We start from the raw sequence: 55170 nt of genomic DNA, 5'->3' as shown, positions 1-55170 counted from the left end.
GAGAGCCGGCGGATCAACTCCGCGACCGCCGCGCGCGGTGACTCCAGCAGGAGCGACTTGCCCGCGGCAAGAATGAAGAATTCGGCCAGATAGCGCCCCTGCGGCGTGAGCAGCGCGGACCAGACGGCCCGGCCCGGTTCCGCCTTCGTCACGTCGTTCGACACGAGGCCCTGGAGAAAGGCGACACGGTCGGGTCCCTCGATCCCGACCACGCCGCGCGCGGGAAGATATGCGATCGTCGTCATGATCGGGATGTGGCCCCTTGGCCGTGCGGCGGCAAGCCGTGCTACAGCCACCGCAGCATGAGAATCCTGTTCATAGCCTCGTCCCGCATCGGCGACGCGGTGATCGCCTCCGGCGCGATGGAACGCATCCGGCGCGATTATCCCGGCGCGCGGCTGACAGTGGCCTGCGGCGCCGCTTCCGCCGGCGTGTTCGCGCGGCTGCCGGGGCTGGAGCGGTTGATCGTTTTCGAGAAGCAGCGGCAGGATCGCCACTGGCTCTCGCTGTGGAGCCGGCTGGTGCGCGATCGCTGGGAGGTGGTGGTGGATTTTCGTGGCTCGGCGCTGGCCTATACGCTGCGCGCCGGGCGGCGGATCGTGGTGCGCGGCGGGCGGCGGCCCGGCCGGCGCTACCGGCAGGTCGGCGCCTCCTGCGGGTTCGAGCCGGCGCCGCTGCCGGTGGTCTGGACTGCGCCGGCGGACCGCGCCATCGCCGCCCGCCTGCTGCCCGAGGGCGCGCCGGTGCTCGGCCTCGGCCCGACCGCGAACTGGGATGGCAAGATCTGGCCGGCCGAGCGCTTCGTCGCCCTGGCTCGCGCGCTGGAGTATCGGCGCGTTGCGGTCTTCGGCGGCCCGGGCAAGGCCGAGGCGGCGCGCGCCGCCCCGGTGCTTGCGGCGCTGCCCGGCGCGATCGACCTGGTCGGCCGCGTATCGGTGGTCGAGGCGGCCGCCTGCCTCGCCCGCTGCGCCCTGTTCGTGGGCAATGATTCCGGGCTCATGCACCTTGCCGCCGCCGCCGGCACGCCGACGCTCGGCCTGTTTGGCCGTTCCCGCGCTTCCGAATACGCGCCCGCCGGCCCCTGTGCCGCCTTCGTCGCGGCGCCCGGCCCCGAGGGCGAGGCGCCGATGCAGGGGTTGGGCGTGGAGCCGGTGATCGCGGCGGCGCGAGACCTCGCGGCGCGGGCGGTGGCGGCATGAGGATCGCGCAACTGATGGCCGGTGCCGCGAATGGCGGCGCCGAGCTGTTCTTCGAGCGGATGACGCTGGCGCTGCACGAGGCCGGCGAGACGGTGCTGCCGGTGATCCGCCCCGATCCGGCGCGGATGAGCCTGCTGCGCGGCGCGGGGCTCGATCCGGTCGGGCTGCGCTATGGCGGCCCGCTCGATCTCCTCACCCGCCCGCGCGCGGGGGCGGCGCTGCGCGGCTTCGGCGCCGAGTTGGCGATGGCGTGGATGAGCCGCGCCGCCTTTCACGCGCCGCGCGGCGACTGGGCGCTCATCGGCCGGCTCGGCGGCTACTACCCGCTGAAATATTTCCGCCGCTGCGATCATCTGGTCGGCAACACCCGCGACATCGTGCGCTGGATCGGCGCGCAGGGCTGGCCGCGCGAGCGCATCGCCTACCTGCCCAATTTCGTCGCCGATTTCGCCGCCGAGCCGCCCGCCGCGCGCGAGGCGCTCGGCGTGCCGGCATCGGCACCGCTGGTGCTCGCCCTCGGGCGGCTGCACGAGGTCAAGGGGTTCGACGATCTGATCCGCGCGATCGAGCCGGTCTCCGGCGCGCATCTGGTGATCGCCGGCGAGGGGCCGGAACGCGCTGGTCTGGAGGCGCTGGTCGCCGCGCGCGGGCTTGGCGGGCGGGTCCATCTCGCCGGCTGGCGGCGCGATGTCGGCGCGCTGCTGCGGATGGCCGACCTGTTCGTCTCGTCCTCGCGCCATGAACCGCTCGGCAACATGGTGCTGGAGGCGTTCTCCGCCGCGACCCCGGTGGTGGCGGTTGCCGCCGAGGGGCCGCGCGAGGTGATCCGCGACGGGGTGGATGGCGTGCTGGTGCCGCTCGGCGACACGCAGTCCCTCTCCGCCGCGATCGCGGCCCTGCTCGCCGATCCCGCCCGCCGCGCCGATTTCGCCGCCGCCGGCCGGGCGCGGTTCGAGGCGGAGTTCGCCGCCCCGGTCGTGATGGCGACCTGGCGCGATTACCTTTCCGGGGTGCGGCGCTGATGTGCGGCATCGCGGGTCTCGCGCTGAAGCCGGGGGCGCGGATCGCGCCGGAAACCCTCGCAGCGCTCGCCCGGGCGCTGGCGCATCGCGGGCCGGATGGCGCGGGCACCCATGTCAGCGAGCGCGCGGCGCTGGTGCATACAAGGCTCGCCATCGTCGATCTCGCGACCGGCGACCAGCCGCTGTTCGGCGCCGGCGCCGCGCTGATCGGCAATGGCGAAATCTACAACAACCGCGAGCTGCGCGCTTCCCTGCCGCAGGTTCCTTTCCGCACCGGCAGCGATTGCGAGCCGCCGCTCCACCTCGCCCGCGTCGAGGCGGACATCGTGCCGTCGCTGCGCGGGATGTATGCGCTGGCGATCGACGATTCCGAGCGCGGCGTGGTGACGCTGGTGCGCGATCCGTTCGGCATCAAGCCGCTCTACCGCTGCGCCGCCGATCAGGGCACCGCGTTCGCCTCCGAGCCGCAGGCGCTGCTCGCCGCCGGGCTCGCGAAACGGCGGATTGACACCGCGCGCCTCGTCGAGCTGCTGCAACTGCAATTCACCACCGGCACCGCGACGGTCTTCGCCGGGATCGAACGGGTGCCGCCGGGCGCGCTGCTCACCTTGCGCGATGGCGCCGAGGCGGCACTGCTCGGCCATCCGCCGATCGAGCCGGGCGAGGCGCCGCGCGACGAGGATGCGGCCCTCGTCGCGCTCGATGCGGTGCTGGCGCAATCGGTCGAGCTGCACCAGCGCAGCGACGTGCCCTATGGCGTGTTTCTCTCCGGCGGGATCGACAGCGCCGCGATTCTCGCCCTGATGGCGCGGCTGAACGAGACGCCGGTGCTCGCCTTCACCGCCGGATTCGACCGCGACACGGTGGCCGACGAGCGCGACGATGCCGCGGCGACCGCCCGCGCCGTGGGCGCGCGGCACGAGCGGATCGAGATCACCGAGGCGATGACCTGGCGGCACCTGCCCGCCATCGTCGCCGCGATGGACGATCCGGCCGCCGATTACGCCATCATCCCCACCTGGTTCCTCGCCCGCCATGCGCGCCAGAGCGTGAAGGTCGTTCTCTCGGGCGAGGGCGGGGACGAGATGTTCGCCGGCTACGGACGTTACCGCGCGGCGGCGCGGCCCTGGCCCTTCGCCCGGCCGATGCGCGCCCGCGGCGCGTTCGACGGGCTCGGCCTGCTGCGCGATGACGGCGATGCCTGGCGCGCCGGCCTGCTGCGCGCGCGGCAGGCGGCGGGCGGCGGCGGCCTCGGTCGCGCGCAGCGCGAGGATGTCGCGACCTGGCTGCCCGACGACCTGCTGCTCAAGCTCGATCGCTGCCTGATGGCGCATGGCGTCGAGGGGCGCACGCCGTTCCTCGACCGCGAGGTGGCGCGCTTCGCCTTCGCCCTGCCGGATAGGCTGCGGGCGCGCCGGGGGCTCGGCAAATATCTGCTGCGCAAATGGCTGGAGGCGAATCTGCCGGCGGCGCGCCCCTTCGCCCGCAAGCAGGGGTTCGATGTGCCGGTCGCCGCCTGGATCGCCGGGCAGGGCCAGCGCCTTGGCGAGCTGGTGTCGCGCGCGCCGGTCATCGCCGAGGTCGCGGCGCCGGCGCGCGTGCGCGACCTGTTCGACCGCGCGGCCGACCGCCGGGCCGGCGTGGCATGCTGGCGGTTGCTGTTCCTTGCCCTGTGGCATCACCGCCACGGGCTCGGCGGCGCCGCCGATGGCGATGTGTTCGAAACACTGGGAGAACGGGCATGACCGAGCGCTATGATCTGATCATCGAGAACGGCACCCTGATCCTGCCCTGGGGCGAGGCAACCGGGCGGATCGGCGTGCGGGACGGGCGGATTGCCACCCTCGCCGCCGCGGGCGAGGCGGCCGAGACGATCGACGCGCGCGGCCTGCACGTGCTGCCGGGGCTGATCGACCCGCATGTGCATTTCCGCGACTCCGGCAGCGGCGAGCTGCCGGCGGTCGAGACGATGGAAACCGGCACGCGCGGTGCGGTGCTCGGCGGCATCACCGCGATCTTCGACATGCCGAACACCGGCACGCCGGCTACCGGACAGGCGGCGCTGGCGGCGAAGCGGGACTCGCTCGCCGGCCGGGCGTGGTGCGATGTCGGCCTCTATGTCGGCGCGACGAAGGACAATATCGCCGAACTCGCCACCCTCGAGGCCGAGCCCGGGATCTGCGCGATCAAGGTTTTCGCCGGCTCCTCAACTGGTAACCTGCTGGTCGAGGATGACGCCTCGATCGAACGTGTGATGCGCGCCGGACGGCGGCGGATCGCCTTCCATTCCGAGGATGAATACCGCCTGCAGGCGCGGCGCGGCGAATTCTCCACCGGCATGGCCTACGCCAACCACGCGGTCTGGCGCGACCCGGAATGCGCGGCGCTCGGCACAAGGCGGATCATGGCGCTAGCCCGCCGCACCGGCCGCCCGGCGCATATCCTGCATGTCTCGACCGAGGAAGAATTCGCCTATCTGCGCGATTTTCGCGATGTCGCCAGCGTCGAGGTGCTGGTCAATCACCTGACCCAGATGGCGCCCGACGCCTATGACCGGCTTGGCGCCTATGCGGTGATGAATCCGCCGATCCGCGATCGGCGCCATGTCGAGGCGGCGTGGCGCGCGGTGGCGGATGGGCTGGTGGACACGATCGGCTCAGACCACGCGCCGCATCCCCGGGAAGCGAAGGAACGCCCCTGGCCGGAAACCGCGGCCGGGCTGACCGGCGTGCAGACCCTGGTGCCGGTGATGCTCGACCAGGTGGCGAAGGGGCGGCTGCCGCTCACCCGGCTGGTCGATCTCATGGCGGCGGGGCCGGCGCGGATTTACGGCGCGGTCGGCAAGGGGCGGATCGCCGCCGGCTATGACGCCGATTTCACCCTGGTTGACCTGCGGCGCCAGCAGCGCATCGAGGCGGGTTGGCTCGCCAGCCCCTGCGGCTGGTCGCCGTTCGAGGGCGAGCGCGTCACCGGCTGGCCGGTGATGACGATCATCCGCGGCCGGGTGGCGATGCGCGATGGCGCCGTGACGGGAACGCCCGCGGGGCGGAGCGTTGTCTTCCGCTCCTGACCCGCACGGCCCGTCCGGGAGGGGGCGATCATCGCGATATCAAGGGTATAGGTTGCCGGCAGCGGGCTCGGCGGGCGCGTGTCCAATTCCATGCTGGCCCTCGGGTCGAAAAACCTGTATAAGGACCGCACGGCGCTTTTCGGTTCTGGTTGCTGCGTGCGTTACGGCGTTACCGCCTTCGACACCTCCCCAAGTTGAAGAGTTAGCTGGCCCGCATATCGCGGGCTGCCGTTTGTTTGGAGAGTCGCGATGTCGACAGGTACTGTTAAGTGGTTCAACGCAACCAAGGGCTATGGCTTCATCCAGCCGGATGACGGGTCGAAGGACGTGTTCGTGCACATTTCCGCCGTCGAGCGCGCCGGCCTCGGCCGGATCGACGAGGGTCAGCGCCTTGAATTCGAGGTCCGCAAGGGCCGCGAAGGCAAGATGTCTGCCGAGAACCTGAAGGCGGCCTGAACCCGCCTGTCTCGGAAAAGGCGCCGTGCGAACGGCGCCTTTTTTGTTGCCCGCACGTCAGCGCTGGGTGATGACCCCATAGGCGAGCGACTTGAAGGTATGCGCCTTCGGATGGCCGAGTACCACGACCCGGCCTTCGCCATACATCGTCACATTGGCGTCCTTGCTGGCGAAGACGATCAGGTTCGCCTGGCCCCGCGCCGCGATGCGCGCGCCGGCGGCGTGCAGCCCGCTCGCATCGATCGAGGCAACGCCGCGCGAGACCATGCTGAACCGCCCGACCTGCCCCGACAGCGTGGCGGCCGCCGCGCCGTCATTGGTGAAGTCGAAGCGTGGTCCTGAAAGCCCCCGCAATTCCGCGCGGACGAACCCCCTCGTCGTCAGTTCTGCAAGCGCTGGCGCGGTGATCGTCACCTCCACGGTCTCGCGCTTCGGCAGGTCGAGCGGGGCGGGGCGGTCGATCAACAGTACGCCGCGCTTCACGCTCACGGCGAGGTTTTCCACCAGATAGGGATCGCCGGCGAGCCGCACCGACCGCGCAGCACCGGAGGTGAAATCGAGCCGGAACCGGCCATGCAGGGCGATCGCATCGAATGGCCCGACATGTTCGACGATCACCCGTGGCGCCGCCACGGCGTTTCCGGCGCCCGCCAGAAACAGCGCCGCGACGAAGATGGCGGGGTTTCCGCGTAATTTCATCGACGATCCTCCTGTGGCGAGCCTATCGGTTTTGCACAGTCCCGGGCAAGTATGGCGTCGGCTGGAAAGCCTACCCGCCGCGGCGGATGATGCCGGTGCCGAATTTCGCCCGCAACCGCTCGACTGCATCCTCGCGGGCGGCGCGGCGGGGCGTTTCCCGGTCGACCAGATCGCCGCGATCGGCCTCCGCCGCCGCGGCGAGCCGGGCCGCGCCGATCCCGATCAGCCGGTAGCGCGGGCCCGCCGCACGCATCAGGATGGGCTTCGCCGCCTCGAAGATGGTCTCGGCCAGCTGCGTCGGCCCGGTCAGCCGCACCGCATGGGTATGCGTCTCGAAGCTGGCGGTCTTGAGCTTGAGCACGAGCCCGGCGGCGGCGAAGCCCTCGGCGCGCAGCCGCCGGGCGAGTTTCTCGCAGAGCGGAAACAGGGCGCGGGCGAGGGAGGCCGCATCGTCGATATCCTCGGCGAAGGTCGTCTCCGCGCTGATCGATTTCGTCGCCCGCGCGGGGTCGATCGGGCGTGGATCGATGCCGCGGGCGCGTGCGGCCAGCATCGGCCCGTCCTCGCCGAGCCGGGCGCGGGCGGAGCGGTCGTCGAGGGCTGCGAGCTGGCCAACGCGGGTGATCCCCATGCCGGCGAGTTTCCGCGCCAGCGCCGGGCCCACGCCGGGAAGAATGCCGACCGGCTCCGGCGCCAGCACCGCCGCCGCCTCCGACCCCAGCACCGCGAAGCCGCGCGGCTTGTCACGCTCGGCGGCGAGTTTCGCGAGCAGCCGGTTGGCGGCAAGGCCGACCGACACCGTCACCCCCACCTCCGCCTCCACCCGGCGGGCGAAGCGGCTCAGCACCGCGGCCGGCGGAGCCTTGTGCAATGCCTCGGTGCCGGAGAGGTCGAGCGCCGCCTCGTCGATCGACAGCGGCTGCACCAGCGGCGTCAGTGTGGCCATCAGCGCGCGGATCTCGGCCGCTGCCGCCGCGTATTTCCGCATCTCCGGAGCGATCACCACCGCATCCGGGCAGAGTTTCCTGGCCTTGAATATCGGCATCGCCGAGCGCACGCCCGAGAGCCGGGCGATGTAGCAGCAGGCCGCCACCACGCCGCGCGCCCCGCCGCCGACGATCACCGGCCGGTCGGCAAGCTCGGGCCGGTCGCGCTTCTCGACGCTCGCATAAAACGCGTCGCAGTCGATATGGGCGATGGCAAGGGTCGTGATCTCGTCATGCGCGACGAGGCGCCGCCCCTCGCAGTGCGGGCATGCGGTTTCGGTCTCGAAGATCGTCTCGCAGTCGCGGCACAGGGTCGGCATGGCCAGCGCAGGAAACGCCTTATCGGCGCCGGGCGGAAGCGAAAAATCGCGTCAGATCGAGCGGACCAGATGCACGAGGCCCGACCATTGCTGGGCCACCCATCCGCCGCTCGCCATCGCCTCGGGGGCTGCGGGGTCGCCGGTCGGCGCGAAATCCTTCGAGAAATCGGCGGTGCCGAACATCATGTCCCAGAACGGAAACACCGCGCCGTAGTTGATCGAGCGTTCGCCGGCGGCGAGAATGCCGTGATGCGCGCGGTGAAACCGCGGCGAGACCAGCAGCCGCTCGCCGATCCGGCCGAAGGAGAGGCGAATGTTGGCGTGGCTGAAACTTTCGACGAAGCGCAGGATCAGCACCAGCAGCGGGAATTGCAGCGGCGGAATCCCGATCAGCAGCCCCACCGCCATGAACCAGAGAAAGCCGATCACCTCGTCGAGCACATGGTTGCGGTCGTCCGACCAGAAGGTCATCTGCCGCTGGGCGTGATGCACCGCGTGCAGCGCGTACCAGGCACGGAAGCGGTGCGAGAGCCGGTGCCGCCAGTAATCGGCGAAGTCGAGGATCAGCGCGTAGACCGCGAAGGTGATTACCGGATGGCCGAACAGCGGCGGAAAGATCGTCTCCAGCATCGGCGGCACATAGCCATGATCGGCGAGGAACCCGTCGAGCCGCACCTGTGCCGCGTAGAACAGCACGAAGGTCATCACCGGCAGCACGCCGACGCGGGCGAGAAACGTGTAGAACACATCGACCAGCACCACCCGCCGGCTTTCCCACCGCTCGATCGGCATGGCCCGCTCCAGCGGCACGCAGACGGCGTAGGCCAGCAGCATCTGCGTCACGCCATAGATCGCCACCAGCGTCCAGCCGAAGGAAAGCTCGCTCCACTGCATCAGGCCGAACCGGTAGAGCAGCGGCAGCACCGCCACCTGCTCCACCCAGCCGGCCAGATCGTTGAACGGATGGGCCGGCAGCATGCTCAGGCCAGGCGCATCGCCGTGCGGGCGGCGGTGTCGGTCAGCAGGGTCGAGAGATAGATCCCGTGCGGCGAGCGGCCGACCGTGATGTGGTCCACCGCACCGCTCGCCGGATCGAGCACGGCGACGCGGGAGGCGAAGCGCAGCGCGATCCATAGCCGCCCATCCGGCGCGAAGCACAGGTCATCCGGCCCGCCTGGCATCGGAATCCGCCGCTTGAAGCCGAGAGTCTTCGCATCCAGCACCGTCAGCGAGCCGGCGACGCGGTTGGTGATGTAGAGCTCGCTGCGGTCCGGCGTGAGGAAGATGTTGTGCGCGCCCTTGTCGGTCAGCACGGTGCGCATCACCCGGCCGGTCGCCGGATCGACCACGGCGACATGATCGCTGCCCATGATCGCGACCAGCACCACGCCGTCATGCCACATCACCCCGGCGGGCGTCTTGCCGACCGGCGCCGTCCAGCGGACGCGCATGGTGGCAAGATCGATCGCGACCAGCGTGCCGGAATCCTGCATCGAGACGAACACGGTGCTGGAATCCGGCGTGTAGCTCAGATGGCTCGGCATCGATCCGGCGCGGAAGCGGTGGGCGAGGCTCAGCGTGTCGGCATGGTAGATGTCGACATGGTTGAGCCGCAGGCAGTTCACGGTGAGGAATTTGCCGTCCGGGCTGAACCAGAGCTGGTAGGGATCGGGGATCAGCTTGTGGCCGCGCTCGTGCCCGGTTTCGGGGTTGAAGAAGAACAGCGCGTTGCCCGAGGCATCGGCGATCAGCAGCGTCTTGCGGTCGGGCGTCAGCGCCCAGTGGCCGGGTTCGCGCAGCGTCGGCTCGGTGTGGATCACCTTGCGCGTCGTCATGTCGATGACGGAAACGCGCGAGCCGCCCGAATCGAGCACGATGCAGATCGGCGGCGTCGTGCCGGCGGCGCGGGCGAAGGCGGGGGCCAGGCCGAGAAACGCCGGCGCGGCCAGCAGCGCGCGGCGGGAAAGCGGGAGCATGGTCATGCCGGGGCCGATCCTTCGTCGGGATTGATGAACACCGCCCGCGCCCATGTGAAGAACGTCAGGCTGGTCGTTGCGATCAAAGTATTATCGGTCAGAGATTGCACTGCGAAGGCGAGAAACACAAGGCGGATCAGCCGTCGCTGCCCCACCGGCAGCGCAGCGCTGCCCCGAAACAGCCACAGGCCGAGCAGGCCGAACAGCAGCAGCGCGCCGGGCACGCCGCCCTCGCAGGCGATGCGCAGATATTCGTCATGCGCCGCGTTGGTGCCGAGGAAGCGGCCGATCGGTGAATGCAGCGGCACGATCACCTTGCCCGCGCCTACCCCCCAGCCGAGCCAGGGCGAGCGCGAAAGCGCCGCCTCGAAATAGGGCCAGATCAGGTTGCGGTTGGACAGGCTCCCGGCATCGCCGAGATGGACGAGGTCGATCACGCGGACGAAATGCAGCGCCGGCCCGGCGAGCAGCACGGCGGCGAGTGCCGCCCCGCCGATCGCCAGCAGGCTCACCCGTTCCCGCATGCCGAAACCCGGCGCTTCGACCGCGACCAGGGTGGCGAGCGTGGCGAAAGTGGCGAGCGCCAGCGGGGCGCGCGCGCCGCTCGCCAGCAGGATCAGGAAATTCGCGCCGATCCAGGCCCATTCGCGCCGCCGACCGCTACCGGCGAAGCCGACCAGCCCGGCATAGATCCCGATCATCGCGAAGCCGCCGAGAAAGGCCGGAGAACTTGACGCCTGCAGCCGGATCGCGCCGAGCTGCACGCCATAGAGCGCGCGCAGCCCGGCCGCGTGCAGGGCCAGCCCGAACGCCACCGTCACCGCCGGGCCGATGATGGTGCAGCGGATGATCGCCGCGCGCATCCGCGCCTCCGCCCGCATGAAGCCGGCGGCGAACGGCGCCGCCGAGCCGACCAGCGAGCGCAGCGAGGCGAGCGGCGTCAGCCCCGGCCACAGGCCGTGCATGAATCCGCCGATAAACATGAAGAGAAAGGCGAAACCCGGATTGTAACGGTCCATCCGCACCCCGCGGCGCAGCGCGGCCAGCCCGATGATCGCTAGTCCCGCGACCTTGAGCAGGGCGATGATCGCCTCGTGATCGCCGATCATGTCCGAAAGCCACATCTCCGGCGTGGTTTCCACCAGGAGCAGCCAGGCGGCCATCGCCGCTTCCGGCCAGGCGAGTGCTGCGCCACCGGCAAGGCCGAGCGCCAGAAGGCCTAGCAAGGGCCCGATTCCCTGCGGCACGAGGAGCAGAAGCGCTGCCGCAAGACCGGCCGCCACGGCGAGCGCCGCGCCTCCGCGCGCGATACCGCCAGTCACGGCACGGCGAGGATCGTGTAGTGTTCGTCCGGCCCGGCTACCGCGGCCGCCGCGGAAAACCCGGCGGCGGCAAGATGCGTCTGCGCCTCGGCCGGCGTCATCCGCCGCGCCATCGGCGCGCCGACCGCACCGGGCCCGGCCGGGTCGTATTCGGCGATGAACAGCGCGCCGGATGGTTTCATGGCGGCGCGGATCGCGCGCAGCGCCGCATCCCTGTCCCGCATGTGATGCAGGGCATCGGTCAGCATGACCCGGTCCGGCGCCATTGGAAGGGCCGCAAGCGTCTCGGCCCGCCCCACGATCGTCTCCAGCGCCAGGCCGCGCCGCGCCGCCTCGGCTTCGGCATAAGCGAGGGATGCGGACTCCGGGTCCATCGCCAGCACGCGCGCGCCGAGAGCCGCGTATTCAAGGGCGAGCGCGCCGGTACCTGCGCCGATATCGAGCACGGTCATGCCGGCGGCAAGGCCCGCCCGCGCCGCCCAGACGGCGGCCAGATGCCGCTTCTCCGCCTGCCGTGCCACCAGCCGCTCGAGCCGTGCGGCATCCGCCCCGGGTTGATTTTCCGCCTGCATGGGCCAACCCTAGCCGAAGCCAAGGGATCGACAAACCGAAATGATTCTCCACGCCTCAACGACCGGCACCGGCCCGGATGTCATTCTCCTGCACGGGCTGTTCGGCGCCGGGCGCAATCTCGGCGTCATCGCCCGCGGGCTCGCGGCGTGGTTCCGCGTCACCACGCTCGACGCCCGCAATCATGGCGACAGCCCGCACGATGCGGACATGCGCTACCAGGCCATGGCTGAGGATGTCGCCGAGACGATGGAGTCGCTCGGCATCGGCTCTGCCCGCGTGGTCGGGCACTCGATGGGCGGCAAGATCGCGATGATGCTCGCACTCGCGCAACCCGGCCGCGTCGCCCGCCTCGCCGTGCTCGACATCGCGCCGATCGCCTATGGCCATGAGCATCTGGGTTATGTCCGGGCGATGCGCGGCCTCATGCTGCATCCCGGCCTGACGCGGCAGGAGGCCGACGCCGCCCTTGCCGCCAGCGTGCCGGAGCCGGCCTTGCGGGGGTTCCTGCTGCACAATCTCGTGCTTGGCGCCGCACCCCGCTGGCGCCTTGGCCTTGAGGAAATCGCCGGCGCGATGAACGATCTGGTCGGCTGGGCCGATCCGGCGCCGGGCGCGCGCTACAATGGCCCGGCACTGTTCGTCGCCGGGGCCGCATCGTCCTATGTGCCGGAGGCGGCGCATGACGCGATCCGCGCCCGCTTCCCGCAGGCGCGGATCGAGACGATCGCTGATGCCGGCCACTGGCTGCACGCCGAGAAGCCGCGCGAGGTGCTCGCGGCGCTCGAGCCTTTCCTGCGCGGCCAGAGCATCATCCGGTCGGATGACGTCATCTGATCGGATGAAGATGCTCTGATGCTCTACAGCCGCAACCCGCCCATGGCGCAGAGATGCGCCCAGTGCTCGGCGCTGACCGGGCCGACCGAAAGGCGCGAGAGGCGCACCAGTGCGAGGTCGGTCAGCGCCGGATCGGCCTTGATCGCGGCAAGGCCGACGGGATGCGGCAGCGGGGCGACGGCCTTCATATCGACCGCCACCCAGTCGCCGGCCTCGGCGGTTGGGTCCGGATAGGCTTCCCGTACCACCTCCACCACGCCGACGATCTCGCGACCGATATTGGAGTGGTAGAAGAAGGCGCGGTCGCCCAGGCGCATCGCCCTCAGGTTATTCCTGGCGGCGTGGTTGCGCACGCCGGTCCAGGGTTCGACACCGTTGGCCACCTGCTGGTCCCAGGAGAACGCGTCCGGTTCGGACTTGACCAGCCAGTAATTCACGGCGTCAGCGTGCCGTCGCGCAGCACGGTGCGGAAGCCGTTGATCTCGACCGCGCCAAACAGCCCGGCCTTGCTGTAGGGGTCGTTCGCGACCAGCGCTTCCACGGCCGCACGGTCCGCCGCCTCGTAGACGATCATCGAGCCGCAGGGATTGCCCTCGGCATCCAGCATCGGGCCGCCGTAGAGGATGCTCGACTTGATGCTGTCGAGATAGGCGAGGTGGTCGGGGCGGACCTGCTTGCGCAGGGCGAGGCTGTCTTTGCGATCATGGGCGACCAGGACGAACTGCATGGCGGTGGCTCCTTTCGGGCGGTTTCACTGGCGCCAGCATAATGGCTGATCGCGCTGCGCCAAGATGTGATCGGCCGGGGCGGCTCCGCGCCGGCGTGGGGGGTGTCAAAAACACGAATTCGTATTAGACAATCTGTCGATGGACCGTTCACCCGCCACGGATTACGCGGCCGACGCGCAGGCCGCCATGATCGCCGCCCCGACATCGAAATCCGGTGCCTGGCTGCACCGTTTCGCCAATCCCGGGCGTTTCCAGCGCCTGGTGCAGCCCCTCATTCCGTGGATCGGCTGGGCGGCGCTGATCGTCTGCTCCGTCGGGCTGGTCTGGGGATTTGCCTTCGCCCCGGCCGACTGGCAGCAGGGCATCGCCTCGCGGATCATGTATGTCCACGTTCCCGCCGCCTGGGTGGCGATGAACGGCTATGCGGCGCTGGCCATCTGCTCGCTGCTCTCGATCGTCTGGCGGCATCCGCTGGCCGATATCGCGGCCAAGGAGATGGGGCCGGTCGGCGCCGGCTTCACCGGGCTCTGCCTGATCACCGGTTCGCTCTGGGGCAAGCCGGAATGGGGCACCTACTGGGTGTGGGATGCGCGACTGACCTCGGTGCTGATCCTGTTCTTTCTCTATCTCGGCCACATGGCGCTGATCCGGGCGTTCGACAATCCGCAGCATGGCTACCGCGCGGCGGCGATCCTCGGGCTTGTCGGCGCGATCAACCTGCCCATCATCGTGTTCAGCGTGTACTGGTGGAATTCGCTCCATCAGGGCAACTCGATCACCCTGACCGGCCCCTCCAAGATCTATGTCACGATGTTGTATCCACTGCTGATCTCCACGCTGGGTTTCTATCTGGCCTTTATCGCCATGTCCCTCGCGCGCATTTCGAGCGGTATCATGGAGAACCGCGCGCGGGCGCTGCTGCTTGCGCGCGCGGAGCGCTCCGGGAGCTGAGACGATGGTGAAGAACACCCTGCCTTACGTGGTCGGCAGCTATGGCGCCGCCCTTGCCATCATCGGCATACTCTCCCTGACCACGTTCTTCCGCTACCGGGCGGCGCGGCGCCGGCTGGCCGCGGTCGAGCCGCGGGGGCGTGGCGAGTCGGGGAGTGCCGCGTCATGATGAGCCGCAAGAAGCGCCGCCTCTGGATCGTGATTGCCTGCGGCCTCGGCCTGTCCACCGCGGTGGCGCTGATGCTGGTCGCCTTCCGGTCCAGCCTGTCCTTTTTCATGTCACCGCAGCAGGTCGCCGCGCGCCACCCGCCGGCCGGGCGGGTGTTCCGCCTCGGCGGCATCGTGCAGGCGAACACCGTGGTGATGGGCACCCGCGATGGCGCGCCCTACACCACCTTCCGCATCACCGATGGGCGCGCATCGATCCCGGTGGTCTATACCGGCGTGCTGCCCGGCCTGTTCCGCCAGGGGCAGGGCGTCGTCACGATCGGCGCGATGAGCAGGGGAGACCGTGAGTTCCTCGCCTCCACCGTGCTCGCGAAGCATGGCGCCGACTACATGCCCCGCGATGTCGAGATGGCGCTGCGCAAGGCCGGCAAGTGGAATCCGAAATTCGGCCCCCCACCCAATGCCGGCGCCTGGGACGACAAGTCGCCCGCCCAGATCGAGGCATCCAACAATGGCTGAGCCGATGGGAGACGCCGCAGAATGATCCCCACCCTGGGCAATTTCGCGCTCGCGCTGGCTCTGGCCATCGCCGTCGCGCAATCGGTGATCGGCATTGCCGGGCCGATGCTGCGCGACCGGCAGATCCTCCGCGCCGCGCCCGCGCTGGCGATCGGCCAGTTCGTCATGCTCGGCCTGTCCTTCCTCGCGCTGGTCTGGGCCGGCGTGGTGTCGGACTTCACGGTGCGCAATGTCGCGGAATATTCATCATCGACGACGCCGCTCTTCTACCGGATCACCGGCACCTGGGGAAACCATGACGGGTCGATCCTGCTCTGGTGCCTGATTCTCTCGCTGTGCGGCGCGACCGTCGGGGCCTTCGGCAACAGCATCCCGACCAGCCTGCGCTCGCGCGTGCTCGGCGTGCTCGGCCTCGTCTCCGGCGGGTTCATGGCCTTTGTCATCGCCGTCTCCAACCCGTTCGCGCGGATCTGGCCGCCGCCGCTGCATGGCGCGGGCGTCAACCCGATCCTGCAGGACCCCGGCCTCGCCGTGCATCCGCCGATTCTCTACACCGGCTATGTCGGTTTCTCGATTGCCTTCGCCTTCGCCGTTGCCGCCCTGATCGAGGGGCGGGTCGACGCCGCCTGGGGGCGCTGGGTGCGGCCCTGGGCGCTGGTCTCCTGGCTGTTCCTGACCTGCGGCATCTGCTTCGGCTCGCTCTGGTCTTACTACACGCTGGGCTGGGGCGGGTTCTGGTTCTGGGACCCGGTGGAGAACGTCGCCCTGCTGCCCTGGCTCACCGGCACGGCGCTGATCCATTCCGCCATCGTGGTGGAGAAGCGCGAGGCGCTGAAAACTTGGTCGGTCCTGCTGGCCATCGCCACCTTCTCGCTCAGCCTGTGCGGCACCTTCCTCGTCCGCTCGGGCCTGCTCAATTCGGTGCATGCCTTTTCCGCCTCGCCGGATCAGGGGCTGTTCATTCTCGTCCTGCTCGCGTTGACCATCGGCGGCTCGCTGCTGCTGTTCGCCTTCCGGGCGCCGGTTCTGGCGGCGAGCGGGGTTTTCGCGCCGGTCTCGCGCGAAGGCGCCCTGATCCTGAACAATATTTTCCTCTGCATCATCGCCGCCGTGGTGTTCACCGGCACGATGTATCCGCCCTTCCTGGCCCTTCTGTTCAACCGCCAAATCTCGGTGGGCGCGCCGTTCTACGATCAGGCGGTTCTGCCGCTGACCGCGCCGCTGATCCTCGCGATGGCGGTTGGGCCGCTGCTGTCGTGGAAGCGCGCGGCGTTGCTGCCGGCGCTGACCAAGCTGTGGTTCGTCGCGGTTCTGGCGCTTCTCGTCTTCGGCGCCTTCATCCTGCGCGGTCATTTCGTCGCCGCACTCGGGCTGGCGGGCGCGGTCTGGGTCATGCTGGGCGCGCTGGTCGATCTCGCGGAGCGGATCCGCCTGTTCCGGATCCCGCTTGGCCAGTCCTTCATGCGGCTGTTCACCATTCCGCGGGCCGCCATCGGCGCGTCGCTCGGGCATCTCGGCTTCGGGATCGCCGTGCTGGGCATTGCCGGAATGTCGTTGCAGACGCATACGATCCGCGTGCTCAACCCCGGCCAGTCGATCGACCTCGGCGGCTACAACTGGAAGCTGATCTCGATCAAGCCGGCCACCGGGCCGAACTACACCGCGCGCGATGCCACGATCGAAGTGTCCCGCAACGGGCATCTGGTCGAGATCATGCATCCCGAGACGCGGTATTTCACCAACCAGAAGGTCAAGACGGTGGCCGCCGCGATCCGCAGCAATGGCGTGCGCAACCTCTTTGCCACCTTCGCCGGCGACAATAACAGCGGCGGCGGCGAGTTCCGCTTCAACATCCATCCGCTGGCGCCGGAAATCTGGCTTGGCGGCCTCATCATGGCGCTCGGCGGCGCGATTTCGCTGAGTGACCGGCGGTTCCGCGTCGGCGCGCCGGTGCGAAGCCGGCTGCGCCGGCCGTCCGGCTCGGCCACGGTCTGATCCCGACCGATGAGCCTGTCGCGCCGCATGCTGTTCGGACTGCCGCTGCTCGTGGTGGGCGTGGGCGGAGCCGGTTTCTATGAACTGCTCCGCCGGATGCAGACCGGCAGCTACAATCCGCAGGCCTTCAACAACCCGCTGGTCGGGCACGACGTGCCGGATTTCACCCTGCCCGGGGTGGATGGCCGCGAGGGGTTCGACAAGAAGCTGCTCGCCGCGCAGACGCGCCCGGTGCTGGTGAATTTCTTCGCCTCCTGGTGCGTGCCCTGTGCCGGTGAGGCGCCCTATCTCGACCGGCTGGCGAAATCCGGCGTCGATATCTGGGGGATCGCGTATCAGGACAAGCCCGAGGCGATCGGCCTCTACCTCGCGAAGTACGGCAATCCCTATGCGCGCCTCGCGACCGACCCCTCGGGGCGGACGGCGATCAACTGGGGCGTTTATGGCGTGCCGGAGAGTTTCCTGATCGCGCCCGGCGGCAAGGTGGTGTGGCACGTCGCGGCGCCGCTGGTGCCCGAGGTGATCGACGACCAGCTCCGCCCCGTGCTGCGGAGGCTGGCATGAGGCGCTGGCTTGTCCTGCTCCTCGCCGGACTCGCCCTTGCCTGCGGCGCGGCGAAGGCATCCCCTGCGCCATCGGCGGCGAGCGATCATCCAACCAGCATCACCCGCGATGGCGTGAAGCTCACCTTCGCGCAGGAAGCGCGCGCCGAGGCGATCGGCAACAAGCTGCGCTGCCTGGTCTGTCAGAACGAGACCGTCGAGAACTCGCGGGCCGGGCTGGCCAAGCAGTTCCGCACCATCATCCGCCACCGCGTCGCCGCGGGCGACAGCAACCGCCAGATCATCGCCTTCATGGTCAAGCGGTATGGCATCTATGTGCTGCTCAAGCCGCCATTCCGTCCCGAGACCTGGCTGCTCTGGCTTTCACCGGGCATTGCCGCGCTCATCGGGCTTGCGGTGCTGCTGTTCGCGCGCCGCCGCCGGCGGGCAACACCCCCGCCATTATCGCCGGAAGAAACCGACCGGCTGAAGGAACTCCTGTCTTGATCTGGCTCTGGATGGCGGTGCTGGCCGCCGTTGCGATCGCGCCGCTGCTCGTCGTCTGGGTACGCCAGGGCACGATCCGTTACCGGCGGGAAACCGCCATGGCGCTGCACCGCTCCCAGCTCGAGGAAATCGATCGGGATCGCGAGGAGGGGCGGCTGCCGGACGAGGAATACCAGGCGGCACGGCTCGAGGTCGAGCGCCGGCTGCTCGCCGCGGACCGGATTCCGGAGCCGGAGGCCAATCGTGCCGCGCGCGGCGTGATGATCGCAACCCTCGTCGCCATACCGGTCGCGGCGGTCGCGCTGTTCATCCCCTCGGGCCTGCCGCTCGTGCCCTCGGAACCGCATGCCAGCGTCATCCGCCAGCGCGATGCCGCCGAGGCGCGCGACAATGCGCTGATCGAGCGGCTCAGGCAGAAACTCGCCAGCCTGCAGCCCGGCAGCGAGGAGGCGCGGCGGGGCTATCTGCTGCTCGGCCAGGCGCTGGTCAGCCAGAACAAGCTGGCCCCCGCGGTGAAGGCCTGGAAAGTGGCGCTCTCTATGAAGTTCGACCCCACTCTCGCCGCCGAAACCGCCGAGGCTGCGAGCGAGGCCGCCGGACATGTTACCCCGGACGCCGCGGCGCTGTTCCGCAAAGCCCTCGCCGCCGCGCCGGCCAATGCGCCCTGGCGGCCGCTTGCCGAGCAGAGGTTGCGTGAGGCGGCGGTGCTGGAGTCGAATGGCGGCAAGCCCCTCTTGCCGGGCAAGGCGGCCGGGGCCAGATCGGGCTCATGAGCACTCCGACCGAACCCACTCAGACCGAACGCGCCGGCAGCGCGCCCACCGCCACCGAGGCCGAGACGCCGGCGGCTACGCCCCCCGATGCCGCCGCGGCAAAACCCTGGCCCAAGGAGATCGGCGGCCCGAAAGGCCCTGAACCCACCCGTTACGGCGACTGGGAACGCAACGGGCGCTGCACCGATTTCTGAGCACCGCGCCTACTCGCCGGACAGTTCCCGCCGCCGCTGGTCCAGCTCCTCGCTGTAGCGCCGCAGCGCGTATTGTTCGGTGAGAACGCCGAGCACCTGGCGGGTCTCCTCGCCGTCGATCACCGCCAGCACGTCGCATTCCGCCTTCTCGAAGGCCCGGATGGCTTCCTTCACCGTAGCCTGCGGCACGAGGAAATCGTCGCGGTGGCGGATCAGCGGCTGGATCGAGTCCTCGGCAGCGGCATCCGGCGCGTGAACCTCCGCGGGGTAGGCGAGACCGGCATAGCGCTGGTTCTCGTCGAGCACGACAACATATTGCGTCCGGCCGAGCGGGAACTCGGCCTTGAACTCGGCGATTTCGCTGTTTTCCTGGGTGACATACTGGTTCCGGCGCATCATCCGCCCGACCGTTAGATTGTGTATCCAGCCGATATCGACAGCGCTGCGGATCGTCTCGCCGCGCAGATGGAATCGCCACGTCGTGAACGAATAGCCGAAAAAGCGGCGGACCGTGAGCGATGCGGCGATCGCGGCCATCAGGACCGCGATGGTGATGCTGAAATTGTTGGTGCTCTCGAGCGTCAGGAAGGTCATCGTCATGGTGCCGCTGACGATCGCGGTGGCGAGCGCCGCCATGCCCACCACGGCATAGAAGCCGATCGGCACGCCATGGGCCACGGGCAGCAACACCGCGACATCGCCATAGGCGCGGCCGAGCAGCGATCCCATGAAGAGCGCGGCGAAGAACAGGCCGCCGCGGAAGCCGGTCGCGATGGAGAAGGCCGAGGCGGTCGATTTCATCACCAGCAGCGCGACCGCGAGCATGAACGGATAGATCACGGCAAGCTGCGTGTGCAGCGATGAATTGCCCGAGGCCATCACCTTGGGCGTGATGCTGCCCAGCAGCCCGACAACGACGCCGCCGATCATTGGCCGCAGCCAGACCGGCACGCCGGTGCGCCGGAACACCGCCTCCAGCGAGGTCACCGTCCGCATGATCGCGATGCCGACAAATCCGGCGACCATGCCGAGCAGCACCGCGAGCGGGTAGGCATAGGCCGGCGTATGGGTCGGCAGCACGACATCGAGCGGCCGCACGCCGCCATTCATCAGAAGTTCCGTGGTCAGCGTGCCCGAGAGCGAGGCGATGACGACCATGGTCAGCGTCGGCAGGGAATAGGTGCCGATGACGAGTTCGATTCCATAGAATGCGCCGCAGAGCGGGGCGTTGAACGCGCCGCCGATCGCGGCCCCGGCTCCGCAGCCGACCAGCACGCGCAGGTCGTTGCGCCGCAGCCGCAGATGCTGGCCGATCCATGAGGCGATGCCGCCGCCAAACTGCGCATAGCCGGCTTCCTGACCCACCGAGCCGCCGACGCCGTTGGAAAACGAGGTCTGCATCGCCACGATGAAGGAGTCGCGCAGCGACATCTTGCCGCCATAGAGCGCGTTCGCCTCGACCGGATCGACGATGTTGGTGATGCGATACTTGCCGAGGATCCACGCGACCGACCCCAGCGCCGCACCACCCAGGATGGGCACGAAAATCGCGCGCATCGGGTCGATATGCGTCTGCTGCGACAGGCCCTCGCCGAGCTTCGGCAGGGCGAAGAACCAGAAATGGAAGTGATGGCTCAGGAAATCCATCAGGTAGACGCAGAAGCCCGAGAACACGCCGACGACGGCGGCGAGAGCCGCGAGCCAGATCTCGTCGGCCCTGACCAGGGCGCGGACATGCATCGGCGCATCGACGGTCACCGCGGCGAGGCGTCGCCGCAGCGCCGTCCACCAGCGGGAATTCGACCGACCTTGAACCGTGGAACTCGCCATGCTGCGCCCTGTGAAGTCTTCTTGTGTCAGGACGGACCGCCCGCCCGGCGGTCAGATGCCGCCGATTTCCGGCAGCATCATGGCCAAGGGCACAGTTACAAGAGGAAAGTTAACGGTCAACCACCGTTTCAATGGAAATCGCCGATCAATCCGATCCGTTGCGCCGATGAACGCCTCAGGTGAGCAGTTCGATGAGGAACGGTCCCTTGCGTTCGAAGCTCGCCGCCATCAGCGCATTGAGCTTTTCCATGCTGTCGGCCTGTGCGGCGGCAACGCCCATTCCCTCGGCGAGGCGCACGAAGTCGATGTCCGGATGGCCGAGATCGAGCATGTCCATCGCCGTCCGCCCCGGATTGGCGCCGACATTGGCGTATTCGTGCAGCAGGATCGCGTATTTGCGGTTGGCGAGGATCACCACGGTCACGTCGAGATTGCAGCGCGCCATCGTCCACAGCGCGGTGATGCTGTACATCGCCGAGCCGTCGGCCTGGATGGCGAGCACCCGCCGGCCGGAGCCGATCGCGGCCCCCACCGCGCCCGGCAGGCCGCCGCCGATCGCCCCGCCCGGCACTTGCAGCCACAGATGCGGCGCCGCCCCATGGGTGAAGCGCGAGAAGCCGCGGCCGAAGGAAATCCCCTCGTCGATCACGACACTGTCATCCGGCAGCAGGGCGGCGATCGAGGTGGCCACCGTTTCCGGCGCGATCGCCTCGGTCGTCGGCGCGGGGCGCGGTGTGACCGCGATTTCCGGCGTGCCGGCGTCGACGCGCTCGGCCAGCGCCTGCAAGGCCGCCGCGCCGTCCTGGCCGATATCCGCCAGCGTATGCACCGTGCAGTCATCCGGCCAGAGCCGGCCCTTCTTGCCCGGATAGGCGAAAAACCCGACCGGCGGCTTCGCCTCGACCAAGATCAGGTGGCGGATACCCTCCAGCGAGTGTACCGCGGCATCGATCTGGTAGGGGATGCGCTCGATCGGCGGTCGCCCCTGGCCGCGCTCCATCCGCGCGTTGAACATCTCGGCCAGCATCTTCGCGCCGGTCGTCTGCGCGATGCCGGTGGCGATCCGCAGCGTCGCGTCGGTCAGCGTCCGCCCGCCGAGCAGCATCAGCGCCGGCTCGCCCGAGCGCAGCACCGCGGCGGCGGCGTCGATGGCGGCGGTCTCGGTGGTGGGACGCGGCGGCACCGGCTGCGGCGCACCGACCACCCCACCCTCGGTCCAGGCCGTGTCCGCGGGCAGGATCAGCGTCGCGATCGTCCCGGTGCGCGCGGCGGCCACCGCATCGGCGGCATCCCGGCCGACGGCCTCGGCGGTCATCGCCGTCCGCACCCAGCCGGAGACCGGGCGCGCCCAGCCCTCGGTATCGGCTGTCAGCGGCGCGTCCAGCGGGCGGTGATAGGTCGCCTGGTCGCCAACGATGTTGACGATGCCCGAGCGGCCGCGCCGCGCGTTGTGCAGGTTGGCGAGCGCGTTGGCGAGGCCGGGGCCGCAATGCAGCAGCGTCGCCGCCGGCCGCCCCTTGGTGCGCCAATACATGTCGGCGGCGCCGGACACCACCGTTTCATCGAGGCAGAGAACGCAGTTGATCCCGGGAATCCGGTCCAGCGCCGCGACGAAATGCATCTCGCTGGTGCCGGGGTTGGCAAAAACCGTATCGATGCCGCACGCAATCAGCGTATGCACAAGACTTTCAGCGCCGTTCATGAAACTCCCGGTCCTTCCCCGTTGGTTGATTGATTATCGGTCACGGAAACTGCCCGTTCCTGACGAGCCGGGCAAGGGGGGAGGGTGATGCGCGGGCAGCGGCGCAGTCGCCATTCGGCGAAGCCAGAAATGCGGCATTCCGGCAATGAAACGCCGCCGCAACGACGCCAGCTGTGCCGTGCTCAGCCCCACCGTCGCTGCGGTGAAGAAATTCGGGTCGCGGGTGAAGACCATGTAGGCGATCGTCTCGTTCACGATCAGGTCGCGGTCCGCCGGATCGTAGCCGGAAGCGACCAGAAAGCCGCGAAAGGCCGCCCGCTCCGGTGCGGTCATGGCGCTATCGTAGAACCGGTGAACGTAGGCGCGGTAGAAAGGCAGGGTGAAATAGGCGCCATGCGCCAGTTCATGGCGCAGAATGACCGCACGGGTCCGCCAGCCGACGCGCCGACGGCCCTCGGCCTGGGGAATCGAAAGCACCGCCCCGTTCGCGCCCGGCCGGAGAAAGCCTTCGTTCCGCGCGATCCGCCGCAGCCGCCGTTCCTGCGCGGTCAGGGGCACATGCTCCGCCTCGGCCAGGTGGTAGAAGCGGCGCAAGGCCGATGCCGGATAGTCGTTCCCGTAATAATATGTCGCGACCGAAAGATTCGCCGCCGCCAGCGCCCGGCGGAAGGCCGGTTCGTCCAGCACCCGGTCCCGCGGCGTTGCGGCTTTCTCGATCAGCGCTGCGATACGGTCGAACATCAGCCCCTGCGCTTCGAGGCCCGGGCAGTCGATCACGACGATCAGCGGATCGGCGCGGAAGCGGAACACGGTGAAACGGTGGCCGATATGGTTGAAGATCGCGGCCTCGCTGGCGAGCCGGGCGGCGGGACGCCGCGCCGGCGGCGATGTTCCCGCGCCCGTGATGGCGGCAAGGACGAGCCCGACCGCCAGATTCAGCCCTGATCGCCGCACCCGGCAAAACCGCATGACCGATGCCCCGAGAGGTGAGGGCGAAATCCTAACCCCCGTTCCGGAGCCGCGCCAGCCGGCCGCCTGCGCCCCGCGGCGGCGGGGTCCTATCGCCGCCCGCGCGGCCTTGCCGGCGCGCGCCAGGGTTCTTCCGGCCAGTCGTGCTTCGGGTAGCGCCCGCGCATGTCCTTGCGCGCATCCGCCCAGCCGCGCCGCCAGAAATCGGCGAGATCCCCGGTCACCGCGATCGGCCGCCCGGCCGGCGAGAGCAGCGCGATCTGCAATCTCACCGCCCCGCCGGCGAGGCGCGGCGTCGAATCGCTGCCGTAGAAGGCCTGTGCCCGCGCTGCCGCCACCGGCACCGGGCCGGTATAGTCGATCGGCACTTCACCTCCCGGCGCCTCGATCCGCGCGGGTAGCGCCGCGTCCAGCGCGCGGACGCGCTCATGGCCGAGATGGTCGCGCAGGATTGCGAGCAGGTCGAGCGCCGCCGCCTCCTTCAGCCGGCTCATTCCGGCGAGATAGGGGAACAGCCAGGTCTCGAAATCCGCCTGCAACGCCTCGTCGGACAGGTCGGGCCATCCCTCCGGCTCGATCCCCCGCATGAGCGCCACGCGGGCCTGCAACTGCCGCACCCCGTCGCTCCAGCCGAGCAGGCCGGGCTTCTCCCGAATTGCCGCGCGCAAGGCCGCCTCGATCTCCGCGGGCGATGCCGGCGTGCTGCGCTCGGCGAGCACCAGCGCGCCGAAGCGCCGCCGTTCCCGCGCCATCACCGTGCCGCCGGTGCCATCGAGCCCGATCTCCCGGGTGGTGACGATGCGGGCGGCGAGCCGATCCTCGATCGTCGCGGCGCTGATCGGTGCCGCGAGCCCGATCTTCGGCGCGCCCCGGCCGCCCAGCGCTGCGACGGCGAGCATCGGCGCGCGCGCCAGCGGATCGGCCGGGTCGAGTTTCGCGCCACCGCCCTCGCTGAGCCGGAAACTGCCCGGCTCGCCGCGGCGAACCCCGATCCGGTCGGGGAAGCCCGCTGCGATCAGCACAGCGGGGTCGCCGCCCGCTTGCGTATCTCGCCGCAGGCCGAGCCGCGCGCGATAGGTGCCCGCCGCCTGGCGGATACGCGCGATCGCGCCACGATCGCCGCCGCCGCGCCCGGCGATCGCGTCGAGCCGCAGCGCGATATCGGCGCTGCCCGCCTCGCGCAGCGGATCACGCTCTTCGAGCAGGGCGGCGAGGTCGGCGGCCAGCGCTGCCTCCGCCGCGCCGTCGGCGGCGAGCATCATCGCCGCAAGGCGCGGGGTGGCGCCGAGTTCGGCCATCCGTCGCCCGGTCGCGCTGATCCGCCCGGCGGAATCGAGCGCGCCGAGATCGGTCAGCAGAGCCCGCGCCTGGGCGAGCGCGCCGGCGGGCGGCGGCTCGGGAAAGGGCAACGCCGCGGCGTCCGCGCCCCAGGCGGCGCAGGCCAGGACCAGCCCGGAAAGCTCGGCACCGGCGATTTCCGGTGCGTCGAATTCCGGCAGGCCGCGATGCAGCGCCTCGGTCCATAGCCGGATCGCCACCCCCGGCGCCTCGCGCCCGGCGCGGCCGGCGCGCTGCGTGGACGCCGCCCGGCTGATCCGCCGCGTGACGAGGCGGGTCAGCGCCCGGCCGGTATCGAATTCCGGCGCCCTGCGAAACCCGCCATCGACCACCACCCGCACCCCCGGCACTGTGAGCGAGGTCTCCGCGATGCTGGTCGCGAGAATGACGCGCCGCTGGCCGGAAGGAGCGAGCACCCGCGCCTGTTCGGCCGGCGGCAGATCGCCATAGAGCGGCAGGATCGCGGCCGGCGCGCCCTCCAGCGCCTCGGCGGCGCGACGGATTTCCCCAACACCGGGCAGGAAGGCGAGAATGTCGCCCCGATGCGCCGCCAGCGCGCCGCGTACCGCGCGGGCCAGCGCCGCCGGCAGGTCCCGCGCATCGGCGAGGTCGCGCGCGGCGAATTCGGCCGTCACCGGATAGACCCGTCCGGCGCTCTCGATCACCGGCGCATCGAGCAGGGCGGTCAGGGTCGCGATATCGGCCGTCGCCGACATTGCGAGCACCCGCAACTCCGGCCTCAGGCCGCGCTGGAGGTCGAGCGTCAGCGCCAAAGCGAGATCGGCCTCTAGGCTGCGCTCGTGGATCTCGTCGAAGATCACGCAGCCGATGCCGTCGAGCCCGGGATCGGTCAGCAGCCGGCGCGTCAGCAGCCCCTCGGTGATCACCTCGATCCGCGTCGTCGGACCGGTCACGGATTCCAGCCGCGTGCGATAGCCCACCGTGCCGCCCGGCGCCTCGCCGATCAGCTGCGCGATCCGCTCCGCCGCGGCGCGCGCGGCGAGCCGCCTTGGTTCGAGCATCACGATCTTTTGTCCGCCCAGCCAGTCCGCGCCCAACAGCGCCTGCGGCACCAGGCTGGTCTTGCCCGCGCCGGGCGGGGCGACGAGGATGGCATTGGCCGATCGCGCGAGGCTTGCGCGGAGATCGGGCAGGATGGCGGCAACCGGCAGTTCGTCCATGAGGCGGGCGGTTAGCACCGAACCGCCCGATATGCGATATTGAGGCGATGAGACGCCTTCTGCCCGTTCTTGCCGCGCTTCTTCTGGCCCTTGCCGCAACCGGCCCGGCGCGGGCGGCGCGCAGCAACGAAGTCACCTCGCCACGCGCGCGGGTTGCGCTCGTCTCCGCCACCAACGCGCCTCAGGCGGGGACGATCACCCTCGGCCTGCTGTTCCGCCTGACGCCGGGCTGGCACATCTACTGGTCCGATCCGGGCGATGCCGGGCAGGCCCCCACCGTTTCGATTGACGCGCCGGCGGGGGCGAAGGCCGGTCCGCTCGCCTTTCCGCCGCCGCACTGGCTGGTCGCCGACGGCGGCGTGGGCGACTATATCGAGAGCGGCACGGTGCTGCTGCCCTTCACCGTGATGCTGCCGCGATCGGGTGTTTCGGCGATCGACGCGAAGGCCGACTGGCTGGTCTGCAACCCCAAGCTCTGCGTCCCCGAACACGGCACCTTCCATCTCACCCTCGCCGGTGGCGCCTCGGCGGAGGCCGGACTGTTCCGCGCTGCCCGCGCGGCGCTGCCACGCCCCTCGCCCTATCGCGCGACGATCGCGCCCGATGGCACGCTCGCCATCACCGGCGCCGGTCTCGGCCGCAGCGTGGTGAAGGGCGCGCATTTCTACCCCTATGATTTGAACGCCATCGTCAATGCGGCGCCGCAGCGTCTTGGCTTCGTGCGCAACGGCTTCACCCTCCGGCTGAAACCCGCACACCCGCCGATGACCACGGCTGCCGGCGTGATCGAGATCACCGATCCCTCGGGCCGGATGCAGGCGCTGACGCTGCATGCCGCGCCGGGCGCCGCGCCGCCGCCGCTGGCCGGCACGCCCTGGATCGTCTGGCTCGGCGCCGCGCTGCTGGCCGGGCTCATCCTGAACCTGATGCCCTGCGTCTTTCCGGTGCTGGCGATCAAGGCGCTGGCCCTGGCGCGGCTCGGCCATGATGATCGCCCGCTCGCCCGGCGCGAGGCGCTGGCCTATGCGGCCGGCACCGTCGCCGCGATGCTGCTGCTCGGCGGCGGGCTGCTCGCCCTGCGCGCCGGCGGCGAGGCGCTGGGCTGGGGCTTTCAGTTCCAGTCGCCGGTCTTCATCGCCGTGATGGCCTGGCTCGTCTTCGCGATCGGGCTGAACTTCGCCGGCCTGTTCGAGATATCCGGGCTCGAGCGTCTCGGCGCCGGGATGGCGCGCCATGGCGGCGTGCTTGGCAGTTTCGCCACCGGGCTGCTCGCCGTCGCGGTGGCCACGCCATGCACGGCGCCGTTCATGGGCGGCGCGCTGGCGGCGGCGCTGGCGGCACCTGTTCTGCTCGGATTGAGCATATTCGCGGCACTCGGCCTTGGCATCGGCCTGCCCTTCGTGGCGCTGGCCGCCGCCCCCGCGATCGGCCGCGCGCTCCCGCGGCCCGGACCGTGGATGGTGATCCTTCGGCAGGTCCTCGCCTTCCCGATGTTCGGCACCGCGGTCTGGCTGCTCTGGGTGATGTCGGTGGAGGCCGGATCGTCGGGTGTGCTGATCGTCGGCGCCGGCGCGCTGCTGATCGGCTTCGGGCTCTGGCTGCTGCGCTTCCCCGGCATTGTCCTGCGCGGGCTCGCAGTTCTCGCGGTGATCGGGGCGGCGCTGCTTCTGCCCCAGGTCGTCCCCGCCGATGCGACAGGCGCCTCCACGCTGCCGGGTGCCGTGCCCCGCAGCGCCGTGCCCTATTCCCCGGCGAAGCTCGCGGCGCTGCGCGAGGCTGGCAAGCCCGTGTTCGTCGACATGACGGCCGCCTGGTGCATCACCTGCCAGGTGAACGAGCGGGTGGCGCTGGCGCCGCGCGCCATGCAGCGCTTCTTCGCGGCACGGCAGGTGACGCTCATGGTCGGCGACTGGACCCGGCGCGACCCGGCGATCACCCGCTTCCTGGCCGCGCATGGGCGCGATGGCGTGCCGATCTATGTCTATTATCCGCCCGGACACGCCGCGCCGGTGGTTCTGCCGCAGGTGCTCACCCCCTCGATCGTCCGGGCCACGATTACGGGGCGGGCGTCATGAGCCGCCGGCGTCGTGAAGCGCCCCGAGCCCTTGCGATCGCCGTTGCTCTGGCCGGGATTGTCAGCACCAACCATAGCCTCGCCGCGCTGGCCGGCAGGTGGTCGGGCCATTACCACTGCGCGCAGGGCGATACGGCGCTGGACCTGACGATCTCCCCGGCCGGGACCGGCCGGCTTCGCGCGCTGTTCTTCTTCCATGCCCTTGCCGGCAATCCCCATGTGCCGCCCGGCTGCTTCTCGATGGCCGGCCGCTACGACGCCGCTTCCGGCAGTGTTGCGCTGAACCCGACGATGTGGCTGCTGCGGCCGCACCATTTCGTCTGGGTCGGGCTGCGCGGCCGGATGGAGGGGGCGGGCGGGGCGATCACGGGACGGATCGATGGGCCGGGATGCACGGATTTTTCCCTTGTCCGCGTATACGGACCCATGCCGGCGTCGGTCCCGCCGGCCTGCCGTATGGAACGCGGCGCGCCGACGGTTTAAGAGCAGGAAAAGCGCACGATATCGGTAATTCAGGACTGGATGGACATGATGCGGAAAAATGGCGTGCTGACGGTAATCGCGATGTTGGTTGGTCTCGGGGTCGCTCAGGCCGGCCCGCCGCCAGAGGCGGCGCAATGCGCCGGCTGCCACGGCCAGAACGGCATGGGCAATCCGGCTGCCGGGTTTCCGGCGCTGGCCGGGCAACCTGTGAATTACCTTGAGCAGCAGCTTTACGCCTTCAAGCACGGTACGCGGCGGAACGGCATGATGAGCAGTTTCGCCGGCGGACTGAACGCTTCGCAGCGCAAGGCGATCGCGGAATATTACCACGGTCTGCCGGTTGTCGCGCCGGCCTCGCTGCCGGCGGCCCCGAGGGACGATGTTGGCGAGACCCTGGCGATCCACGGCGTCGGTGCGGGGACCGACCATGCGATCCCGGCCTGCGATTCCTGCCACGGCGCTGGCGGGCGGGGCTTGGGGCCGGCATTCCCCCGGCTGGCCGGGCAGCCGGCGAACTATCTCGCTGCGCAGTTGAAAGCGTGGCAGGGCGGCGCCCGCCACGAGGGCAACACGCACTTGATGCAGAACATCGCCGATATGCTCAGCCCGGCGCAGATCAAGGCCGTCGCGGCCTATTTCGCGGCGCTGCCGCCGGTAGCACCCGGTTCGTGACGCGAAGCCGCCTTGCGGTCATGGCCGTCCTGTCGGGGCGGATGATGCTCTTGCCAGGCCGGCCATTCCCGGGTTTCGGGGGTATCGGCCTGCATGAGAGCGACATTCAGAGATCAAGGACCGGCTTTGCCGCTCCCGGCATCTTCGGATCGATGGTGACGAGCGCCCCCTGGCGCCATTGCTGCAGCGTGACGAAGCTTGCCTGATTCTGCCCGGACTGATCGAATTTGATGCCCCAGCCGTTTGGCAGGCTGCCATGAGGCAGGCTGATGGCGGCAAGTGCCGCCGGCAGCTTCTCCCTCCGTTTCAAGGCCTCGATGGCGATTGTCGTGCCGACATGGGTGGTCAGGCTCGCGGCGCCGCGCGGCGGGGTGGCGTAACGCGCCTGATAGGCCGCCGCGATTGCGGCAGCGCCCGGGCCGTAGAGCGGATTGCCGATCACCATCGTATTGTCGATCGCCTGACCGAGGGTTCGCCCGATTTCGGCAAGCCCGTAGCCGGGGCCCGTGCCGATGATCATGCGAGGACGCCAGCGCGCCTCCTGCATCGCCTGGTAGAGCAGCAGGACATGGTCGGTCCGCCCGGCATGGATCAGCAGGTCGATCCGCGCGTCCCGCATTCGCCCCACCTCCTCGTCCAGATCGGGTGCGGCCGTCGCATAGGCCATGCTGAGCGTGACCGGCACGCCAGCCTGCCGCAAGCCTGCCAGCATGACGCCGGCAAAGGACCCATCTGTGGCGCCGATATCGAACAGCAGGGCAAGGCGCAGGCGCGTGGCGGCGGTTTTCCATCCTGGCGCCACAATCCGTGCGATCGTATCTTGCGCGGCCGTGGTGAAGGCGGCGGTTGTCGTGCAGAGTCGCCGCAAGATCCTGAAGTTGCGACGGGTGACGCCGCCGGCGGGTGCGTCGAGTTCCACATAGGGAATGCCGGCGAGTTCGGCGGCCGCGGTGGCGGCGAACGACGCTGTGGATGACTGGCTGCCCAGGATCATGTCGATGGACGAGGCCTTGCCGGCCTTGCGGATCATGGCTTGTATTGCCGAGTCGGGATCGGCCGCATCGGCCCGCATGACCTCGATATCCGCGTCGATTTTCGTGCGCGCGGCATCGATCGCGAGCGCAACACCGCGCCACGCCTCGTCACCGAGCAGCGTCTGCGCGCCGGTTTCGGGAAAGAGCGTGCCGATCAGCAGGCGGCGGCGTGGTCCGCCGGCCGCATGGGGCATCGCGGCCCTGGTCTGCCCGCCGGCAAATCCCGCAAGGCCGATTCCGGTAATCACGCCGCGGCGGGAGAGCGGGCGGGTCACGCGCGGGCGGGACAAAGCGGTTGATCGATCATGACACATATATATAGGTCAGAGACATGGCCGGATAGGCGCCGCCGACGCCGCCCATGCCCCCGAAATCCCGACGCCAATCAAGGAGATATCCGATGAACCATCCCGAGACCATGGTGCATGTCACGTTCGACCAGCCGGGCGGCCCCGAAGTGATGTCGTTCGCGACCGGCCTGGTCCCGGCGCCGCGCGAGGGCGAGGTTCTGCTCCGCGTCGCCGCCGCCGGTGTGAACCGGCCGGATATCCAGCAGCGCAAGGGCGCGTACCCGCCGCCGCCGGGCGCGAGTCCGATCCTGGGTCTTGAGGCTGCCGGCACCATCGTGGCCTGCGGCACCGGCGTCGACCAGTGGAAGATCGGAGACAGGGTGACCGCCCTGTGCAATGGCGGTGCCTATGCTGAATATGTCGCGGTGCCGGCGGCGCAGTGCCTGCCCTGGCCGGAAGGGTTCAGTGCGATCGAGGCGGCTTCCTTGCCGGAGACGTATTTCACCGTCTGGGCCAATCTGTTCGACCTGGGGCGGCTGGCGCCCGGGGAATCGGTCCTGATCCATGGCGGCACATCGGGAATCGGCGTGGCGGCGATCCAGATGGCCCGGCGGCACGGTGCGACTGTCTATGCCACGGCGGGCTCCGCCGCGAAGTGCGAGGCATGCGTGGGCCTCGGGGCGGCGGCGGCGATCCAGTATCGCGAACAGGATTTTCTGGACGAGATCAAACGCCTGACCGATGGGCGCGGCGTCGATGTCGTGCTCGACATGGTCGGCGCGCCCTATACGAGCCGGAATCTGCGTGCCTTGCGCCGGTCCGGCCGCCTCGTGCAGATTGCCTTCATGGGCGGCAGCGTCGCCCGTGATATCGATCTGCTCCCGATCATGGTGAATCGCCTCACTGTCACCGGATCGACGATGCGGCCCCGCAGCACGGCGGAGAAGGGGCGATCGCCACCGCGTTGCGCGAAACCGTATGGCCGTGGCTGGAGTCGCGGCAGATCCAGCCTGTGATCGCGCAAACACTGCCCTGGCGGGAGGTTGCGCATGCACATCAGCTGATGGAGGACAGCGCGCATATCGGCAAGATCGTCCTGGCGATCGCGTAGAGCATCATCCGATCAGATGGAGTTATCTGCTCGGATAAAGAAGCTCTATTTATCAATACTATAGAGCACGACATCCGATCCATCCGGCTCGGATATCGTGCTCTAACGCCCATGTCTTTAGAAGCGTAACCAGAACGGCTCCCGCACTGTAGCGCCCGCAATTCCCTGGATTTCCTGTTCCGGAATTCCAGGGCGGCGGCCTGCAACACGAGGGGGCATAAAATAAATAAAAAGAATTTTACGTAAAAAATGAAAAATAAAAAATAAACGCATATTAAATTTATAAATAAATAGTAATTGCCATTTTTGAGATGTGTTTTTGCGAATATAGTTTATTTTTACTTAAATAACAGAATTTATCAAATTTTAAGCCCATAAAATGATATTATAATTATTTTTGATATCATAACTTGCTATCTATTCTCTTGCCCGGACGCTCCTAACAGGATATCTGGTAACCATTGGTTAAGGACGATTTTCAGGAGTTTTCGGTATGAGTTCGAGTATTTCAATCGGTGGTGGTATTAATTCCCAGAAGCTGAGCGGAATTGTGTATATTCCATCCAGCGGCCTCACCTCATCGCAGATTACGTCCCTTCAAAATTTGCTCAACACGGATTTTAGTGCTGCGGCTCAGGGAACTGTCTCTCTGACGAATTTCGATGCAGTGACCGGTCAAACGTCAAGCACGACAGGCTCTGCCACGACAGGTGGAATTTACGAAGTTTCCAACACCAACGGCTCGGGGGCCTCTACCGCCGGTAGCGTCAATGTTGCCGTCACGGTGCCCTCGAGCGCGAGCACGGTCATCCTGCAGGCGCCTGGCACGATTTCAGTAACCGGCAATGGCCAGGCCAGCACCTACGTCATCGGATCACAGACAGCCGCTCTGATCACCACCGCCGGTAGCGGGTCGGGTGTTAACTCGATCTATGATTTAGGTGGGAATACAACCATCGATGCGGCGGGCAACAACCAGGCGACGCTGACCGGTGGTCAGGATCTCGTCAGGGTTCTGAATGGCAGCGACACGGTGAACGCAACCGGCTCGGCCAGCGTCCGGGTCGGCATACCGACTGGTTATGCCGGCTCCGTCGATTTCATCAACACCGGTACCGGCAGCTCGACCGTTCTCGGGCAGGCTGGCTCCGTGACGGCGTTTGGCGGCAATGGCGGAGGCCTCCTTTACGGCGGCACCGCCGGCAACAACCAGCTTGTAGGCGGCAATGGAGCGTTCACGCTGGTTGGGGCAGGCAACGGTGACACGCTTGTCGCTGGTTATAACGCGCAAGCCTCGACCTCCAATAACAATGTTCTCTTTGCCGGTGTCGGCAACGAGACGTTGGGAGCATCTCAATATACGAATAACAACATATTCGCCGCGGGTGCCGGCAACGACGTGATATCGTCTGCAGGTGCCGGGTCCCAGTATTTCTTTACATCATCCAGTTCTTCTACCATTTACGGTTCGACAGTAACCGGTGCAACAAATACATATTTTGTTTCGAACTCCACGGCCGGTGGTGGCAGCTCCGTTATCGAGAATTTCAACATGAACACGGACCTGCTGCTCGCACGCAACGGCGTCGTCATCAGCTCCGTCAACAATATCACGGCCAGCATCTATCCACTCGGCGCCGCCTCGGTGATCCTGTCGGACGGCTCGCAGATTACGATGGTCGGTTACAATGCCAGCCAGCTCAACAAATTCATTGGTGGGTCGATTATCAGCTGAATTTTTCAATCCCGATATTTCAGAAGCCCCGGGCCATTGGCCCGGGGTTTTTTATGCTCTGTGTATCAGTATCATCCGCATGGATCGGAACGTGCTCGATTCGGAGGCGCGGCGATCGTCCTGGTTTCATGGACCGGACATATCCCGGGTTTGCGAGGCCAGCCGAGTCCGCGCGCGAGATGCCATGCGCGGAGGGATTCGGAAAACGAGATCCGCCGCGCCGGGAACTCTCAGCGCCGCAGCGCCATCCTGATCGGCCCCTCGCGGCGGCCATGGGTGAACTGGTCGACCATCTCGTTGCCGCTGTTCATCACCAGCGCGGCATCGCCTTCCCAGATGATCCGGCCATCCTGCAACATCGCGATCCGGTCGCCGATTCGCTGTGCGCTCGCCATGTCGTGGGTGATGGTGATCGAGGTCGAGCCCAGGCGTTTCACGCAATCGACGATCAGCCCGTCGATCACCGCCCCCATGATCGGGTCGAGCCCAGTGGTCGGCTCATCGAAAACCATGATCGACGGCTCGGCCGCGATCGCCCGCGCCAGGGCAACGCGCTTCTGCATCCCGCCCGACAGCTCGGCTGGTGACAACTCGCCCACGCTCGCATCGAGCCCGACCTGCGCGAGAATGCCACCGGCCATCCTGCGCGCCTCGGCGCGGGTGACGCGGCCACGCGCCAGCAGCCCGAACGCCACGTTCTCCCAGACCGGCCGGCTGTCGAACAGCGCGCCGTTCTGGAACAGCATGCCGATCTGGTCGCGCAAAGCGCGCGCGCGCGCCGGCCGCGCGGTCAGCAGATTTTCACCGTCGATCCATATCTCGCCCTCATCCGGCGGGATCAGGCCGAGAATGCATTTCAGCAGCACCGACTTGCCGGTGCCCGACCCGCCGATGACGACCATGCTCGTCTTCGCCATCACGTCGAGATCCACGCCATCGAGCACGCGTTTGGTGCCGAAGCTCTTGCGTAGGCCGCGGATGCGGATTTTCGGCTCGGCCGTTTCGGCGCCGCTCACGAGAAGAACGCCTGGGTCATCAGATAGTCCAGTGCGAGGATCAGCACCGAGGCGGAGACCACCGCCGCCGTGGTCGCACCGCCAACACCCTGCGCGCCGCCGCGCGAGCGATAGCCGTGAAAGCACCCCATCAGCGCGATCACGAAGCCGAACACCGCCGCCTTCACCAGGCCGGAGACGACATCGTTGCTGTGCAGGTAGTTCACAGTGTCGCGCAGATAGGCGTTGGGCTCGAAGCCGAGCCTGACGGTGGAAACCAGGAAGCCGCCGGCCACGCCGAGAATGTCGGCGATCACCACCAGCAGGGGCAGGGCGATCACCCCGGCGAGCAGGCGCGGGGTAACAAGATAGCGCATCGGATCGGTGGCGAGGGTGGTCAGCGCATCGATCTGGTCGGTCACGCGCATCGTGCCCATTTCCGCGGCGATGGCCGATCCCGCGCGCCCTGCGACCATCAATCCGGCCAGAACCGGGCCGAGTTCGCGGGTGAGGGACAGCACCACCACGCTCGCGATCACGCTCGAACTGTCGAAGCGCGAGAAGCCGACATAGCTCTGCAGCGCCAGCACCATCCCGGTGAACACCGCGGTGAGGGCGACGACCGGCAGGCTCGAATAGCCGATTTCCATCAGCGCGCGGCCGAAATTGCGCAAGTGAAACGGCGGGCGCACCAGGCCGGACAGGCCGGCGGCGGCGAAGAGCGCGAGTTCGCCGAGCATGATCACGAAGCCGAGCGCAAGGCGGCCGAGTGCGGCGATTGGGTCGAGCACGAGATTCATACGCGGGATTATACCGATTTCACCACCCGCCGATAGCGCGGGCCGAGCGACGTCAGAATCTCGTAGCCGATCGTGCCAGCCTCGGCGGCGATGGCGTCGATATCATGGCCTGGGCCGATCAGCTCGATAACGTCGCCGGGCGCGATGGCGGGATGATCGGTAACATCGAACGTCGTCAGGTCCATCGAGAGCCTGCCGGCCACCGGGATGATCTCCCCCTGCCAGCGTGCCGTCAGCCGGTTCGACAGTGATCGCGGCAGCCCATCGGCATAGCCGACGCCGATCGTCGCGATGCGCGAGGGCCGCGCCGCCCGCCAGGTGCCGTTATAGCCCACGGTTTCACCCGTCGCGATCGCGCGGATCTGCAGGATCGGCGCGGCGAGGGTGATGGCCGGGCGCATCGGATTTGCCCCTTGCGGGGTCGGGTTGCCGCCATAGAGCGCATAGCCGGGCCGGGCGAGGTCGGAGCCGAATGTCGGGCCGAGAAACAGGCCGGAGGAGTTGGCAAGGCTGGTCCGCAGCCAGGGGAACCGCGCGGCGAAGGCAGCGAAACGCCCTTGCTGTGCTGCGTTTTCCACCGCATCCGGCTCCTCCGCTGCGATGAGATGCGTCATCACATGCGTCAGGCCCAGCCCGTCGAGACGGTCTGGATGGGCGATGAGATGGGCTGCCTCGTCACGATCGAGGCCGAGCCGGTTCATCCCGGTATCGACATGCAGGAACGAAGGCGGCGCGCCGTCATCGCCGGCCGCCGCGCGCCAGCGCGCGCAGGAAGCGAGCGAGCCGAGCACCGGGATCAGCCGACGCGCGTGCATCGTGCGCTCCTCGCCGGGCGGGCAGCCGTTGAGAACCGCGATCCGCGCCGCCGGCAACAGGGCGCGCAGAGAAAGAGCTTCATCGAGCGTGGCGACGAAAAAGCTGCGGCAGCCGGCGGCGGCAAGGGCGGGGGCGATCAGGGCCGCGCCGAGTCCGTAGGCATCGGCCTTGACCACGCCGGCGACCTCGCCCGCATGGCGGGCGGCCAGTGTCCGCCAGTTGGCGGCGACGGCGCCGGGGTCGATGGTCAGGGTCGGGTGGTTCATGCGGCGTTGCGGAACATCTGCCGACGCTCCCGCAGCCGGGCGACATGCGCATCGAAACATGCGCGGACCCGCGCGGGGTCGTGCCGGCGCTCGAGGTCGCGGATGGTGAAGTGAACCTGCGCCATGGTCTGGAAATGGCTCATGAACAGGTAGTTGGCGCCCGCCCCCGACAGGGCGCCGACCAGCGGCACGAGGGCGGCCATCGCCTGTTCGGACAGCATGACCGAGAACCGCGAGGCGATCGTGCGCAGGAACAGCGATAGCGGCGCATGGGTGAGCGCGCCGCGCACCGCCCAGTAGCTGGCTTCGACCTCGCCTTCCTCGCCGCGGATCGTGCCGAAGCCGAACACTTCGAGACAGGCGCGCCGCGTCTCGAACTCGTCAATATCCTCGCCATGGCTGCGGGCGATCTCGGCGATGGCGCGGAACATCATCGCCATGGTGAACGGAATGTCGGCCAGCGAAAGCGGGCCGCCGGCGAGGCCGGAGAGCGCGCCGCTCGCGGCAACGGCGCCGCGATAGACCCGCTCGGACGCCGCTCCCGCGCGCCGCGGGGCGAGACCGGCGCGCGAGACGGCGAGCAGCGACCACAAGGCTTCGGAGGCATAATCCTCGATCACCCGGCGGCTGTTCGGCAGAAAAAGGTTTAGCGCGCGTTCCGCCGCCCCCGCGGTGGTGCGGCCGATCCGGCTCAGCAGGCGGGTGAACAGCCCGTGCGCGGCGACATAGCGCGAGGCCGCCTGCGCGATCCGCGCAAGGTCGGCCTCGGGCAGGCCGGCGCAGGCATTGCCGCCTTGTGTCGCCATCGCGCGCATCCCCTTCAGGTCAGTCGACGTTCATTCATGTTGGGTGTCGAGGTCGGCGAATCGAGTGAATTCAGCCTCGAAGAACAGGTCGATCTTGCCGGTCGGGCCGTGGCGCTGCTTGGCGAGGATCAGCTCGGCGCGGTTGTGGACATGTTCCATGTCCTGCTGCCATTTGGCCAGCGCATCCTGGAACTTGTCCTCTGAATCGTAGGCCATCTGCTTGGGCATCCGGGCCTGGAGGTAATACTCGTCGCGATAGACGAACATCACCGCGTCGGCGTCCTGTTCGATCGTGCCGGATTCGCGAAGGTCGGAGAGCTGGGGGCGCTTGTCCTCGCGGGATTCCACGGCGCGGGAGAGCTGCGACAGTGCTATGACCGGCACCGAGAGTTCCTTGGCGATGGCCTTCAGCCCCTGGGTGATCTGGCTGATTTCCAGCACGCGGTTGTCCGGCCTTGTGCCGGCGGCGGGGCGCATCAGCTGGAGATAGTCGACCACGATGAGCGCCAGGCCGCGCGTGCGCCGCAGCCTTCGGCAGCGGGTGCGCAGCGCGGAGAGGGTGATCGCCGGCGTGTCGTCGATGATCAGCGGCAGCCGGGCGATGCGGCGCGACACCGCGACGAAATTGTCGAAATCCTTCTGCCCGATCTCGCCGCGGCGGATGCGGTCGGAGGAGACGCGCGCCTCCTCGGCGAGAAGACGGGTGGCAAGCTGCTCGGCGCTCATTTCGAGCGAGAAAACGGCGACGCACTGCTTCGCCTCGGCATTCGGGTTCTCGGCGCGGGCTTCGCTGAGCAGCGCCTGGGCGGCGCCGAAGGCGATTTTGGTGGCGAGCGCCGTTTTGCCCATGCCGGGACGGCCGGCAAGAATAAGCAGGTCCGACGGGTGCAACCCGCCGGTCCGGGCGTCGAGATCCGTAAGGCCTGTGGTCAGGCCGGAGACCTTGCCATCGCGCTCGAAGGCCTTGGCGGCAGTGTCGATCGCCATCGCCAGCGCGGTCTCGAAGGTCATCGCGGCGCCCTCGCTGCCGCCCTTGGTCGCGAGGTCGAACAGCGCCTGCTCCGCCGCCTCGATCTGCGCCGTGCCGTCCAGCTCGGGGTCCGACCCGAAGCCGCGATTGACCGTGAGTTCGCCAAGCTCGATCAGCTGCCGGCGGATCCAGGCATCGTAGATGATCCGGCCATAATCGCCGGCATTGATGATGCCGACCATGGCGGTGAGAAGCTGGCCGAGATAGGCCGCGCCGCCGACATCGTCGAGCAGGCCGGAATGTTCGAAGGTCGCGCGCAGGGTTACCGGATCGGCGACCTGCCCGGCCTCGATCCGCCGGGCGATGGCCTCGTAGATTCTCCCATGCACCGCATCGGCGAAATGTTCGGGGGCCAGGAACTCCGAAACCCGCTCATAGGCCTTGTTGTTGGCCAGCAGCGCGCCGAGCAGGGCCTGCTCGGCCTCGAGATTTGCGGGAGGAAGTTTCGGTTGTGCGCCCGGCCGGGCGAGCTCGGAGATATCCATCTGCCGCTCTTAGCGCGTCATACGAACGCGTGACAGCGCGGGAGGCGGGCCACAGGGCTGTGGAAAAGGTGGATAAGGTGGATAAGGTGGATAAGGTGGATAAGCGACCCGCCGGACCAGGCGATGGGTATCTTGTTCCGGCCATGGGAATGCGACCGGTCGCCCCCCCCCGGGTGGGAGGGCGACCATGCCGGGATCAGGAAAGAACGGTCGTCGATCCGGAAACGTTGGCGCTGAGCTTGCTGCCGAGACCGCTGACGAGAATCTGGGTTCCGTCGTTCAGAAGCAGGTTGAGGCCGCCAGAGACGACAGACTGGCTGCTGACGGAAACATTGCCCGTGAGGTCGATCTTGTCGGTGCCACTCTGGAAATTCTTGATCAGGTCCGACTTGTTGGCAGATCCGGTGTCGAACGTGAAGTAGTTCGCAGTTGCCTTCGTGCCGCCGACGAGCGTTTCATTCCCAGCGCCGGCAAACAGGTAGTTGGTGCTCGAACCGCCGGTCAGCGTGTCACCATTGCCGCCGCCATAGAGCGTCACCGCCCCGGCGGAGCCGGTCAGTGAATTGTTGCCGTTCGAGCCGCCAAAGGCCACCAATCCGCCCGAACCACCGAGGGCAGTGACCGCTCCTGTGCCGCGCGTGATGACGCCCTGGTTTGTGCTGCCGATGAAATCCAGCGTTCCGGCGCCGCCATAGACGCTGGCTGCTCCCGTGCCGGTCGCAGTGATCGTCTCGTTGCCACCGAGCAGGAAGGCGGTGGAGCCCCCGTTCAGGGTCTCGCTATTGTTGCCGCCGATGAAAAGGGTGAAGTTCTGCCCGGTGCTGACGACCGAACTGTTGCCCTCCGCGATCGCATAGGAAGAGCCTCCGAGCGTCGCGCTCGTGCCTGTTCCGCTCGTGTTGGAAAGAATGACGAAGCTGTGGCTCTGGCTGGTCGTGATCGCGGCGTCATTCGAGCCGTTGAGAAAGATATCGCTTGCTCCAGTGCCGGTAATCGTATTGTTCGAGCCGTTGGCAATGACTGTGTCAGCGCCGGTAGCGTAGACAGTGTTATTGGAGCCGTAGGTCAGGAGTATGTTCGACCCCGTGGCGGTCTCAGCATTGCTCTGCCCGAAAATCGCGACGGGGGCTGCGGCGCTGGCGGTGATCGAGTTGTTCGTGCCGGTAATCAGGGCCTGGCCGGTGCTCGAATCGGTGATTGTGTTGGCGCTGCCATCGGACCAGAGACCACCTTGCCCACCGATCGTGACTGAATCGTGGGTTCCATTGGCCCATACCGTCGTCGTGCCGGAGGCATTGACCTGGTTATATCCCGTATCCACCCGCTTCAGCTTGACGAGGGCATTGCCGCTGGCGGTGACCGAGGCCTTTGTCGTCCCCACGTTGATCGTATCGTTGCCGCCGGACGTCAGGCTATCGGAGCCGGCATTCAGATTGATCGTGTTGTTGCCGCCGCTGGTGGTGATGTGATTATAGCTTGGCTGATTGTAGACACTCGGCGCCGCAGTGATCGTGTTGTTGCCGCTGGCCACAACGACATCGTACCAATAGCCATCGAGAGTGAAATTGTTGTTGCCGCCGCCGGCATAGATCGTGTCGATACCCGCACCGCCCTGAGGGTCAAAGGTCAGGTTGGTTGTCGCGCCGGTGACGATGAGAGCGGTGTTTCCGGAGCCTCCGGTGATCGTTTCGTTGCCGCTGAAGGCAGCTATGATGCCTTTGATTCCGTTGTTGGTCGGGCTCGTGCCAGTCTGCCCGTTGGGCAGGGTAAGCGTGCTTCCCCCGCCGGTGACCGTGCCGGTAAGCAGCGTATCGACATAGGCGTTAGGGTTCGTTGGTTCCGCTGGCAGCGCGGAAACCGCGGCGCCACTGCCCGCCAGAGATACGGTTGCAACGCTAACGCTGAGAGTGGCCGAATTATGGGTAATGAGATTGTTTATATTGTTGTCCAGCAACTGCTGGATGACCGACTGAACGGATGAATCAACAGAAAACAGATTCGTTGTTCCCGTAGTACTGGTCGTTATTGAAACGGTTCCATAAGATATTGACGATGACACGATATGCTCCGTATCCTGCTGCGCTTACAAACAGTTAATTTAAAAAAATTAACAATCGTTCAACAAAGAGGTGTTTCTGCGATTGGAAGCCTCCTTTCCGTTTGATGTTGTAAAATTAAATATTGTTTACGTATATATCATCTTTGGCAACCTGGATAGCCCGTGCGCGCCTGGAGCAGGGCATCGAATTCCGCCACGTGTTCATAATCCGGCATCAGGCGGGCCAGGGCGGCGCATTGCCGCGTTGCGGGATGAAAATAGATCTCGGTTGATCCTGGCGGCAGCGCGTCGAGATAGGCGCGCACACGTTCCAGGGTCATGTGGCCCGAATGGCGGAGCCCCAATACCTGGTCCGGACTCGCCAGCCCGGCGCGGCGCGCCTGCGCGCGCAGCACCCGTGACCACGCATGAAGGGCGTGGGCCGCGAGCCCCGGCCGCTCGCCGCACGCCGCGAGAACGGCGGGCGGTTCCGCCGGAACCCGGATCCGTGTCAGGCCGAACTCCCGCCCGATGCGGATCATCAGCGCCGCGACGGTTGGATGCATATGCATGTGCTTGTGGCTGTCGGCGTGGTGCAGGGGCAGACCCGTCGCGGCAAAAGCCTCGAACTGGGCGCGAATTTCCGCCGCGAGTTCGCGCCGCGCCGCGGGTGAAACGAAATAGCGGAAGCCGCGGGCCACCTGGTCCGATCCGAAGCGGCCATCCGCCCCGGTAATGTTTGGCAGGGCGGCATGACCGAGGACCGACGCGCCCTCGACCAGAACCAGATGCAGCCCCACTCTCAGGTCGGGCAGGCGTTTTGCCCGGGCCACGGCATCCGGCGCCGCTGGGGCTGCTACCATGAGACTGGCCTGGCCGAGCACACCCTCGCGATGGGCGCGCTCGACAGCCTCGTTGACGGTTTCGGTCAGCCCGAAATCATCGGCCGAGAAAACGACCTCGGCGTCCTTCCGCATCGCCGCGGTCGCCCGGGGCAATCAGGCGGCGTGGCGTTCGCGCAGGAACTGGAAGAATTCGACGCCCTCGCGCAGCCGGCGTTTCATCATCTGCGGGCTGCGCACCATCTCGCCCACGATCGAGGCGATTTTCGGCACCCGGAAATAGAACTGCCTGTAGAAGGTTTCCACGCTGTCGAAAATTTCCGTATGCGTCAGATGTGGATAATGCAGCGGCGCGATCTGGATGCCGTGATCGTCGATCAGTTCGGCATGCGTCGCATCGAGCCAGCCGTTCTCAACCGCCTGATCATAGAGGAAGGTTCCCGGATAGGGGGCCGCGAGCGATACCTGGATGGTGTGCGGATTGATATCCTTCGCGAAGTCGATCGTCTCGCGGATGGTCTCCTGGGTTTCGCCGGGCAGCCCCAGAATGAAGGTGCCATGAATCTTGATGCCGAGTTCGTGGCAATCCTTCGTGAACTGCTTCGCTACCTCGACCCGCATGCCCTTCTTGATGTTGTGAAGGATCTGCTGGTTGCCGCTTTCATAGCCGACGAGCAGCAGGCGCAGCCCGTTGTCGCGCAGCACTTTCAGCGTGTCGCGGGGAACGTTCGCCTTGGCGTTGCACGACCATGTCACGCCGAGCTTGCCGAGTTCCCGCGCGATGGCCTCGGCGCGGGGCAGATTGTCGGTGAACGTATCGTCGTCGAAGAACAGTTCGCGCATCTGCGGGAAATCGCGCTGGATCTGCTTCACCTCGGCGATCACATGCTCGACCGAGCGGGTGCGGTAACGATGCCCGCCCACTGTCTGCGGCCAGAGACAGAAGGTGCAGCGCGACTTGCAGCCCCGCCCGGTATAGAGCGAGACATACGGGTGCATCAGATACCCGATGAAATAATCCTCGACCCGCAGGTCGCGCTTGTAGACATCCGCGACGAAGGGCAGGCTGTTCATATCCTCGAGGGTGGCGCGGTCCTTGTTATGCACGATTTCGCCGGCCTCGTTGCGCCAGGAAATGCCGTCGACCTCCGCGAAGGGGCGGCCCTCGGCGATCTCCTTGATCGTGAAGTCGAACTCGTTGCGGGCAACGAAATCCACCGGCGCGGCGCGCTCGAGGCTTTCGCCGGCCTGCACCGCGACCTTGGCGCCGATGAAGCCGATCTTCACGCCGGGATTTTCCGCCCGGATCTGCGCGGCCACCTTCACATCATTGGCGAAGGAGGGCGTGGACGTATGGATGATCACCAGTTCCGCCACGCGGGCATGCGGCATCACATCTTTCATTGTGAGGCCGGCCGGCGGCGCGTCGATCAGCTTCGAGCCGGGGATCAGGGCCGCCGGCTGGGCAAGCCAGGTCGGGAACCAGAACGAGCGGATTTCCCGCCGCGCCTGATAGCGTGAGCCGGCGCCGCCGTCGAAACCGTCGAAGGAGGGCGGTTGCAGGAACAGGGTCTTCATCATTGCTTCGGTCCTAACTCATGTGCCGCGTGACGGCACCAATTCCGTTCCCACCAGTGCTGCGGCCGGAATCGGCCTGCAACGTCTGGCCACGCCACTCCACCGTGTCGCTCCAGAAACTCAACGCGAAAATGGCGGCCGAAGCCGCGTCGCGCAAGAGGAAAAGCCAGGGCGGCGGCGGCGCCATCAGCATCGGCACGGCGCCGCTGGCCCGCCCGAACCCGAGGCGCCGCTCGAACAGCCGGGCAATGCCGTGGCGAAGCCCGGCGGCAAGGGCAAGGCCGATCCAGGCCCAGATGGCTGCGCCGCTCAGCAGCAGGGCGATGAGTGCCCAGAACAGCGGAAACTGCGTCACGATCCCTGCATAGCTGAGCGGCACCAGCGCGCGGACGGTCCGGGCCCAGCGCAGCTCGTGGCGCAGCAGCGCGCGGAGTGTGGTTTCCGGCACCGAGGTCGCCGGAATCGCCGAGCCGAGCGCCACCTGCTTGCCGGTCGCACGGATTCGCTGGCCGAGCACGTTGTCGTCGGCAAGGTGATCGAGCAGCGCCGCGAAGCCGCCGATCGCGTCGAGATCGCGCCGCCGCAATGCCATGGTGGCGCCGAGGCAGTCCTGCCGACCGAGGGCGCGGGCGAGGGCGGCGCCCGGCAGAAAGCCGTGATTGATCTGCATGGCGCCGAGCCGGCCCGCGAGCGTGTCGGTCGCCGGCAGGCCGGTATAGAATGTGGTCACCAGGCCGACCTCGGGTCGTGCCAGCGGCGTGACGATCGCGGCGAGAAAATCGGGCGCCACATGCATATCGGCGTCGGAGATGACGAACAGATCGTGGCGGGACGCCGCATGCATCGCCATCAGGTTGGCGACCTTCCGGTTGCGCCCCTCGCGATGCGGGCCGGTTACCACCGCGACATCGACCGCCGGATAACGCTGCTGCAGTCGCCCGACGATCGCGAGCGCCGGGTCGTTCGGGTCGGCAGCGCCGAAAATCAGCTGGAATTGAGGATAATCGAGCAGAAAGAACGATTCGAGCGCGGTATCGAGCAACGGCTCGACGCCGTGCAGCGGCTTGAAGACCGTGATCGGCGGCGCCTGCTCCGGTATCTTCGCCGCCGTCCGTTGCGGGCTGACGAGGCAGGCGCCGATCGCCTGCTGGATCAGACCGACCGCGCAGAGCGCCTCGGCGAAGACGGGCAGGATCGCGGCCATGTCAGTCGCGAATCGCCCCGCCCGACAGTGTCGCGATTTTTTTCTTCAGTGCCTCGATCAGCCGCGCGGCGTTACCCGGGTCGATCAGACCGCTGAAATCGGAGCGCTGTGCGGCAACCTTGCTGATCGTGCCCTCGAAGAGCACGTCGGTGATCTTCCAGGTGCCGCCGGCCTCGCGCATCACGTAGGCGAGCTTGACCGACTTGCCGTCGTGCTCGTTCAGGGTGGTGGACACGATCCGGCTGTCGCCGGCGCGGCGGATATCCGGATCGGTGGTGAAATGCTGCCCGCCATAGGCGTTGAAGTTACTGACATAGGTCGCGATCGTGTATTGCCGGAACAGCTTGCCAAGCTCGGTTTTCTGGGCCGCCGGAATCTGCGGCCAGAGCAGGCCGGCAGAATTCTGGAGGATCAGCTCGAGATCGAAGCTGGCCTCCACCACCGGCTTGAGCATGGCGTAGCGCGCGGCAAAGCTCTTGCCGGCGCTGCCTGCCTTCATCACCGCGATCAGCGCCGAATCCAGGGCGTCGACCGGCTGGGCTTCCGCAGCGGCGGCCGCGCGCGCCCGGGGCAGCGCGAGGCCGATTGAGGTGACGGCGGCAGCCGCCAGGAGACCACGACGTTTCATGCCCTGAGATATAGTGTTCACCGTGCCGGAATTGCGACGGAACCTTGGGCATTTTCGGGCACCGCGCCGCGGCCGAGCGCGCTCAGCGCGTGCGCCACGATATCCTTCGCGGTCAGGCCCGCATCGATCAGCTGGGCTGCGGGCGTGTTGTGGTCGATGAAGCGGTCCGGCAGCACCATCGGCCGGAAGCGCAGCCCGGAATCGAACGCGCCCGACCAGGCGAGATGATGGCCCACCGCGGCGCCAAACCCGCCGCTGGCGCCATCCTCGATCGTGATCAACACTTCGTGATGGCGGGCCAGCTGGTCGATCAGCGCGGTATCGAGCGGCTTCATGAAGCGGGCATCGGCGATTGTCGCCGTGAAGCCGTTCGCGGCAAGCTCATCGGCCGCGCGCAGCGCATCGCCCAGTCGCGGGCCGAGCGCAAGGACGGCGACGCTGCTGCCCTCGCGCACGATCCGTCCCTTGCCGATCTCCCACGGCACGCCCCGTTCCGGCAGCGCGATTCCGGTTCCCTCGCCGCGCGGATAGCGGAAGGCGGAGGGCCGGTCGTCGATCGCGGTCGCCGTGGCGACACAGTGGACGAGTTCCGCCTCGTCCGACGGCGCCATGATCACCATGCCCGGCAGGCAGCCGAGATAGGCGAGGTCGTAGACGCCGGCATGGGTTGCGCCATCGGCGCCGACCAGCCCCGCCCGGTCCATGGCGAAGCGCACCGGCAGCGACTGGATGGCGACATCGTGCACCACCTGGTCATAGGCGCGCTGGAGGAAGGTGGAATAGATCGCGCAGAACGGCGCCATGCCCTCAGTCGCCAGCCCGGCCGCGAAGGTCACGGCGTGCTGCTCGGCAATCCCGACATCGAAGCAGCGATCCGGGAACCGCTTGGCGAAGGCGTCCAGGCCAGTGCCGCTGGGCATGGCGGCGTTGACCGCGACGACATTCGGGTTGCGCTCCGCCTCGGCGATCAGCGCCTGCGCGAACACCTTCGTATACGAGGGCGGTCCCGGCGGCGCCTTGGTCTGCTCGCCGGTGACGACGTTGAACTTCGACACGCCATGATACTTGTCCGCCGAGGCTTCGGCCGGCGCGTAGCCCTTGCCCTTCTGGGTGACGACGTGCAGCAGGATCGGCTCGTCACCCTCGCTGTCGCGCAGGTTGCGCAGCACGGGCAGCAGGTGGTCGAGATTATGGCCGTCGATCGGGCCGACGTAATAAAAGCCCAGCTCCTCGAACAATGTGCCCCCGGTGAGGATACCGCGGGCATATTCCTCGGCGCGTTTCGCGGTGCGCTCGATCGTCCGGGGAAAGTGCTTCGCCATGCGGGCGGCGAAATCGCGGATCGAGAGAAAGCTGCGCGAGGAGATCAGCCGCGACAGATAGGCGCTCATCGCGCCGACAGGCGGGGCGATCGACATGTCGTTGTCATTGAGAACGACGATCATGCGCGACCTGCTCGCCCCGGCATTGTTCATCGCCTCATAGGCCATGCCGGCCGACATCGCGCCGTCGCCGATCACCGCGATCACGTTGCGCTTCGGGGTCTCGCCCTTCAGGTCGCGGGCCACGGCCATGCCGAGCCCGGCGGAAATCGAGGTCGAGGAATGCGCGGCACCGAACGGGTCGTACTCGCTTTCCGACCGGCGGGTGAAGCCGGAGAGTCCGCCCGGCTGGCGCAGCGTGCGGATCCGGTCGCGCCGCCCGGTGAGAATCTTGTGCGGGTAGGTCTGGTGGCCGACATCCCAGATCAGCCGGTCGCGCGGGGTTTCGAACACCGCATGAATCGCGACGGTCAGCTCGACGACGCCGAGCGATGCGCCCAGATGGCCGCCGGTGACGGAAACCGTGTCGATCGTCTCCGCACGCAGTTCATCGGCGAGCTGGCGCAGCTGCTCGGCCGAAAGGTTGCGCATGTCGCTCGGAACCCGTACGCGATCCAGCAGGGGGGTCTGCGGCGGCATCAGGCGGTCTCCCCCAGGCGCCGTTCTGGAGTCTCGCTGGAGCGGTAAGCCATGATGCTGGTTCCTTATACTCTGCGTCGTTGCGACCCTTGCGTCCGGATCGTGCCGGCGAAGCGCCCTTTATACGGTGATTGCGGGAAGCGATAGACCCTTCGCCCACAGATGGGGGCGATGTGCCCGTCATGAAAAGGGCCTTGAAAACGGCATGGCAACGGAACAACAGATTGGCATCTTGCGATGCAGGCGCGCAACACTGTCGTGAGACGGCGTGCCCTGCCCGAGCCATCCCTTGCGAAACCGCCGGCGGATACCCTAATTGGCGAATGGATACGTATGCCCGGGGCAGGCGGTCCGCATTGCGATATTCAGATTTCTGAAAGGCGACGGACGATGGATCTGTCTCTCACCCCGACCGACCGCGCCGACTCGGCGGCCGGCACCCCCGTCATGAAGGTGGTGCTGGCACAGCCGCGCGGGTTCTGCGCTGGCGTGGAGCGGGCAATCGAGATCGTCGAGCGCGCTCTGGTGAAATTCGGCCCGCCAATCTATGTCCGCCACGAAATCGTTCACAACCGGCATGTCGTCGAAGATCTCCGTGCGCGCGGTGCGGTTTTCGTCGATGAGATCGCCGAGGTGCCGGACGGGGCGATCACCGTATTTTCGGCGCACGGCGTCGCGCGCAAGGTGCAGACGGATGCTGCCGACCGCGCCTTGCCGGTGATCGACGCCACCTGCCCGCTGGTCGCCAAGGTGCATTCCGAGGGGCGGCGCTATGCCGGGCAGGGGCGTGAAATCGTTCTGATCGGACATGCCGGCCATGCCGAGGTCGAGGGCACGATCGGCCAGATCGACGGCAAGGTCTATCTCGTGCAGACCGTCGAAGACGTGGCCGCGCTGGATGTCGCCGATCCGGACAAGCTGTCCTACATCACCCAGACCACGCTTTCGGTCGATGACACCCGCGGCATCATTGCCGCTCTCGTGGATCGTTTTCCCGGCATCGTCGGCCCCGATGTCCGCGATATCTGCTATGCGACGCAGAACCGCCAGGAGGCGGTGCGCCACCTCGCCGAGCTTGTGGACGTGATTCTGGTGGTCGGCAGCCGCAATTCATCGAATTCCAACCGGCTGCGGGAAATCGGTGCCGAGCTTGGGCGCCCCTCCTATCTGATCGACGATGCCAGCCATCTCGATCCGTCGTGGTTCGAGGGGGTCCGCTCCGTCGGGCTGACGGCTGGCGCCTCGGCGCCCGAGGTGCTCGTGAAGGGCGTCATCGACGGGCTGAGAAAGTTCGGCCCGGTCGAGATCGACACGCTCGCCGGCACGCCGGAAGACGTGCGGTTCAAGCTTCCCGCCGAAGTGAGCGACGCCTGAGCGGCGTCTCGGTGGGGTGATCATTATCAGGAGTTACAGATGGGCGTGCCGCTGAAACAGGCGATCAAGGTCGGAGCCTATGTGCTGAAGCAGCACCTGACCGGAAACAGGCGTTATCCACTCGTGCTGATGCTCGAACCGCTGTTCCGTTGCAATCTCGCCTGCGCGGGATGCGGCAAGATCGATTATCCCGCTCCGATCCTCAATCAGCGCCTGTCGGTCGCCGATGCGCTTGAGGCCGTCGATGAATGCGGCGCCCCGGTCGTTGCGATTGCCGGCGGCGAGCCGTTGTTGCATCGCGAGATGCCCGAGATCGTCGAGAAGATCCTCGCGCGGGACAAGTTCATCTATCTCTGCACCAACGCGCTGCTGCTGGAGAAGAAGATCGACCAGTACAAGCCGCACCCCAATTTCTGCTGGGACATCCATCTCGATGGCGACCGGGAAATGCACGATCACGCCGTCAGCCAGGACGGCGTCTACGAACGTGCCGTTGCGGCGATCAAGCTCGCCAAGGCGAAAGGTTTCCGCGTTTCCATCAACTGCACCCTGTTCGATGGCGCCGATCCCGCCCGCGTGGCTGCATTCCTCGATACCGTGAACGAGATCGGGGTGGATGGCGTGATGACATCGCCGGGCTATGCCTATGAGCGCGCCCCGGATCAGGAACATTTCCTCAACCGGCAACGGACCAAGGAACTGTTCCGTGCCATTTTCCGCTACGGCAAGGAGCGCAAGGCGCGCGGCATTAGCTGGAAGTTCAACCAGTCGCCGTTGTTCCTCGATTTCCTCGCCGGCAACCAGACCTATAAATGCACGCCCTGGGGCAACCCGACCCGCAATGTGTTCGGCTGGCAGCGCCCGTGCTATCTGCTCGGCGAAGGCTATGCGAAGACCTACAAGGAATTGATGGAAACCACCGACTGGGACAAGTACGGGGTCGGCAATTACGAAAAATGCGCTGACTGCATGGTGCATTCCGGGTTCGAGGCCACCTCGGTGGTCGATTCCGTCAAGCGGCCGTGGAAGCTTGCCAAGCTGGCTATTCAGGGCATCCGCACCGAAGGCCCGATGGCGGCGGATATTCCGCTCGACAAGCAGCGGCCCGCGGAATTCGTGTTCTCACGTCACGTCGAACGCAAGATGGCGGAAATCCACGGTCAGCCGGAGCCTGCCGAACCCGCCGAATAAGGCGGGCAAGGCAGGGTCGTTCGGACTTCAGCCCGCGATGCTTCGCTCCCGCTGAGAAAATGGCAGGCGCGCCGTCATGGGCGTTTCGGTAATCCTCGTCTCGGCTTCCCGGCGATCGACAATCATGTAGCCACGCCCCCAGTTGGTCTGGATCAGGTCGTCGGCGCCGGCGGAGAGCATTTTTTTGCGTATCTTGCAGATGAACACGTCGATGATCTTTGGGTTCGGTTCATCGAGCCCTCCATAGAGGTGATCGAGTATCGCCTCCTTGCTCAGAACGCAGCCCTTGCGCAGCGCAAGGATCTCGACAATCTGATACTCTTTCTTGGTGAGGCTGATCTCGTCCTGCCCGACGAAGATTTTCTTCGCGTTCATATTGATTTCGACATTGCCGACGGCGAGTGACGGGCTCTGGAACCCTCTGCTGCGCCGAACCTGGTTCTGGACGCGGAGGAAGATTTCCTCATGCGAGATCGCGCTGACAATCAGGTCATCGACGCCCGCTTCCAGAATGCGCAACCTCGTCGCCTCGCTCAGAAGTTGTGCGACCGCCAGGATCGGGCAGCGCAGGCCGGTAAGGCGCAACCTTCGGATGAGTTCGATTTCCGCGGGCCTTGTGTCGGTCACCCGCAGCACGACCGCGTCGTATTCATAGAATCGCGTGAGATCCAGCGCTTCTTCAAGATCGGACGTTTCATCCACGACCACCAGCTTGGAGCGGAAGAAGGTCGTCAGGATGTCCCGATTATCGACCGGATTTCCAAAAATGAGAAGTTTCATTGCAACCCCCAGTTAACTTGGAAATTCAATACAACCGCAAGGGGAGGTCGTCAATAAAATAATTTTAAGGAACTGATAATCGATTGAATAATAAATCCGGTGTCGTGAAAATAGATTAAAATTGACATTCTGGAAATTTTTCTGACACCGTATCGCACAAAACACGGGCCACAAGGGGGTTCATACGCTGTTTTTGTGCGAGTGGCGCACAAGCCGGCGCCCGTGCGGGCGCAAATCCGACTTGGACGGTTAAGCTACCAGCGGTTGCGTGACAGAATATCGTCGTCGCGGGCATCGACCCATTGCGTGGCGCCATCGACGAAGTCCTCGCGCTTCCAGAACGGCGCGTCGGTCTTCAGCCAGTCGATCAGAAACGCGGTTGCGGCCAGGGCATCCGCCCGATGCGCGCTCGCGGCGGCGGCAAGAACGATCCGCGCGCCAGGGGCAAGCCGGCCCACCCGGTGAATGATGGTGCAATCCGTCAGCTGCCATCGCGCCATCGCCGTCTCGGCAATCTCGGTCAGGGTCGCTTCGGTCATACCCGGGTAATGTTCCAGGGTCAGAGCGGCCAGCGGCCTTCCGCCCACCTGCCCGCGCACCACGCCGACGAAACTCGCCACAGCCCCGGCATCCGCCTGCAGGCGCTCGAGTTCGGCGGCAACGTCGAAATCCGCCAGCGAAACGACGATGCGCGGCACGGCGTTCGGGCTCAGCCGCCGGTGAACGGCGGAAAGAACGCGATCTCGGCCGCGCCGGCGAGCGGCGTTTCCGGCGGCACGAAGCGCTGGTCGACCGCCGCCTTGATCGTCTGCCGCGCGGCGAAGGCGCGGGCATAGGCGGGGCCGCGGCCGGCGAGGTAATCCGCCAGCGCGCCCACGGTGGTCACCTCCGCGGGAAGGTCGATTTCCTCTTCGGCGAGCCCGATGCGCTCGCGGAGCCATGCGAAATACAGGATTTTCATCTCTCTTATATGATACCGCGCGCCGCTCGCGTCACCTTGTCTGGACAGTGACAACCTGGCCATTCGCCTGAACCAGCGTTGCCGTGCCGTTGCCGTTGGAAATCAGGATGCCACCGCCCTTGCCGGCGATCGGCGCCACGGTCTGGTATCGCCCGTTGCTCGGCGTGCTGACGATGCCGAGCGGCCCGTGCGGTCCCATCACCGTCTGGCCGACGGGCAGGCCGGCATCCGGCGTGATCGGCCTCGCCGCGCGCACGCGGGATTCCGGTACAGCCGGGGCGCGAGGCACCAGCTTTCCCGCCTCGCCCGGGCGTGGCGAGGGGCGCATCGCCGCCGCGCTGCCGACCAGATCCGTCGTTTCGCCGCCCTTGTGGTCGGAAGGCAGTCCCCGCGCTTTCGCCCCGGGCGGAACCGAGTATGTCGCTTGCGGCCCGCCCGCCGTTGGCGCGTTGTAGAGATCCCGATACGCGGCGCCGAGAGGCACGTTCATGTGCTTCTGAATCTCGCCCAGGGTGGGAATGGGGGCCGCCTTGCCGGGCCAGACATCGCCGGGTTCGGGGCGGAGCGGCTGAACGGCGACATTGTCGCCACGGGCGCGCTGCATGTTCACCGCATCGCCGGCTGGCGCGTTCGGGTCGCCAAAGGGGTTCAGCGTGCTGCTCAGGTAATTGCCAACCCCCGCGCAGCCGGAGAGCAGCAGCAGAACCCCACCCGAGGCCAATGCCCTCGCCGCGCAGCGCAGGCCGGACGGGCCCGGCAAGGCCATGCGGGGCGGGGTGGAACGGACAAATGACCGCATCTTTCTTCCTTGAAAATGTTCCCGACGGTTATGCGCCGGATTGGCGGTGAACCTCAAGCAATCGCATCCGCGCGCCATCGAAGAATGAAATCCGCAACCATGGCCGGGTGGTTGAGCGGCAGAACCGGCAGCCCGCCGGCTGCAAGCGGCGCATCGCTGGCCACCGCGACGATGTCATCGAAATCTGGCCAGAGAGAGGGCTTTCCGAGCATCGGCCGGTGAACCTCGATCTTCGCGACGCTGGCGGATTTGAACCCCTCGGCGATGAACAGATCCGCCGGCGCCATCCTCGCCAGCAGGGCGGGCAGGTCGGGTTCATCGGCGCCGGAGCGATGATCGTGGAACAGCACGAAGCGTTCCGTGGTTGCGAGCATCGTCTCGTGCGCTCCGGCCGCGCGGTGGCGGAAACTGTCTTTGCCCTCCTGGTCGGGGTCGACCTTGTGATGGGCGTGTTTCAGGGTCGAAACGCGCAGCCCCGCATCGGTGAGCAGCGGCAGCACCGCGGTGAGCAGCGTCGTCTTGCCGCTGCCCGACCAGCCGACAAGGGCGAGAACCGGCGCGCCCTGAGGGCCGCGCAAGGGGAGGGGAGGCATGTCCCGCCCGTCAGCCGGCGGCGCCGGGCTGGGTGATGTGCCGCAGGCCCGCGTTGAGATAGTCCCAGCCGGTGATCAGCGTCAGCCCGCCGGCGATCCAGAGCAGAGCGCCGCCGATGATGCCGGCCGCAAGCCAGGGGATGCCGAGTTCCGCCGCTCCCGAATCGCCAAGCAGAAGAACCCCAAGGGCCACCATCTGCGTCGCCGTCTTCCATTTCGCCAGCCGCGTCACCGGCATCCCGACCTTGATCCCCGCCAGATATTCCCGCAGCCCCGATACAAGGATCTCGCGCAACATGATCACGATCGCCGGATAGATCCCGTATGCGGTCAGCCGATGGAACCCGACCAGCAGCATCAGCGTCGCGCCGACCAGCAGCTTGTCGGCGATCGGGTCCAGCATCCGTCCGAGATCGGAGAGCTGTCTCCGGCTGCGGGCCAGCCGGCCATCGAGCCAGTCGGTGATTCCGGCGGCAACGAAAAGGAGTGCCGCCAGCAGGTCGGCGAGCGGCGAGCCGATCGCGACCAGCACGACGAGCAGCGGGATCGCCGCGATGCGCGAGAGGGTCAGCATATTCGGTAAGTCGGTCAGCATTTCGGGACGTTAAGCCGATTTTTCAGCCGGCGTCACCCGTCGCGACAGGTTCACGGCAGGAGAAAGAGCGCATCGCCGGGCGCGATCCGGCCCGGGCGGACGACCTCTGCATAAATTCCGCAGTCGACATGGCCGAAATGGGTCATCAACTCCTTGACGGGGTTGGCATCGCGCACGCGGGTTTCGGGATTGATCGTGGTGGCCGCGCAGCGGTCGATCCGCGCGGTGACACGCAGCTCTGCCCCGCCGATCGCCAGCGTGCGGCCCACCCAGCCGAGTTCGGCCCAGGGTTCGGCGCCCTCGAAATAGACATTCGCGCGAAACCGCAGCCCGTGCCGCGGCGCGCCCGCCGCCGCCTCCAGCGCCCGCAAGCTGGCAAGGCCGATCAGGCTGATCACCTGCTCGCGGTGATCGGAGAAGCTGTGCCCGGCAACGTGGTGGAACCGGGGCGTTCCGCGCATCGCCGCGGGCAGCGCAGCGGCAAGGAACGCGGCAAGCGCGTCGCGCCCGGCCCCGGTCAGCGGCGACGCGTCGAGCGCCGCCCCGTCCGGCGCGATGAGGGTGAGCATGCCCGTGGCATCGTCGAACCGGCAGTCGATGCCGATGGCCTCATGATTGCGGGCCAGGCAGAGGAACTCCGCCTTCGGGCGCCAGGCCGGCGCCGCCGGGTCGAAACCGCAATCGCCCTGCGCGAGCGCAAAGGCGCGGTCCCAGGCGATCGCCCGCCCGACTTCGAGTTCGGCAGCCGCCAGCCTCTCGGCGGACAGCCCCTTGACCGGATAGCGGAAGAGTTGATCGACGAGCAGGGTCATGGGCGCGGTTCCTCTTGAGCAGGATCAATGCAGCAACCATGTCCACCGGACAAGGTTGGACCATCGCCTCGTGAGGGATGATCCGGCCAGGTCGCCTGATGAAAGGGATCGAGTACAATGGATTTCGAAAAATTCACCGAACGTGCGCGGGGTTTCGTGCAGGCCGCGCAGACCATCGCCGTCCGCGAATATCACCAGCAGATCACGCCCGAGCATCTGCTCAAGGCGTTTCTGGACGATGAGGAAGGGGCCGCGAGCGGGTTGATCCGCGCCGCCGGCGGCGATCCGGCGGCGGTGCGCCTCGCCGCCGATGCCGCGATCGGCAAGCTGCCGAAAGTGCAGGGCGGCGGGGCAGGGCAGCCGCAGATCACGCCCGATCTCGTGCGGGTGCTCGATGCGGCGCAGCAGATGGCGCAGAAGGCCGGCGACGAATATGTCGCGCAGGATCGGGTCCTGGTCGCCCTTGCCGCCAGCAGCACGCCGGCGGGCCGGGCGCTGAGCGGCGCCGGCGCCTCGGCGCAGGCGCTGGAAAAGGCGGTGGCCGATATCCGCAAGGGCCGCACCGTGACCAGCGCGAATGCCGAGCAGACCTTCGACGCGCTCAAGAAATACGCCCGCGACGTGACCGAGGCCGCGCGCGCCCAGAAGCTCGATCCGGTGATCGGGCGGGATGAGGAAATCCGCCGCGCGATCCAGGTGCTGGCGCGGCGGACCAAGAACAACCCGGTGCTGATCGGCGAGCCTGGCGTGGGCAAGACCGCGATCGTCGAAGGGCTGGCGCTGCGCATCGTCAATGGCGACGTGCCCGAGGCGCTGAAGGGCAAGCGGCTGCTCGCGCTCGATCTCGGCGCAATGGTCGCGGGCGCGAAATATCGCGGCGAGTTCGAGGAACGGCTGAAGGCCGTGCTGAAGGAAATCGAAAGTTCGAATGGCGAGATCATCCTGTTCATCGACGAGATGCACACGCTGGTCGGTGCCGGGCGGGCGGATGGCGCGATGGACGCGTCGAACCTGATCAAGCCGGAACTGGCCCGCGGCGCGCTGCACTGCGTGGGGGCCACGACGCTCGACGAGTATCGGAAGTACATCGAGAAGGACGCCGCCCTCGCCCGGCGGTTCCAGCCGGTCTTCGTCGATGAGCCGAGCGTCGAGGACACGATCTCGATCCTGCGCGGGATCAAGGAGAAATACGAGCTGCATCATGGCGTGCGGATTTCGGATTCGGCGCTCGTCGCGGCGGCGACCCTGTCCAACCGCTACATCACCGACCGCTTCCTGCCGGACAAGGCGATCGACCTTGTCGACGAAGCCGCCTCCCGCCTGCGGATGCAGGTGGATTCCAAGCCCGAGGCGCTCGATGAGC

The 55170-nt window shown here is 67.4% G+C and carries 53 protein-coding genes and 1 pseudogene (2 of these 54 running past the window's edge); 22 read left to right on the top strand and 32 right to left on the bottom strand.

Annotation, left to right across the window (positions count from 1 at the left end; all coding sequences use genetic code 11):
- Positions 1-254 carry the start of a folate-binding protein YgfZ gene (locus tag ACIDOCELLA78_RS000000100320; protein WP_201727928.1) on the bottom strand. It extends 580 nt beyond the left edge of the window, so only the first 254 of its 834 coding nucleotides appear in the window; the start codon lies at positions 252-254; its stop codon lies beyond the left edge, outside the window.
- A gap of 48 nt (positions 255-302) precedes the next feature.
- Here ACIDOCELLA78_RS000000100320 and ACIDOCELLA78_RS000000100315 point away from each other — a divergent pair, with 48 nt between their 5' ends.
- The 5 genes from ACIDOCELLA78_RS000000100315 (at position 303) to ACIDOCELLA78_RS000000100295 (ending at position 5747) form a co-directional block, all read left to right on the top strand.
- Positions 303-1199 carry a glycosyltransferase family 9 protein gene (locus tag ACIDOCELLA78_RS000000100315; protein ID WP_201727892.1) on the top strand — a complete coding sequence of 299 codons (897 nt, stop codon included), beginning with the start codon at positions 303-305 and terminating at the stop codon, positions 1197-1199.
- Complete coding sequence (locus tag ACIDOCELLA78_RS000000100310) at positions 1196-2221, top strand: glycosyltransferase (protein ID WP_201727891.1); 1026 nt, start codon at positions 1196-1198, stop codon at positions 2219-2221. Before ACIDOCELLA78_RS000000100315 ends, ACIDOCELLA78_RS000000100310 begins: the two co-directional genes overlap by 4 nt.
- Positions 2221-3966, top strand: coding sequence for an asparagine synthase (glutamine-hydrolyzing) (gene asnB, locus ACIDOCELLA78_RS000000100305; protein ID WP_201727890.1), 1746 nt, complete (start codon positions 2221-2223; stop codon positions 3964-3966). The genes ACIDOCELLA78_RS000000100310 and asnB overlap by 1 nt, the downstream gene beginning before the upstream one ends.
- The gene (locus ACIDOCELLA78_RS000000100300) at positions 3963-5291 is read left to right on the top strand and encodes a dihydroorotase (RefSeq protein ID WP_201727889.1); all 1329 of its coding nucleotides are present in this window, start codon (positions 3963-3965) and stop codon (positions 5289-5291) included. Before asnB ends, ACIDOCELLA78_RS000000100300 begins: the two co-directional genes overlap by 4 nt.
- 249 nt (positions 5292-5540) lie before the next feature.
- Complete coding sequence (locus tag ACIDOCELLA78_RS000000100295) at positions 5541-5747, top strand: cold-shock protein (protein WP_007422074.1); 207 nt, start codon at positions 5541-5543, stop codon at positions 5745-5747.
- A 57-nt stretch (positions 5748-5804) separates the two neighbouring features.
- On the opposite strand, the gene ACIDOCELLA78_RS000000100290 is transcribed toward ACIDOCELLA78_RS000000100295, so the two are convergent.
- From ACIDOCELLA78_RS000000100290 to ACIDOCELLA78_RS000000100265, 6 genes are all read right to left on the bottom strand, one after another.
- Entirely contained in the window at positions 5805-6446 is a 642-nt protein-coding gene (locus tag ACIDOCELLA78_RS000000100290) for a GIN domain-containing protein (protein ID WP_201727888.1), read from the bottom strand.
- A 70-nt stretch (positions 6447-6516) separates the two neighbouring features.
- On the bottom strand, positions 6517-7752 hold the full coding sequence (locus ACIDOCELLA78_RS000000100285; protein WP_201727887.1) for a DNA polymerase IV: 1236 nt from the start codon (positions 7750-7752) through the stop codon (positions 6517-6519).
- Between the two features lie 51 nt (positions 7753-7803).
- A complete protein-coding gene (locus ACIDOCELLA78_RS000000100280) occupies positions 7804-8730 on the bottom strand; it encodes a sterol desaturase family protein (protein WP_201727886.1) in 927 nt (308 codons plus the stop codon).
- 2 nt (positions 8731-8732) lie between these two features.
- The gene (locus tag ACIDOCELLA78_RS000000100275) at positions 8733-9734 is read right to left on the bottom strand and encodes a beta-propeller fold lactonase family protein (protein WP_201727885.1); all 1002 of its coding nucleotides are present in this window, start codon (positions 9732-9734) and stop codon (positions 8733-8735) included.
- Entirely contained in the window at positions 9731-11050 is a 1320-nt protein-coding gene (locus ACIDOCELLA78_RS000000100270) for an O-antigen ligase (RefSeq protein ID WP_201727884.1), read from the bottom strand. Before ACIDOCELLA78_RS000000100270 ends, ACIDOCELLA78_RS000000100275 begins: the two co-directional genes overlap by 4 nt.
- Positions 11047-11622 (bottom strand): class I SAM-dependent methyltransferase, encoded by a 576-nt coding sequence (locus ACIDOCELLA78_RS000000100265; protein ID WP_201727883.1) that lies wholly within the window; start codon positions 11620-11622, stop codon positions 11047-11049. The genes ACIDOCELLA78_RS000000100270 and ACIDOCELLA78_RS000000100265 overlap by 4 nt, the downstream gene beginning before the upstream one ends.
- Before the next feature lie 40 nt (positions 11623-11662).
- Between ACIDOCELLA78_RS000000100265 and ACIDOCELLA78_RS000000100260 the strand changes: the two genes are divergently transcribed.
- On the top strand, positions 11663-12457 hold the full coding sequence (locus ACIDOCELLA78_RS000000100260) for an alpha/beta fold hydrolase (protein ID WP_201727882.1): 795 nt from the start codon (positions 11663-11665) through the stop codon (positions 12455-12457).
- Positions 12458-12480: 23 nt separating this feature from the next.
- On the opposite strand, the gene ACIDOCELLA78_RS000000100255 is transcribed toward ACIDOCELLA78_RS000000100260, so the two are convergent.
- Together ACIDOCELLA78_RS000000100255 and ACIDOCELLA78_RS000000100250 are read right to left on the bottom strand one after the other, a co-directional pair.
- Complete coding sequence (locus ACIDOCELLA78_RS000000100255; RefSeq protein WP_201727881.1) at positions 12481-12894, bottom strand: EVE domain-containing protein; 414 nt, start codon at positions 12892-12894, stop codon at positions 12481-12483.
- Positions 12891-13184 carry a YciI family protein gene (locus tag ACIDOCELLA78_RS000000100250; protein WP_201727880.1) on the bottom strand — a complete coding sequence of 98 codons (294 nt, stop codon included), beginning with the start codon at positions 13182-13184 and terminating at the stop codon, positions 12891-12893. Before ACIDOCELLA78_RS000000100250 ends, ACIDOCELLA78_RS000000100255 begins: the two co-directional genes overlap by 4 nt.
- 139 nt (positions 13185-13323) lie before the next feature.
- On the opposite strand from ACIDOCELLA78_RS000000100250, the gene ACIDOCELLA78_RS000000100245 reads away from it, so the two are divergent.
- Genes ACIDOCELLA78_RS000000100245 through ACIDOCELLA78_RS000000100210 form a run of 8 tightly spaced genes read left to right on the top strand, consistent with a single transcriptional unit; the run spans position 13324 to position 18834 of the window.
- Positions 13324-14136 carry a heme ABC transporter permease gene (locus ACIDOCELLA78_RS000000100245; RefSeq protein ID WP_201727879.1) on the top strand — a complete coding sequence of 271 codons (813 nt, stop codon included), beginning with the start codon at positions 13324-13326 and terminating at the stop codon, positions 14134-14136.
- Between the two features lie 4 nt (positions 14137-14140).
- Positions 14141-14305, top strand: a complete 165-nt coding sequence (gene ccmD / locus ACIDOCELLA78_RS000000100240; protein WP_174504044.1) for a heme exporter protein CcmD — start codon at positions 14141-14143, stop codon at positions 14303-14305.
- Positions 14302-14823, top strand: coding sequence for a cytochrome c maturation protein CcmE (ccmE, locus tag ACIDOCELLA78_RS000000100235; protein ID WP_201727878.1), 522 nt, complete (start codon positions 14302-14304; stop codon positions 14821-14823). Before ccmD ends, ccmE begins: the two co-directional genes overlap by 4 nt.
- Positions 14824-14844: 21 nt before the next feature.
- The gene (locus tag ACIDOCELLA78_RS000000100230; RefSeq protein WP_201727877.1) at positions 14845-16818 is read left to right on the top strand and encodes a heme lyase CcmF/NrfE family subunit; all 1974 of its coding nucleotides are present in this window, start codon (positions 14845-14847) and stop codon (positions 16816-16818) included.
- A gap of 9 nt (positions 16819-16827) precedes the next feature.
- Entirely contained in the window at positions 16828-17382 is a 555-nt protein-coding gene (locus ACIDOCELLA78_RS000000100225) for a DsbE family thiol:disulfide interchange protein (RefSeq protein ID WP_201727876.1), read from the top strand.
- Positions 17379-17867, top strand: coding sequence for a cytochrome c-type biogenesis protein (locus tag ACIDOCELLA78_RS000000100220; RefSeq protein ID WP_201727875.1), 489 nt, complete (start codon positions 17379-17381; stop codon positions 17865-17867). The genes ACIDOCELLA78_RS000000100225 and ACIDOCELLA78_RS000000100220 overlap by 4 nt, the downstream gene beginning before the upstream one ends.
- A complete protein-coding gene (gene ccmI, locus ACIDOCELLA78_RS000000100215; RefSeq protein WP_201727874.1) occupies positions 17864-18640 on the top strand; it encodes a c-type cytochrome biogenesis protein CcmI in 777 nt (258 codons plus the stop codon). The genes ACIDOCELLA78_RS000000100220 and ccmI overlap by 4 nt, the downstream gene beginning before the upstream one ends.
- Complete coding sequence (locus ACIDOCELLA78_RS000000100210; RefSeq protein ID WP_201727873.1) at positions 18637-18834, top strand: DUF1674 domain-containing protein; 198 nt, start codon at positions 18637-18639, stop codon at positions 18832-18834. Before ccmI ends, ACIDOCELLA78_RS000000100210 begins: the two co-directional genes overlap by 4 nt.
- Before the next feature lie 9 nt (positions 18835-18843).
- On the opposite strand, the gene ACIDOCELLA78_RS000000100205 is transcribed toward ACIDOCELLA78_RS000000100210, so the two are convergent.
- From ACIDOCELLA78_RS000000100205 to hrpB, 4 genes are all read right to left on the bottom strand, one after another.
- Entirely contained in the window at positions 18844-20664 is a 1821-nt protein-coding gene (locus tag ACIDOCELLA78_RS000000100205) for a chloride channel protein (RefSeq protein ID WP_201727872.1), read from the bottom strand.
- 175 nt (positions 20665-20839) lie between these two features.
- Entirely contained in the window at positions 20840-22366 is a 1527-nt protein-coding gene (locus ACIDOCELLA78_RS000000100200; RefSeq protein ID WP_201727871.1) for an acetolactate synthase large subunit, read from the bottom strand.
- Between the two features lie 33 nt (positions 22367-22399).
- Complete coding sequence (locus ACIDOCELLA78_RS000000100195; protein ID WP_249675102.1) at positions 22400-23335, bottom strand: hypothetical protein; 936 nt, start codon at positions 23333-23335, stop codon at positions 22400-22402.
- 89 nt (positions 23336-23424) lie between these two features.
- Complete coding sequence (hrpB, locus tag ACIDOCELLA78_RS000000100190) at positions 23425-25854, bottom strand: ATP-dependent helicase HrpB (protein ID WP_201727927.1); 2430 nt, start codon at positions 25852-25854, stop codon at positions 23425-23427.
- Positions 25855-25901: 47 nt separating this feature from the next.
- Here hrpB and ACIDOCELLA78_RS000000100185 point away from each other — a divergent pair, with 47 nt between their 5' ends.
- The 3 genes from ACIDOCELLA78_RS000000100185 to ACIDOCELLA78_RS000000100175 are packed head-to-tail and all read left to right on the top strand — an operon-like array spanning position 25902 to position 29083.
- Positions 25902-27929, top strand: coding sequence for a protein-disulfide reductase DsbD (locus ACIDOCELLA78_RS000000100185; protein ID WP_201727870.1), 2028 nt, complete (start codon positions 25902-25904; stop codon positions 27927-27929).
- Positions 27926-28411: a hypothetical protein gene (locus tag ACIDOCELLA78_RS000000100180; RefSeq protein ID WP_249675100.1), complete on the top strand. Its 486-nt coding sequence runs from the start codon at positions 27926-27928 to the stop codon at positions 28409-28411. The genes ACIDOCELLA78_RS000000100185 and ACIDOCELLA78_RS000000100180 overlap by 4 nt, the downstream gene beginning before the upstream one ends.
- 45 nt (positions 28412-28456) lie before the next feature.
- Positions 28457-29083 carry a c-type cytochrome gene (locus tag ACIDOCELLA78_RS000000100175; protein WP_283770813.1) on the top strand — a complete coding sequence of 209 codons (627 nt, stop codon included), beginning with the start codon at positions 28457-28459 and terminating at the stop codon, positions 29081-29083.
- Positions 29084-29189: 106 nt separating this feature from the next.
- Here the strand turns inward: ACIDOCELLA78_RS000000100175 and ACIDOCELLA78_RS000000100170 are convergent, their stop codons facing one another.
- Positions 29190-30392, bottom strand: a complete 1203-nt coding sequence (locus tag ACIDOCELLA78_RS000000100170) for an ABC transporter substrate-binding protein (RefSeq protein ID WP_249675096.1) — start codon at positions 30390-30392, stop codon at positions 29190-29192.
- 125 nt (positions 30393-30517) lie between these two features.
- Here ACIDOCELLA78_RS000000100170 and ACIDOCELLA78_RS000000100165 point away from each other — a divergent pair.
- Positions 30518-31518 (top strand): annotated as a pseudogene (locus tag ACIDOCELLA78_RS000000100165) (NAD(P)H-quinone oxidoreductase).
- A gap of 493 nt (positions 31519-32011) precedes the next feature.
- Positions 32012-33253 (top strand): hypothetical protein, encoded by a 1242-nt coding sequence (locus ACIDOCELLA78_RS000000100160; RefSeq protein WP_201727867.1) that lies wholly within the window; start codon positions 32012-32014, stop codon positions 33251-33253.
- Between the two features lie 230 nt (positions 33254-33483).
- Here the strand turns inward: ACIDOCELLA78_RS000000100160 and ACIDOCELLA78_RS000000100155 are convergent, their stop codons facing one another.
- The 11 genes from ACIDOCELLA78_RS000000100155 to dxs form a co-directional block, all read right to left on the bottom strand.
- The gene (locus ACIDOCELLA78_RS000000100155) at positions 33484-34269 is read right to left on the bottom strand and encodes an ABC transporter ATP-binding protein (RefSeq protein WP_201727866.1); all 786 of its coding nucleotides are present in this window, start codon (positions 34267-34269) and stop codon (positions 33484-33486) included.
- Entirely contained in the window at positions 34266-35048 is a 783-nt protein-coding gene (locus ACIDOCELLA78_RS000000100150; RefSeq protein ID WP_007424104.1) for an ABC transporter permease, read from the bottom strand. The genes ACIDOCELLA78_RS000000100155 and ACIDOCELLA78_RS000000100150 overlap by 4 nt, the downstream gene beginning before the upstream one ends.
- An 8-nt stretch (positions 35049-35056) precedes the next feature.
- Positions 35057-36130, bottom strand: a complete 1074-nt coding sequence (gene alr, locus ACIDOCELLA78_RS000000100145; protein ID WP_201727865.1) for an alanine racemase — start codon at positions 36128-36130, stop codon at positions 35057-35059.
- The gene (locus tag ACIDOCELLA78_RS000000100140) at positions 36127-36936 is read right to left on the bottom strand and encodes an EcsC family protein (protein ID WP_201727864.1); all 810 of its coding nucleotides are present in this window, start codon (positions 36934-36936) and stop codon (positions 36127-36129) included. Before ACIDOCELLA78_RS000000100140 ends, alr begins: the two co-directional genes overlap by 4 nt.
- Positions 36937-36966: 30 nt before the next feature.
- Positions 36967-38451, bottom strand: coding sequence for a replicative DNA helicase (locus ACIDOCELLA78_RS000000100135; protein WP_201727863.1), 1485 nt, complete (start codon positions 38449-38451; stop codon positions 36967-36969).
- Between the two features lie 196 nt (positions 38452-38647).
- Positions 38648-40510 carry a calcium-binding protein gene (locus ACIDOCELLA78_RS000000100130; RefSeq protein WP_201727862.1) on the bottom strand — a complete coding sequence of 621 codons (1863 nt, stop codon included), beginning with the start codon at positions 40508-40510 and terminating at the stop codon, positions 38648-38650.
- Between the two features lie 137 nt (positions 40511-40647).
- Positions 40648-41466 carry a hopanoid biosynthesis-associated protein HpnK gene (gene hpnK, locus ACIDOCELLA78_RS000000100125; RefSeq protein ID WP_201727861.1) on the bottom strand — a complete coding sequence of 273 codons (819 nt, stop codon included), beginning with the start codon at positions 41464-41466 and terminating at the stop codon, positions 40648-40650.
- A 21-nt stretch (positions 41467-41487) separates the two neighbouring features.
- Positions 41488-42912 carry a hopanoid biosynthesis associated radical SAM protein HpnJ gene (gene hpnJ / locus ACIDOCELLA78_RS000000100120; protein ID WP_201727860.1) on the bottom strand — a complete coding sequence of 475 codons (1425 nt, stop codon included), beginning with the start codon at positions 42910-42912 and terminating at the stop codon, positions 41488-41490.
- A 10-nt stretch (positions 42913-42922) separates the two neighbouring features.
- Positions 42923-44113, bottom strand: a complete 1191-nt coding sequence (gene hpnI, locus ACIDOCELLA78_RS000000100115; RefSeq protein WP_201727859.1) for a bacteriohopanetetrol glucosamine biosynthesis glycosyltransferase HpnI — start codon at positions 44111-44113, stop codon at positions 42923-42925.
- A 1-nt stretch (position 44114) separates the two neighbouring features.
- Complete coding sequence (locus ACIDOCELLA78_RS000000100110) at positions 44115-44741, bottom strand: ABC transporter substrate-binding protein (RefSeq protein WP_201727858.1); 627 nt, start codon at positions 44739-44741, stop codon at positions 44115-44117.
- Positions 44742-44758: 17 nt separating this feature from the next.
- Positions 44759-46702, bottom strand: coding sequence for a 1-deoxy-D-xylulose-5-phosphate synthase (gene dxs / locus ACIDOCELLA78_RS000000100105; RefSeq protein ID WP_201727857.1), 1944 nt, complete (start codon positions 46700-46702; stop codon positions 44759-44761).
- 390 nt (positions 46703-47092) lie between these two features.
- Here dxs and ispH point away from each other — a divergent pair, with 390 nt between their 5' ends.
- Positions 47093-48076 (top strand): 4-hydroxy-3-methylbut-2-enyl diphosphate reductase, encoded by a 984-nt coding sequence (gene ispH, locus ACIDOCELLA78_RS000000100100; protein WP_214006273.1) that lies wholly within the window; start codon positions 47093-47095, stop codon positions 48074-48076.
- A 39-nt stretch (positions 48077-48115) separates the two neighbouring features.
- Positions 48116-49267 carry an adenosyl-hopene transferase HpnH gene (hpnH, locus tag ACIDOCELLA78_RS000000100095; RefSeq protein WP_201727856.1) on the top strand — a complete coding sequence of 384 codons (1152 nt, stop codon included), beginning with the start codon at positions 48116-48118 and terminating at the stop codon, positions 49265-49267.
- Between the two features lie 27 nt (positions 49268-49294).
- On the opposite strand, the gene ACIDOCELLA78_RS000000100090 is transcribed toward hpnH, so the two are convergent.
- From ACIDOCELLA78_RS000000100090 to ACIDOCELLA78_RS000000100060, 7 genes are all read right to left on the bottom strand, one after another.
- Positions 49295-50047 carry a response regulator transcription factor gene (locus tag ACIDOCELLA78_RS000000100090; protein ID WP_249675094.1) on the bottom strand — a complete coding sequence of 251 codons (753 nt, stop codon included), beginning with the start codon at positions 50045-50047 and terminating at the stop codon, positions 49295-49297.
- A gap of 254 nt (positions 50048-50301) precedes the next feature.
- Positions 50302-50745 carry a molybdenum cofactor biosynthesis protein MoaE gene (locus ACIDOCELLA78_RS000000100085; protein ID WP_249675092.1) on the bottom strand — a complete coding sequence of 148 codons (444 nt, stop codon included), beginning with the start codon at positions 50743-50745 and terminating at the stop codon, positions 50302-50304.
- A gap of 11 nt (positions 50746-50756) precedes the next feature.
- Complete coding sequence (moaD, locus tag ACIDOCELLA78_RS000000100080) at positions 50757-51008, bottom strand: molybdopterin converting factor subunit 1 (protein ID WP_201727855.1); 252 nt, start codon at positions 51006-51008, stop codon at positions 50757-50759.
- Between the two features lie 31 nt (positions 51009-51039).
- Positions 51040-51807, bottom strand: a complete 768-nt coding sequence (locus ACIDOCELLA78_RS000000100075; RefSeq protein WP_201727854.1) for a hypothetical protein — start codon at positions 51805-51807, stop codon at positions 51040-51042.
- Positions 51808-51860: 53 nt separating this feature from the next.
- Positions 51861-52400: a molybdopterin-guanine dinucleotide biosynthesis protein B gene (gene mobB, locus ACIDOCELLA78_RS000000100070; protein ID WP_201727853.1), complete on the bottom strand. Its 540-nt coding sequence runs from the start codon at positions 52398-52400 to the stop codon at positions 51861-51863.
- Positions 52401-52410: 10 nt separating this feature from the next.
- Positions 52411-52995, bottom strand: coding sequence for a CDP-diacylglycerol--glycerol-3-phosphate 3-phosphatidyltransferase (pgsA, locus tag ACIDOCELLA78_RS000000100065; protein ID WP_201727852.1), 585 nt, complete (start codon positions 52993-52995; stop codon positions 52411-52413).
- Positions 52996-53045: 50 nt separating this feature from the next.
- Positions 53046-53807 carry an MOSC domain-containing protein gene (locus ACIDOCELLA78_RS000000100060; protein WP_201727851.1) on the bottom strand — a complete coding sequence of 254 codons (762 nt, stop codon included), beginning with the start codon at positions 53805-53807 and terminating at the stop codon, positions 53046-53048.
- A gap of 117 nt (positions 53808-53924) precedes the next feature.
- Here ACIDOCELLA78_RS000000100060 and clpB point away from each other — a divergent pair, with 117 nt between their 5' ends.
- Positions 53925-55170, top strand: partial view of an ATP-dependent chaperone ClpB gene (gene clpB, locus ACIDOCELLA78_RS000000100055; protein WP_201727850.1) — the 5' end (the start) only. The gene runs 1337 nt beyond the window's last position; only the first 1246 of its 2583 coding nucleotides appear in the window; it begins with the start codon at positions 53925-53927; its stop codon lies off the right edge, out of view.

It is taken from the genome of Acidocella sp. C78 (assembly GCF_907164655.1).
This window is presented reverse-complemented; position numbering and strand designations above follow the sequence as displayed.

Excerpts from the sequence above, each read along its gene's own strand:
- ACIDOCELLA78_RS000000100225 (WP_201727876.1), top strand. The coding sequence starts at position 16,828 with ATGAGCCTGTCGCGCCGCATGCTGTTCGGACTGCCGCTGCTCGTGGTG.
- ACIDOCELLA78_RS000000100060 (WP_201727851.1), bottom strand. The coding sequence starts at position 53,807 with ATGACCCTGCTCGTCGATCAACTCTTCCGCTATCCGGTCAAGGGGCTG.
- ACIDOCELLA78_RS000000100220 (WP_201727875.1), top strand. The coding sequence starts at position 17,379 with ATGAGGCGCTGGCTTGTCCTGCTCCTCGCCGGACTCGCCCTTGCCTGC.
- ACIDOCELLA78_RS000000100280 (WP_201727886.1), bottom strand. The coding sequence starts at position 8,730 with ATGCTGCCGGCCCATCCGTTCAACGATCTGGCCGGCTGGGTGGAGCAG.
- ACIDOCELLA78_RS000000100150 (WP_007424104.1), bottom strand. The coding sequence starts at position 35,048 with ATGAATCTCGTGCTCGACCCAATCGCCGCACTCGGCCGCCTTGCGCTC.
- ACIDOCELLA78_RS000000100140 (WP_201727864.1), bottom strand. The coding sequence starts at position 36,936 with ATGGCGACACAAGGCGGCAATGCCTGCGCCGGCCTGCCCGAGGCCGAC.
- ACIDOCELLA78_RS000000100250 (WP_201727880.1), bottom strand. The coding sequence starts at position 13,184 with ATGCAGTTCGTCCTGGTCGCCCATGATCGCAAAGACAGCCTCGCCCTG.
- ispH (WP_214006273.1), top strand. The coding sequence starts at position 47,093 with ATGGATCTGTCTCTCACCCCGACCGACCGCGCCGACTCGGCGGCCGGC.
- ACIDOCELLA78_RS000000100295 (WP_007422074.1), top strand. The coding sequence starts at position 5,541 with ATGTCGACAGGTACTGTTAAGTGGTTCAACGCAACCAAGGGCTATGGC.
- ACIDOCELLA78_RS000000100175 (WP_283770813.1), top strand. The coding sequence starts at position 28,457 with ATGATGCGGAAAAATGGCGTGCTGACGGTAATCGCGATGTTGGTTGGT.
- ccmD (WP_174504044.1), top strand. The coding sequence starts at position 14,141 with ATGGTGAAGAACACCCTGCCTTACGTGGTCGGCAGCTATGGCGCCGCC.
- ACIDOCELLA78_RS000000100180 (WP_249675100.1), top strand. The coding sequence starts at position 27,926 with ATGAGCCGCCGGCGTCGTGAAGCGCCCCGAGCCCTTGCGATCGCCGTT.
- mobB (WP_201727853.1), bottom strand. The coding sequence starts at position 52,400 with ATGCCTCCCCTCCCCTTGCGCGGCCCTCAGGGCGCGCCGGTTCTCGCC.
- ACIDOCELLA78_RS000000100285 (WP_201727887.1), bottom strand. The coding sequence starts at position 7,752 with ATGCCGACCCTGTGCCGCGACTGCGAGACGATCTTCGAGACCGAAACC.
- hpnK (WP_201727861.1), bottom strand. The coding sequence starts at position 41,466 with ATGCGGAAGGACGCCGAGGTCGTTTTCTCGGCCGATGATTTCGGGCTG.
- ACIDOCELLA78_RS000000100200 (WP_201727871.1), bottom strand. The coding sequence starts at position 22,366 with ATGAACGGCGCTGAAAGTCTTGTGCATACGCTGATTGCGTGCGGCATC.
- moaD (WP_201727855.1), bottom strand. The coding sequence starts at position 51,008 with ATGAAAATCCTGTATTTCGCATGGCTCCGCGAGCGCATCGGGCTCGCC.
- pgsA (WP_201727852.1), bottom strand. The coding sequence starts at position 52,995 with ATGCTGACCGACTTACCGAATATGCTGACCCTCTCGCGCATCGCGGCG.
- hrpB (WP_201727927.1), bottom strand. The coding sequence starts at position 25,854 with ATGGACGAACTGCCGGTTGCCGCCATCCTGCCCGATCTCCGCGCAAGC.
- ACIDOCELLA78_RS000000100300 (WP_201727889.1), top strand. The coding sequence starts at position 3,963 with ATGACCGAGCGCTATGATCTGATCATCGAGAACGGCACCCTGATCCTG.
- ACIDOCELLA78_RS000000100290 (WP_201727888.1), bottom strand. The coding sequence starts at position 6,446 with ATGAAATTACGCGGAAACCCCGCCATCTTCGTCGCGGCGCTGTTTCTG.
- ccmE (WP_201727878.1), top strand. The coding sequence starts at position 14,302 with ATGATGAGCCGCAAGAAGCGCCGCCTCTGGATCGTGATTGCCTGCGGC.
- alr (WP_201727865.1), bottom strand. The coding sequence starts at position 36,130 with ATGAACCACCCGACCCTGACCATCGACCCCGGCGCCGTCGCCGCCAAC.
- ACIDOCELLA78_RS000000100185 (WP_201727870.1), top strand. The coding sequence starts at position 25,902 with ATGAGACGCCTTCTGCCCGTTCTTGCCGCGCTTCTTCTGGCCCTTGCC.
- ACIDOCELLA78_RS000000100075 (WP_201727854.1), bottom strand. The coding sequence starts at position 51,807 with ATGCGGTCATTTGTCCGTTCCACCCCGCCCCGCATGGCCTTGCCGGGC.
- ACIDOCELLA78_RS000000100195 (WP_249675102.1), bottom strand. The coding sequence starts at position 23,335 with ATGCGGTTTTGCCGGGTGCGGCGATCAGGGCTGAATCTGGCGGTCGGG.
- asnB (WP_201727890.1), top strand. The coding sequence starts at position 2,221 with ATGTGCGGCATCGCGGGTCTCGCGCTGAAGCCGGGGGCGCGGATCGCG.
- ACIDOCELLA78_RS000000100210 (WP_201727873.1), top strand. The coding sequence starts at position 18,637 with ATGAGCACTCCGACCGAACCCACTCAGACCGAACGCGCCGGCAGCGCG.
- hpnH (WP_201727856.1), top strand. The coding sequence starts at position 48,116 with ATGGGCGTGCCGCTGAAACAGGCGATCAAGGTCGGAGCCTATGTGCTG.
- ACIDOCELLA78_RS000000100245 (WP_201727879.1), top strand. The coding sequence starts at position 13,324 with ATGGACCGTTCACCCGCCACGGATTACGCGGCCGACGCGCAGGCCGCC.
- ACIDOCELLA78_RS000000100230 (WP_201727877.1), top strand. The coding sequence starts at position 14,845 with ATGATCCCCACCCTGGGCAATTTCGCGCTCGCGCTGGCTCTGGCCATC.
- hpnI (WP_201727859.1), bottom strand. The coding sequence starts at position 44,113 with ATGGCCGCGATCCTGCCCGTCTTCGCCGAGGCGCTCTGCGCGGTCGGT.
- ACIDOCELLA78_RS000000100135 (WP_201727863.1), bottom strand. The coding sequence starts at position 38,451 with ATGGATATCTCCGAGCTCGCCCGGCCGGGCGCACAACCGAAACTTCCT.
- ACIDOCELLA78_RS000000100265 (WP_201727883.1), bottom strand. The coding sequence starts at position 11,622 with ATGCAGGCGGAAAATCAACCCGGGGCGGATGCCGCACGGCTCGAGCGG.
- ACIDOCELLA78_RS000000100090 (WP_249675094.1), bottom strand. The coding sequence starts at position 50,047 with ATGAAACTTCTCATTTTTGGAAATCCGGTCGATAATCGGGACATCCTG.
- ACIDOCELLA78_RS000000100260 (WP_201727882.1), top strand. The coding sequence starts at position 11,663 with ATGATTCTCCACGCCTCAACGACCGGCACCGGCCCGGATGTCATTCTC.
- ACIDOCELLA78_RS000000100315 (WP_201727892.1), top strand. The coding sequence starts at position 303 with ATGAGAATCCTGTTCATAGCCTCGTCCCGCATCGGCGACGCGGTGATC.
- hpnJ (WP_201727860.1), bottom strand. The coding sequence starts at position 42,912 with ATGATGAAGACCCTGTTCCTGCAACCGCCCTCCTTCGACGGTTTCGAC.
- ACIDOCELLA78_RS000000100310 (WP_201727891.1), top strand. The coding sequence starts at position 1,196 with ATGAGGATCGCGCAACTGATGGCCGGTGCCGCGAATGGCGGCGCCGAG.
- ACIDOCELLA78_RS000000100275 (WP_201727885.1), bottom strand. The coding sequence starts at position 9,734 with ATGACCATGCTCCCGCTTTCCCGCCGCGCGCTGCTGGCCGCGCCGGCG.
- ACIDOCELLA78_RS000000100160 (WP_201727867.1), top strand. The coding sequence starts at position 32,012 with ATGAGTTCGAGTATTTCAATCGGTGGTGGTATTAATTCCCAGAAGCTG.
- ACIDOCELLA78_RS000000100205 (WP_201727872.1), bottom strand. The coding sequence starts at position 20,664 with ATGGCGAGTTCCACGGTTCAAGGTCGGTCGAATTCCCGCTGGTGGACG.
- ACIDOCELLA78_RS000000100110 (WP_201727858.1), bottom strand. The coding sequence starts at position 44,741 with ATGAAACGTCGTGGTCTCCTGGCGGCTGCCGCCGTCACCTCAATCGGC.
- dxs (WP_201727857.1), bottom strand. The coding sequence starts at position 46,702 with ATGCCGCCGCAGACCCCCCTGCTGGATCGCGTACGGGTTCCGAGCGAC.